At 66.4% G+C, this 55,991-nt stretch carries 57 protein-coding genes and 1 tRNA gene (2 of these 58 running past the window's edge); 34 read left to right on the forward strand and 24 right to left on the reverse strand.

Features of this window, described 5'->3' with window-relative positions; translation table 11 throughout:
• The 7 genes from D5084_RS19000 to D5084_RS15855 all read left to right on the forward strand — a co-directional run.
• Positions 1 to 320 carry the 3' end of an SPOR domain-containing protein gene (locus tag D5084_RS19000; RefSeq protein ID WP_128516471.1) on the forward strand. It extends 925 nt beyond the left edge of the window, so the window shows 320 of its 1,245 coding nt (coding positions 926–1,245); its start codon lies off the left edge, out of view; the stop codon is at positions 318 to 320.
• A gap of 16 nt (positions 321 to 336) precedes the next feature.
• Positions 337 to 1,491: a D-alanyl-D-alanine carboxypeptidase family protein gene (locus D5084_RS15830; protein WP_128516472.1), complete on the forward strand. Its 1,155-nt coding sequence runs from the start codon at positions 337 to 339 to the stop codon at positions 1,489 to 1,491.
• Positions 1,492 to 2,115, forward strand: a complete 624-nt coding sequence (gene tmk, locus D5084_RS15835) for a dTMP kinase (protein ID WP_128516473.1) — start codon at positions 1,492 to 1,494, stop codon at positions 2,113 to 2,115.
• A gap of 175 nt (positions 2,116 to 2,290) precedes the next feature.
• Entirely contained in the window at positions 2,291 to 3,682 is a 1,392-nt protein-coding gene (locus tag D5084_RS15840) for a circularly permuted type 2 ATP-grasp protein (protein WP_128516561.1), read from the forward strand.
• Between the two features lie 4 nt (positions 3,683 to 3,686).
• Positions 3,687 to 4,637, forward strand: coding sequence for an alpha-E domain-containing protein (locus D5084_RS15845; RefSeq protein ID WP_128516474.1), 951 nt, complete (start codon positions 3,687 to 3,689; stop codon positions 4,635 to 4,637).
• Positions 4,637 to 5,443: a transglutaminase family protein gene (locus tag D5084_RS15850; protein ID WP_128516475.1), complete on the forward strand. Its 807-nt coding sequence runs from the start codon at positions 4,637 to 4,639 to the stop codon at positions 5,441 to 5,443. The genes D5084_RS15845 and D5084_RS15850 overlap by 1 nt, the downstream gene beginning before the upstream one ends.
• 28 nt (positions 5,444 to 5,471) lie before the next feature.
• Positions 5,472 to 6,194, forward strand: a complete 723-nt coding sequence (locus tag D5084_RS15855; RefSeq protein WP_128516476.1) for a proteasome-type protease — start codon at positions 5,472 to 5,474, stop codon at positions 6,192 to 6,194.
• Between the two features lie 2 nt (positions 6,195 to 6,196).
• On the opposite strand, the gene D5084_RS15860 is transcribed toward D5084_RS15855, so the two are convergent.
• A complete protein-coding gene (locus D5084_RS15860) occupies positions 6,197 to 7,372 on the reverse strand; it encodes a BaiN/RdsA family NAD(P)/FAD-dependent oxidoreductase (protein ID WP_128516477.1) in 1,176 nt (391 codons plus the stop codon).
• 113 nt (positions 7,373 to 7,485) lie between these two features.
• Here D5084_RS15860 and D5084_RS15865 point away from each other — a divergent pair.
• The 6 genes from D5084_RS15865 to D5084_RS15890 all read left to right on the forward strand — a co-directional run bounded on the left by D5084_RS15865 (position 7,486) and on the right by D5084_RS15890 (position 13,783).
• Positions 7,486 to 7,560 (forward strand) — tRNA-Gln (locus tag D5084_RS15865).
• A gap of 194 nt (positions 7,561 to 7,754) precedes the next feature.
• Positions 7,755 to 8,750: an efflux RND transporter periplasmic adaptor subunit gene (locus tag D5084_RS15870; protein WP_128516478.1), complete on the forward strand. Its 996-nt coding sequence runs from the start codon at positions 7,755 to 7,757 to the stop codon at positions 8,748 to 8,750.
• Complete coding sequence (locus tag D5084_RS15875; protein WP_128516479.1) at positions 8,743 to 11,946, forward strand: efflux RND transporter permease subunit; 3,204 nt, start codon at positions 8,743 to 8,745, stop codon at positions 11,944 to 11,946. The genes D5084_RS15870 and D5084_RS15875 overlap by 8 nt, the downstream gene beginning before the upstream one ends.
• An 18-nt stretch (positions 11,947 to 11,964) precedes the next feature.
• Positions 11,965 to 13,251: an NAD(P)/FAD-dependent oxidoreductase gene (locus D5084_RS15880; protein WP_128516480.1), complete on the forward strand. Its 1,287-nt coding sequence runs from the start codon at positions 11,965 to 11,967 to the stop codon at positions 13,249 to 13,251.
• A gap of 4 nt (positions 13,252 to 13,255) precedes the next feature.
• Entirely contained in the window at positions 13,256 to 13,459 is a 204-nt protein-coding gene (locus D5084_RS15885) for a YgaP family membrane protein (protein ID WP_128516481.1), read from the forward strand.
• A 9-nt stretch (positions 13,460 to 13,468) separates the two neighbouring features.
• Positions 13,469 to 13,783, forward strand: coding sequence for an ArsR/SmtB family transcription factor (locus D5084_RS15890; protein WP_128516482.1), 315 nt, complete (start codon positions 13,469 to 13,471; stop codon positions 13,781 to 13,783).
• 103 nt (positions 13,784 to 13,886) lie between these two features.
• Here the strand turns inward: D5084_RS15890 and kdsA are convergent, their stop codons facing one another.
• From kdsA to D5084_RS15910, 4 genes are all read right to left on the reverse strand, one after another.
• Positions 13,887 to 14,717, reverse strand: a complete 831-nt coding sequence (gene kdsA, locus D5084_RS15895) for a 3-deoxy-8-phosphooctulonate synthase (protein WP_128516483.1) — start codon at positions 14,715 to 14,717, stop codon at positions 13,887 to 13,889.
• Positions 14,718 to 14,739: 22 nt separating this feature from the next.
• Positions 14,740 to 16,518 carry a KpsE/RkpR family capsule polysaccharide export protein gene (locus D5084_RS15900; protein ID WP_128516484.1) on the reverse strand — a complete coding sequence of 593 codons (1,779 nt, stop codon included), beginning with the start codon at positions 16,516 to 16,518 and terminating at the stop codon, positions 14,740 to 14,742.
• Positions 16,502 to 17,155, reverse strand: coding sequence for an ABC transporter ATP-binding protein (locus tag D5084_RS15905; RefSeq protein ID WP_128516485.1), 654 nt, complete (start codon positions 17,153 to 17,155; stop codon positions 16,502 to 16,504). Before D5084_RS15905 ends, D5084_RS15900 begins: the two co-directional genes overlap by 17 nt.
• A 129-nt stretch (positions 17,156 to 17,284) precedes the next feature.
• Positions 17,285 to 18,505, reverse strand: coding sequence for a Na+/H+ antiporter NhaA (locus D5084_RS15910; RefSeq protein WP_162302454.1), 1,221 nt, complete (start codon positions 18,503 to 18,505; stop codon positions 17,285 to 17,287).
• Positions 18,506 to 18,629: 124 nt separating this feature from the next.
• Here D5084_RS15910 and D5084_RS15915 point away from each other — a divergent pair, with 124 nt between their 5' ends.
• From D5084_RS15915 to D5084_RS15965, 10 genes are all read left to right on the forward strand, one after another.
• The gene (locus tag D5084_RS15915; RefSeq protein WP_128516487.1) at positions 18,630 to 19,214 is read left to right on the forward strand and encodes a uracil-DNA glycosylase family protein; all 585 of its coding nucleotides are present in this window, start codon (positions 18,630 to 18,632) and stop codon (positions 19,212 to 19,214) included.
• 4 nt (positions 19,215 to 19,218) lie between these two features.
• Positions 19,219 to 19,995 carry an SseB family protein gene (locus D5084_RS15920; protein ID WP_162302459.1) on the forward strand — a complete coding sequence of 259 codons (777 nt, stop codon included), beginning with the start codon at positions 19,219 to 19,221 and terminating at the stop codon, positions 19,993 to 19,995.
• A 256-nt stretch (positions 19,996 to 20,251) separates the two neighbouring features.
• The gene (rplM, locus tag D5084_RS15925; protein ID WP_128516489.1) at positions 20,252 to 20,716 is read left to right on the forward strand and encodes a 50S ribosomal protein L13; all 465 of its coding nucleotides are present in this window, start codon (positions 20,252 to 20,254) and stop codon (positions 20,714 to 20,716) included.
• A gap of 2 nt (positions 20,717 to 20,718) precedes the next feature.
• Positions 20,719 to 21,201, forward strand: coding sequence for a 30S ribosomal protein S9 (gene rpsI / locus D5084_RS15930; protein WP_128516490.1), 483 nt, complete (start codon positions 20,719 to 20,721; stop codon positions 21,199 to 21,201).
• A 138-nt stretch (positions 21,202 to 21,339) separates the two neighbouring features.
• The gene (locus D5084_RS19005) at positions 21,340 to 22,344 is read left to right on the forward strand and encodes a CatB-related O-acetyltransferase (RefSeq protein WP_238382679.1); all 1,005 of its coding nucleotides are present in this window, start codon (positions 21,340 to 21,342) and stop codon (positions 22,342 to 22,344) included.
• Entirely contained in the window at positions 22,337 to 23,740 is a 1,404-nt protein-coding gene (locus D5084_RS15945) for an aminotransferase-like domain-containing protein (protein ID WP_128516491.1), read from the forward strand. Before D5084_RS19005 ends, D5084_RS15945 begins: the two co-directional genes overlap by 8 nt.
• A gap of 120 nt (positions 23,741 to 23,860) precedes the next feature.
• Entirely contained in the window at positions 23,861 to 24,121 is a 261-nt protein-coding gene (locus D5084_RS15950) for a hypothetical protein (RefSeq protein WP_128516492.1), read from the forward strand.
• 158 nt (positions 24,122 to 24,279) lie between these two features.
• The gene (locus D5084_RS15955; protein WP_128516493.1) at positions 24,280 to 25,149 is read left to right on the forward strand and encodes an ABC transporter permease; all 870 of its coding nucleotides are present in this window, start codon (positions 24,280 to 24,282) and stop codon (positions 25,147 to 25,149) included.
• Positions 25,146 to 25,952 (forward strand): ABC transporter permease, encoded by an 807-nt coding sequence (locus D5084_RS15960; protein WP_128516494.1) that lies wholly within the window; start codon positions 25,146 to 25,148, stop codon positions 25,950 to 25,952. Before D5084_RS15955 ends, D5084_RS15960 begins: the two co-directional genes overlap by 4 nt.
• Before the next feature lie 23 nt (positions 25,953 to 25,975).
• On the forward strand, positions 25,976 to 27,049 hold the full coding sequence (locus D5084_RS15965) for an ABC transporter ATP-binding protein (RefSeq protein WP_202910078.1): 1,074 nt from the start codon (positions 25,976 to 25,978) through the stop codon (positions 27,047 to 27,049).
• Between the two features lie 353 nt (positions 27,050 to 27,402).
• Here the strand turns inward: D5084_RS15965 and D5084_RS15970 are convergent, their stop codons facing one another.
• The 8 genes from D5084_RS15970 to D5084_RS16005 form a co-directional block, all read right to left on the reverse strand.
• Positions 27,403 to 28,014 (reverse strand): TetR/AcrR family transcriptional regulator, encoded by a 612-nt coding sequence (locus D5084_RS15970; protein ID WP_238382680.1) that lies wholly within the window; start codon positions 28,012 to 28,014, stop codon positions 27,403 to 27,405.
• 1 nt (position 28,015) lies between these two features.
• A complete protein-coding gene (gene ppk2, locus D5084_RS15975; protein ID WP_128516497.1) occupies positions 28,016 to 28,888 on the reverse strand; it encodes a polyphosphate kinase 2 in 873 nt (290 codons plus the stop codon).
• Between the two features lie 43 nt (positions 28,889 to 28,931).
• Positions 28,932 to 29,849, reverse strand: coding sequence for an alpha/beta fold hydrolase (locus tag D5084_RS15980; protein ID WP_238382681.1), 918 nt, complete (start codon positions 29,847 to 29,849; stop codon positions 28,932 to 28,934).
• The gene (gene metA, locus D5084_RS15985; RefSeq protein ID WP_128516499.1) at positions 29,839 to 30,756 is read right to left on the reverse strand and encodes a homoserine O-acetyltransferase MetA; all 918 of its coding nucleotides are present in this window, start codon (positions 30,754 to 30,756) and stop codon (positions 29,839 to 29,841) included. Before metA ends, D5084_RS15980 begins: the two co-directional genes overlap by 11 nt.
• 35 nt (positions 30,757 to 30,791) lie before the next feature.
• On the reverse strand, positions 30,792 to 31,652 hold the full coding sequence (locus D5084_RS15990; protein ID WP_128516500.1) for an ATPase: 861 nt from the start codon (positions 31,650 to 31,652) through the stop codon (positions 30,792 to 30,794).
• 98 nt (positions 31,653 to 31,750) lie between these two features.
• Complete coding sequence (locus D5084_RS15995) at positions 31,751 to 32,821, reverse strand: hypothetical protein (protein WP_128516501.1); 1,071 nt, start codon at positions 32,819 to 32,821, stop codon at positions 31,751 to 31,753.
• 94 nt (positions 32,822 to 32,915) lie between these two features.
• On the reverse strand, positions 32,916 to 33,809 hold the full coding sequence (locus tag D5084_RS16000) for a DMT family transporter (protein ID WP_128516502.1): 894 nt from the start codon (positions 33,807 to 33,809) through the stop codon (positions 32,916 to 32,918).
• A 51-nt stretch (positions 33,810 to 33,860) separates the two neighbouring features.
• Positions 33,861 to 34,859 carry an alcohol dehydrogenase catalytic domain-containing protein gene (locus tag D5084_RS16005; RefSeq protein ID WP_128516503.1) on the reverse strand — a complete coding sequence of 333 codons (999 nt, stop codon included), beginning with the start codon at positions 34,857 to 34,859 and terminating at the stop codon, positions 33,861 to 33,863.
• 158 nt (positions 34,860 to 35,017) lie between these two features.
• On the opposite strand from D5084_RS16005, the gene D5084_RS16010 reads away from it, so the two are divergent.
• The gene (locus tag D5084_RS16010; protein ID WP_128516504.1) at positions 35,018 to 35,611 is read left to right on the forward strand and encodes a nitroreductase family protein; all 594 of its coding nucleotides are present in this window, start codon (positions 35,018 to 35,020) and stop codon (positions 35,609 to 35,611) included.
• A 54-nt stretch (positions 35,612 to 35,665) separates the two neighbouring features.
• Here the strand turns inward: D5084_RS16010 and guaA are convergent, their stop codons facing one another.
• Positions 35,666 to 37,240, reverse strand: a complete 1,575-nt coding sequence (guaA, locus tag D5084_RS16015; protein WP_128516505.1) for a glutamine-hydrolyzing GMP synthase — start codon at positions 37,238 to 37,240, stop codon at positions 35,666 to 35,668.
• A 221-nt stretch (positions 37,241 to 37,461) separates the two neighbouring features.
• Here guaA and D5084_RS16020 point away from each other — a divergent pair, with 221 nt between their 5' ends.
• A complete protein-coding gene (locus D5084_RS16020; protein WP_128516506.1) occupies positions 37,462 to 39,003 on the forward strand; it encodes a trimethylamine methyltransferase family protein in 1,542 nt (513 codons plus the stop codon).
• A 57-nt stretch (positions 39,004 to 39,060) separates the two neighbouring features.
• On the opposite strand, the gene D5084_RS16025 is transcribed toward D5084_RS16020, so the two are convergent.
• Positions 39,061 to 39,345: a DUF6477 family protein gene (locus D5084_RS16025; protein ID WP_128516507.1), complete on the reverse strand. Its 285-nt coding sequence runs from the start codon at positions 39,343 to 39,345 to the stop codon at positions 39,061 to 39,063.
• 224 nt (positions 39,346 to 39,569) lie between these two features.
• Here D5084_RS16025 and D5084_RS16030 point away from each other — a divergent pair, with 224 nt between their 5' ends.
• Entirely contained in the window at positions 39,570 to 40,697 is a 1,128-nt protein-coding gene (locus tag D5084_RS16030) for a DUF6456 domain-containing protein (RefSeq protein WP_128516508.1), read from the forward strand.
• Here D5084_RS16030 and D5084_RS16035 read toward each other — a convergent pair.
• Entirely contained in the window at positions 40,694 to 41,260 is a 567-nt protein-coding gene (locus D5084_RS16035) for a hypothetical protein (RefSeq protein WP_238382683.1), read from the reverse strand. The two genes, D5084_RS16030 and D5084_RS16035, sit on opposite strands and share 4 nt — an antisense overlap.
• A 278-nt stretch (positions 41,261 to 41,538) precedes the next feature.
• Between D5084_RS16035 and lipA the strand changes: the two genes are divergently transcribed.
• On the forward strand, positions 41,539 to 42,483 hold the full coding sequence (gene lipA / locus D5084_RS16040) for a lipoyl synthase (protein ID WP_128516510.1): 945 nt from the start codon (positions 41,539 to 41,541) through the stop codon (positions 42,481 to 42,483).
• Positions 42,484 to 42,538: 55 nt separating this feature from the next.
• Here lipA and D5084_RS16045 read toward each other — a convergent pair whose 3' ends face one another.
• The 5 genes from D5084_RS16045 to hpt all read right to left on the reverse strand — a co-directional run bounded on the left by D5084_RS16045 (position 42,539) and on the right by hpt (position 46,255).
• Positions 42,539 to 43,420, reverse strand: a complete 882-nt coding sequence (locus D5084_RS16045) for a hypothetical protein (RefSeq protein WP_128516511.1) — start codon at positions 43,418 to 43,420, stop codon at positions 42,539 to 42,541.
• Between the two features lie 93 nt (positions 43,421 to 43,513).
• Complete coding sequence (locus tag D5084_RS16050) at positions 43,514 to 44,443, reverse strand: hypothetical protein (protein WP_128516512.1); 930 nt, start codon at positions 44,441 to 44,443, stop codon at positions 43,514 to 43,516.
• A gap of 148 nt (positions 44,444 to 44,591) precedes the next feature.
• Entirely contained in the window at positions 44,592 to 45,479 is an 888-nt protein-coding gene (locus D5084_RS16055; RefSeq protein ID WP_128516513.1) for a cytochrome c, read from the reverse strand.
• Between the two features lie 57 nt (positions 45,480 to 45,536).
• Complete coding sequence (locus D5084_RS18570; RefSeq protein ID WP_187644510.1) at positions 45,537 to 45,713, reverse strand: hypothetical protein; 177 nt, start codon at positions 45,711 to 45,713, stop codon at positions 45,537 to 45,539.
• Complete coding sequence (gene hpt / locus D5084_RS16060; protein WP_128516514.1) at positions 45,710 to 46,255, reverse strand: hypoxanthine phosphoribosyltransferase; 546 nt, start codon at positions 46,253 to 46,255, stop codon at positions 45,710 to 45,712. The genes D5084_RS18570 and hpt overlap by 4 nt, the downstream gene beginning before the upstream one ends.
• Positions 46,256 to 46,378: 123 nt before the next feature.
• Here hpt and D5084_RS16065 point away from each other — a divergent pair, with 123 nt between their 5' ends.
• Together D5084_RS16065 and D5084_RS16070 are read left to right on the forward strand one after the other, a co-directional pair.
• Positions 46,379 to 46,834: a type II toxin-antitoxin system RatA family toxin gene (locus D5084_RS16065; RefSeq protein WP_128516515.1), complete on the forward strand. Its 456-nt coding sequence runs from the start codon at positions 46,379 to 46,381 to the stop codon at positions 46,832 to 46,834.
• Positions 46,835 to 46,903: 69 nt separating this feature from the next.
• Positions 46,904 to 47,767: a CE1 family esterase gene (locus tag D5084_RS16070; protein WP_128516516.1), complete on the forward strand. Its 864-nt coding sequence runs from the start codon at positions 46,904 to 46,906 to the stop codon at positions 47,765 to 47,767.
• A 12-nt stretch (positions 47,768 to 47,779) separates the two neighbouring features.
• On the opposite strand, the gene D5084_RS16075 is transcribed toward D5084_RS16070, so the two are convergent.
• From D5084_RS16075 to D5084_RS16085, 3 genes are read right to left on the reverse strand one after another with little or no spacing between them, the layout of a single operon-like run.
• The gene (locus D5084_RS16075; RefSeq protein ID WP_128516563.1) at positions 47,780 to 48,247 is read right to left on the reverse strand and encodes a CinA family protein; all 468 of its coding nucleotides are present in this window, start codon (positions 48,245 to 48,247) and stop codon (positions 47,780 to 47,782) included.
• Positions 48,244 to 48,744 (reverse strand): phosphatidylglycerophosphatase A family protein, encoded by a 501-nt coding sequence (locus D5084_RS16080; protein WP_128516517.1) that lies wholly within the window; start codon positions 48,742 to 48,744, stop codon positions 48,244 to 48,246. The genes D5084_RS16075 and D5084_RS16080 overlap by 4 nt, the downstream gene beginning before the upstream one ends.
• Complete coding sequence (locus D5084_RS16085) at positions 48,741 to 49,859, reverse strand: bifunctional 2-C-methyl-D-erythritol 4-phosphate cytidylyltransferase/2-C-methyl-D-erythritol 2,4-cyclodiphosphate synthase (protein ID WP_128516518.1); 1,119 nt, start codon at positions 49,857 to 49,859, stop codon at positions 48,741 to 48,743. The genes D5084_RS16080 and D5084_RS16085 overlap by 4 nt, the downstream gene beginning before the upstream one ends.
• 177 nt (positions 49,860 to 50,036) lie before the next feature.
• On the opposite strand from D5084_RS16085, the gene dusB reads away from it, so the two are divergent.
• The 5 genes from dusB to ntrX form a co-directional block, all read left to right on the forward strand.
• Entirely contained in the window at positions 50,037 to 51,014 is a 978-nt protein-coding gene (dusB, locus tag D5084_RS16090; protein ID WP_162302455.1) for a tRNA dihydrouridine synthase DusB, read from the forward strand.
• Entirely contained in the window at positions 51,011 to 52,108 is a 1,098-nt protein-coding gene (locus tag D5084_RS16095) for a two-component system sensor histidine kinase NtrB (RefSeq protein ID WP_128516520.1), read from the forward strand. The genes dusB and D5084_RS16095 overlap by 4 nt, the downstream gene beginning before the upstream one ends.
• Complete coding sequence (locus D5084_RS16100) at positions 52,108 to 53,472, forward strand: response regulator (RefSeq protein WP_128516521.1); 1,365 nt, start codon at positions 52,108 to 52,110, stop codon at positions 53,470 to 53,472. The genes D5084_RS16095 and D5084_RS16100 overlap by 1 nt, the downstream gene beginning before the upstream one ends.
• A 99-nt stretch (positions 53,473 to 53,571) precedes the next feature.
• The gene (locus tag D5084_RS16105) at positions 53,572 to 55,863 is read left to right on the forward strand and encodes a sensor histidine kinase NtrY-like (protein ID WP_128516522.1); all 2,292 of its coding nucleotides are present in this window, start codon (positions 53,572 to 53,574) and stop codon (positions 55,861 to 55,863) included.
• Positions 55,860 to 55,991: the 5' portion of a nitrogen assimilation response regulator NtrX gene (gene ntrX, locus D5084_RS16110; protein ID WP_128516523.1), read on the forward strand. The gene runs 1,260 nt beyond the window's last position; only the first 132 of its 1,392 coding nucleotides appear in the window; the start codon lies at positions 55,860 to 55,862; the stop codon falls past the right edge of the window. The genes D5084_RS16105 and ntrX overlap by 4 nt, the downstream gene beginning before the upstream one ends.

The raw sequence follows: 55,991 nt of genomic DNA on the forward strand, positions 1-55,991 counted from the left end.
CCGTGGCGGCCAAGCCGAGCCCTGCCTCCAAGCGCAACACGGTTGGCGACGCTGCTGCGTCAGCCCCCGCACCGGCGCCCGCAAAGGACGCCCCGGTTGTCGCCGCCGGCCCCGTGCGCCCGATCCAGGTGGCGTCCTTCTCGAAAGAGGACAACGCCCGGCGCGCCACCGAGGCCCTGGCAAAAATCGGCATCACCGCGACAGCGCAGAAGTCCGAGAAGGACGGCAAGGCGGTCTGGGGCGTCGTTGTGCAGGGTGACGAGGCCATGCTGAAAAAGATCAAGGACGCCGGCTTTGCCGACGCCTATTTCCTGAAGTGATCCTGGGAAAGACCCGATGCTGAACCGACTGCGCCCTGTCCTGATGAGCCTTGTCCTGGTGCTGGCCGCGCTTCCGGTCCGCGCCTTCGAGACGGCCGCGACCGCCGCCTGGGTCTATGACATGACGACGGGCACGGTCCTGATGGACAAGAACGCCGACCAGCCCGTGCCACCGGCCTCGATGTCGAAGCTCATGACCATCAACATGCTGTTCGAGGCGCTGAAGGACGGGCGGGTGACGATGGACACGCGGTTTGCCGTATCTTCCCGCGCCAAGGCGATGGGCGGCTCGACGATGTTCCTGCAGGAAACCGACCGTCCGACCGTGAACGAACTGATCCATGGCATGATCATCAACTCGGGCAACGATGCCTGCGTCGTTGTCGCCGAAGGTCTGGCGGGGACCGAAGAGGCCTTTGCCGCCCAGATGACCGAACGGGCGAAGGCGCTGGGGATGACGGCATCGACCTTCACCAATGCCAGCGGCTGGCCCGACCCGGGGCACCGGATGTCGATGCGCGACCTTGGCATCCTTGGCAAGCGGCTGATCGAGGACTTCCCGGAATATTATCCGATCTTCTCCGAGACCGAGTTCAACTACAAGGACCGCGCCCCGGCCAATGCGCGCAACCGCAACCCGCTTCTGGAGCTTGGGGTAGGGGCCGACGGGCTGAAGACCGGCCACACCTCCGAGGCGGGCTATGGCCTTGTCGGCTCGGCCAAGCAGGGCAACCGCCGGATCATCTTTGCCATCACCGGCCTGCCCAGCGACAAGGCCCGCGCCGAAGAGGCCGAGCGGATCGTCGGCTGGGCCTTCCGGCAGTTCTCGGAAAAGACCGTGGTCAAGGGGGGCGTCCGCGTGGCCGAGGCCGAGGTCCACCTGGGGGCTGCCAGGACCGTAGGCCTTGTTCCGGCCGAGGACGTGCGTCTTCTGGTGCCCGCCCTGGTGCAGGACAGCGTGACGGCGGAAGTGATCTACAACGGCCCCCTGATCGCCCCCGTCGCGAAAGGCGCGCCAGTGGCCGAACTGATCGTGCATTCCCCCGATCTGCCCGATCGCCGGGTGCAGCTGGTGGCCGAAACCGACGTCGGCAAGGCTGGCTTTCTCGATCGCCTGACCACCGCGGCAGGATGGCTGTACGACCGCTACCTGGGGGCGGCGGCCAGCTGAATGCCGGGCCTGTTCGTCTCTCTGGAAGGCATCGACGGCTCGGGCAAGTCGACGCAGGGCCGTCGGCTGGCCGAAACCCTGCGCGCGCGCGGCCATGCCGTGACGCTGACCCGCGAACCCGGCGGCAGTCCGGGCGCCGAGGAGATCCGCCGTCTGGTGCTGGAAGGGGATGTCGACCGCTGGTCGGCCGAGACCGAGATCCTGCTCTTCACCGCCGCCCGCCGCGATCATCTGGAAAAGACCATCCGTCCTGCGCTAGACCGGGGCGAGATCGTCATCACCGACCGTTTCGCCGACTCGACCCGCATCTTCCAGGGCATCACCCGGGGCGATCTGGCCGACACGGTCGACCGGCTGCACAGTCTGATGATCGGGGTCGAGCCGGACGTGACGCTGCTTTTCGACATCGACCCCGCCGTCGGCCTGTCGCGCGCCAACGCCCGCGCCGGAACCGAACTGCGGTTCGAGGACATGGGTCTGGCCTTCCAGCAGAAAGCCCGCGCCGGGTTTCTGGCGCTTGCCTCCCGCCACCCGAGGTTTCGGGTAATCGACGCCGACGGGACCGCCGACATTGTCGCCGCCCGTGTGCTGGCCGCGCTTGACCCGCATTTGCCCTCTGCCTGACCGATCCGGCCACCTTCCGGCATTGCCGCAACCCTGCCGGATGGTGCTGCCCATTTCTTGTGCAACTGGTCACCCGACGGGCGCATTCGGATCGGGAAAGGCTTTTCCTGCGCCGCAGGCTTTGCTCTAGTCGGGTCAGAACCAGCAGGGGGAATGGGTGAGCCAGTTCAACGAGATGTACGAGGGCACTTCCGTCCGCCCGCCCTATGCGCGGCTCAAGGACTGGGTTGCCACCATGCCCGAGGAGCTCCGCAGCCTGAAACAGGCCGAGGCCGAGGCCCTGTTCCGCCGCATCGGCATCACCTTCGCGGTCTATGGCGAAGGCGGCGACCCCGACCGGCTGATCCCCTTCGACATGTTCCCCCGCGTGTTCTCGGCGTCGGAATGGTCGCGGCTGGAACGCGGCATCAAGCAGCGCGCCCGCGCCCTGAACGCCTTTCTCGTCGATGTCTATGGTCGGGGCGAGATCATCCGCGCCGGTCGCATCCCCGGTCGCCTCGTCTACCAGAACGAGGCCTACGAAAAGGCCGTCGCCGGTTTCGTGCCCCCGAAGGGCGTCTATTCCCATATCGTCGGCGTCGACATCGTGCGCACAGGGCCTGACGACTTCTATGTGCTGGAGGATAACTGCCGCACGCCTTCGGGTGTCAGCTACATGCTGGAAAGCCGCGAGATCATGATGCGGATGTTTCCCGACCTCTTCCGCGAGAACCGCATCGAACCCGTCGACACCTATTCCGAAAAGCTGCGCCGCACGCTCTCCAGCGTCGCCCCCGCCAAGTGCAAGGGCGAGCCGACGGTGGTGATCCTGACCCCGGGCCATTTCAACAGCGCCTATTACGAACATTCGCTGCTGGCCGACCTGATGGGGGTGGAACTGGTCGAAGGCCAGGACCTCTTTGTCGAGGGCGAATATGTCTACATGCGCACGACCGAAGGCCCGCAGCGGGTGGACGTGATCTACCGCCGCATCGACGATGCCTACCTTGACCCTTTGTGCTTCCGCCCCGACTCCATGCTTGGCGTCCCCGGTCTGATGGACGTCTACCGCTCCGGCGGCGTGTCGATCTGTTCCGCGCCCGGGGCAGGGGTGGCCGACGACAAGGCGGTCTACACCTATGTCCCCGACATGGTCCGCTTCTACCTGGGCGAGGAACCCATTCTCCAGAACGTGCCCACCTGGCAATGCGGCAAGACCGAGGACCTGAAACACGTCCTGGCAAACCTGCCCGATCTGGTCGTCAAGGAAGTCCACGGCTCGGGCGGCTACGGGATGCTCGTCGGCCCGAAATGCACCAGGGCCGAGATCGAGGCTTTCCGCGCCAAGATCGTCGAAGACCCCGGCAACTACATCGCCCAGCCGACGCTGGCCTTGTCCACCGTGCCCACCTTCGTCGAGGAAGGCATCGCCCCCCGCCACGTCGACCTGCGCCCCTACTGTCTGGTCGGCGAACGGATCGAACTTGTTCCCGGCGGCCTGACCCGCGTCGCGCTGAAGGAGGGATCGCTGGTCGTGAACTCGTCGCAGGGCGGCGGGGTCAAGGACACCTGGGTTCTGGCGGAGTGACAGGATGCTGAGCCGCACCGCCGACAACCTGTACTGGATCGCACGCTACATGGAACGCGCCGATACCGTCGCGCGCCTACTGGAAGTGGGATCGCGCATCAGCCTGCTGCCCTCGGCCCAGGGCTACCGCAGCGAATGGGACAGCCTGTTGCAGGCGACCGGCATGGCCCAGTCCTTCGCGCAGAAATACGGCCAGACCGTGCAGCGCAACATCGAGAGCTTCCTCTTCTTCGACCGCGACAACCCGTCCTCCATCGCCTCCTGCATCACCGCCGCGCGCGAGAACGGCCGCATCGTCCGCACAGCACTCACCACGCAGGTCTGGGATGCGCTCAACACCGCGTTTCAGGAACTCAAGCAGCTTGAACGCGCCGAGCGGTCCACGCTGGAGCTGTCCCGGCTCACCGAATGGACCATGCGGCACGCCGCCATGCTGCGCGGGGCCATCGACGCCACGCTTTTGCGCGATGACGGGTTCAACTTCCTGAACATCGGCTACTACCTCGAACGCGGCGACAACACCGCGCGCCTGATGGACGTGAAGTATTACGTCCTTCTGCCGCGGGTCGATTTCGTCGGCTCGGGCCTCGACAACTACCAGTGGACCACGCTTCTGCGCGCGATGGGGGCGCAGCGCGCCTTTCACTGGGCCTATGGCGGCGAGGTGACCGCGATGAAGATCGCCGATTTCCTGATCCGCAACCCGCAGTCGCCCCGGTCGCTTGCCACCTGCACGGCAGGTCTGATGAACCACCTGGGCCGCCTGGCCAAGGCCTATGGCCGCGAGACCGCAGCGCAGGGCGTCGCCCGCAGCCTGGCCGCCGGGATCGAATCCGCCACCGTCGAGGCGATCTTCGACGAGGGTCTGCACGAGTTCCTCACCCGCTATATCGCCGAGGCCGCCCATCTGGCCAACGCGATCCATGCCTCCTACCTCAGCGGAGAGATGCGCTGATGCGCCTGACCGTCGATCATGTCACCCGCTACCGTTATGACGCGCCCGCGCGCTCGGTCGTGCAAAGCCACCGCCTGATGCCCTCGACCTTTGCCGGCCAGAAGGTCATCGACTGGGAGGTGAGCGTAGAGGGCGGCACCAGGGGCGCGCGGCACCGCGACGGGGCAGGGGACCTGATCCAGGGCTGGACCGTCGCGGGGCCGGTCAGCGACGTCACCGTCCGGGTGCGCGGCTCGGTGGACACCGAAGACCTTGCCGGCGTGTTGCGCGGACACCGCGAAACCGTGGCGCCGGACTGTTACCTGCGGGAAACCTTCCCCACCCGCATCGACGTTGCTCTGGCAGAACTGGCCGCGACCGCCACGGGCGCCGACATCCTGTCGCTTTCCCATGCGCTTTCGGCCGCCGTCTCGGACGCCATCGCCTATCGCCCCGGCGTCACCCACGCCCATACCACCGCCGCCGAGGCGCTGGCTCTGGGCGAGGGCGTCTGTCAGGATCACGCCCATGCGCTTGTCGCCTGTGCCCGCAGCCGAGGCATCCCGGCGCGCTATGTCTCGGGCTACCTCTTCGCCGATGCCGAGGGCCAGGCGCATGAGGCCGCCCATGCCTGGGCCGAACTGTTCGTTCCCGGTCTCGGCTGGGTCGGCTTCGACCCCGCGAACCGCTGCTGCCCGGATGCGCGCTACATCCGGCTCGGCTCGGGCTTCGACGCCCAGGACGCCGCGCCCATCCGCGGCATCGCGCGGGGCGGGGCAGGAGAGGCGATGGATGTGACGGTTGCGATCCAGCAGGCCGCCCAATAGGCTCTGGCCCGATTCCGGGGGATAATGAATGACCTATTGCGTGGGCCTTTTGCTGAACGAAGGCATGGTGATGCTGTCGGACACGCGCACCAATGCCGGGCTCGACAACATCTCGACCTACCGCAAGATGTTCACCTTCGAGGACCCGGGCGAGCGGGTGATCGTCATCATGACGGCAGGCAGCCTGTCGGTGACGCAGACCACGCTCGCCCAGCTGCGCGAGGCGATCGAGGACCCCGAGGCCACGCCCGAGACCTCGATCATGCTGGCGCCGACCATGCTGAAGGTGGCCGAGATCGTCGGCGACAAGCTGGCCGAGGTCCGGGCCGGGATTGACCACAAGCTTTCGGCCGCGCAAGGTGCCAGCGCCAGCATGATCGTCGGCGGCCAGCGCAAGGGCGGGGCGATGCGCCTGTTCCTGATCTACCCCGAGGGCAATTTCATCGAAGCCACGGAAGACGCGCCCTTCCTGCAGATCGGCGAACACAAATACGGCAAGCCGATCCTCGACCGCGTGGTGAAGCCATCGACAAGCCTCGCCGATGCGCAGAAGGCGGTGCTTCTGTCGATGGATTCGACGCTGCGGTCGAACCTGTCCGTCGGGATGCCGCTGGACCTCGCCGTGATCGAACGCGACGCCTGCAAGGTCACGCTGCGCCGCCGGATCGAGGCCGGGGACCCCCAGTTCCGCGCCATGTCCGAAGCCTGGTCCAACGCGCTGCGCGACGGCTTTGCCAGGATCGAGATCTGACGTTACAGCGCCTGCCCGGCGGCCCAGCCGCTGGACCAGGCCCACTGGAAATTGTAGCCGCCCAGCCAGCCGGTGACGTCCACCACCTCGCCGATGAAATAGAGGCCCGGCACGCCCTTCGCCTCCATCGTGCGGCCGTCCAGCGCGCGGGTATCCACCCCGCCCAGCGTCACCTCGGCGGTGCGATAGCCCTCGGACCCCACCGGCAGCAGCCGCCAGCCGTTGATGCCGGCCGCGATCCGGTCCAGGGCTGCGCCGGACAGTTCCGCCATCGGGCCACTGACCCCCGCCGCCTCCTCCAGATGCCGCGCCAGCCGCTCCGGCACCCAGCGCGCCAGCACCGTGCGCAGCGCCGATCTGCCCTGCGCCGCCTTCGCCGCCCGCAACTCTGCCCCCAGGTCCAGCCCCGGCACAAGGTTGACATGAATCGGCTCGCCCTCGCGCCAGTAGGACGAAACCTGAAGAATCGCCGGACCCGACAGCCCGCGATGGGTGAACAGCACTGCCTCGTCGAACCCCGTCCGCCCCGCCGTCACCCGCGCATCGACCGCAACCCCGGCCAGGGGCCGCATCCAGGCAAGTTCCTGCTCGGCAAAGGTCAAGGGCACGAGGGCAGGGCGCGTCTCGACCACCGGCAGACCGAAGCGTTCCGCCAGCTGATAGCCGAACCCCGTCGCCCCCATCTTCGGGATCGACTTGCCCCCGGTCGCCACCACCACGGCCCGCGCCACCTGCGGCCCCCGCGCCGTCTGAACCACGAACCCCGCGCCGTCGCGGCGCACCTCGCCCACTGCGCAGTCCAGCCACAGGGTCACGCCGGCCCGCTGCATGTCGCCGACCAGCATCGCCACCACCTGCGTCGCCGAGCCGTCGCAGAACAGCTGCCCCAGCGTCTTCTCGTGCCAGGCGATCCCAGCCGCATCCATCCTCGCGATGAAATCCCACTGGGTGAACCGCTTCAGCGCCGACAGCGCAAAGCGCGGGTTCTGCGACAGGAACCGCTCGGGCGCGATGTTCAGGTTGGTGAAATTGCACCGCCCCCCGCCCGAGATGCGGATCTTTTCGCCCGCGGCCTTCGCATGGTCGATCACCAGCACCCTGCGCCCGCGCCGCCCGGCCTCGACCGCCGCCATCATGCCGGCAGCCCCGGCGCCCAGGATGATCGCGTCCCATGCCATGCCCCGTCCTAGCCTTGCCCGCCGCGTCCGACAAGCCGCGAAACGAGACCGCATTTTTCGGCAAGAGGGGCCTTGCACGCCCCAATCGCCTTCGCTAAACACCGCCGCACGGTTGGGGCGTCGCCAAGTGGTAAGGCAGCGGTTTTTGGTACCGCCATACCTAGGTTCGAATCCTAGCGCCCCAGCCAATCCTTCCCTATGATGACGATGACATCATCGCGCGGATCAGGCGCTTAAGCGGTCGTCATGTCGTCATGCCGCACAGCTTCGCCTGTCTCCACTTGCCTTCGTGACCGGCCGGGAAGGGTCCACGAAGACGCCTCTTGCAATCTTCATATAGAAACCTTTATAGCTGTGAATAGATAACTGGAGCCCGAGTCGCATGTCCCGCCTTTCTCCCGCGCTTCTGGTCTGCACCCTGATCGCAACCAGCCCCCTGCCGCTTCTGGCCGAGCCCTTCACCGTCGCCCCGACGCCGATCACCGACTGGAAGGCCGTCTACGGCACTGTCGAGGCGCGTGACCGCATCCCGGCCCGGGCGCGGATCGGCGGGACCCTTGTCGAGCTGACGGTGGCCGAGGGCGACGAGGTGACGGCCGGGCAGGAACTGGCGCGCATCGTCGATGACAAACTCGATTTCCAGCTGGCAGCCCTGGCCGCTCAGCGTGAGGCGATCGCCGCCCAACTGGCGAATGCCGAGCTTGATTTGCGGCGCGGCGAGGATCTCCTGAAGAACGGCGTCACCACGACCCAGCGCGTCGATGCCCTGCGCACGCAGGTCGATGTGCTGAAAGGCCAGATCGCCTCGCTCGACGCCCAGTCGAACGTGATCGCGCAGCAGGCGAAGGAAGGCATCGTCCTGGCCCCGGTCGCAGGCCGTGTGCTGGACGTGCCCCTGACGAAGGGGGCGGTCCTGATGCCGGGCGAGGTCGTGGCCGTGGTGGGCGGCGGCGGCACCTTCCTTCGGATCGCCGTGCCGGAACGTCACGCGACGGCACTGGCAGCCGGGGACAGGATCATGATCTCCGAAGGCGAGGCCGACCGCGAGGGCACGCTGGCCCGGGTCTACCCTCTCATCGAAGGCGGCCGGGTCGTTGCCGACGTGGAAATCACCGGTCTGCCCGACACCTATGTCGGCGCCCGGATGCTGGTGCGGCTTCCGGTGGGGGAAAGGGATGCGCTCCTTGTCCCCAAGGCCGACGTGGTGACGCGGGCCGGTCTGGATTTCGTCGGTGTGCAGGGGGCAGAGGGTCCCGTGCTGCGCTCCATCGTTCCGGGTGAGGTGCGGGTCCTCGACGGGGTCGAGATGGTCGAGGTGGTCAGCGGCCTGAAGGCGGGCGACGTGGTCGTGCCAGCCGCCGAGGTGGGTCATGACTGAGCGCGCCAAGCATCCTCTGGGGATCGCCGGGGGCCTGACCAGGGCCTTCATCAACTCGGCCCTCACGCCCCTGTTCATCCTTGCCGCGCTGGCCGCCGGTCTGGTCGCGCTGGTCAGCCTCCCGCGCGAGGAAGAGCCGCAGATCTCGGTCCCCCTGGTCGACATCCATGTGATGGCGCAGGGGCTGAAGGCCGAGGATGCGGTCAAGCTGGTGACCGAACCGCTCGAGGTCATCGTCAAGGGCATCAACGACGTCGAACATGTCTATTCCTCCACCCGCGACGACGCCGCGATGGTGACGGCGCGCTTCAAGGTCGGCACGCGGTCGGAAGACGCGATCCTCCGGGTGCATGACAAGGTCCGCGCGAATATCGGCGCGATCCCGGTGGGTATCCCCGAGCCTTTGATCGTGGGGCGCGGCATCGACGACGTGGCGATCCTGACCCTGACCCTGTCGGCCGAGGACCTGACCGCCAACGACCTGACCCGCATCGCCCGCACGCTTCAGACCGAGGTGGCAAAGACCGAGGATGTCGGGCTGACCTACCTTGTCGGCGACGCCCAGGACGCGATCCGCATCGAACCCGACCCTGACCGGCTGGCGCTGTATGGCGTGACGCTGCAGCAACTGGCCGGGAAGGTCGCGCAGGCGAACCGCACGCTGAACACCGGCAAACTGCGCGATCAGGGCCAGATGGTGGACCTCGTGGCCGGAGAGACGCTGACCGCGCCTGCCGAGGTCGAACATCTTCTGCTCACCACCCGCGACGGCCGGCCGGTCTATGTCTCGGACGTCGCAACGGTGCGGTATGTGGAAAACACCAGGGATGTGATCGTCTCGCATCTGGCCAAGGACGGGGCATCGGGCCCGGCGGTGACGCTGGCGATTGCGAAAAGGGCAGGGGCGAATGCCGTGGTGGTGGCCGAAAACGTGCTCCACCGCGTGGAATCGCTGCAAGAGAAGCTGATCCCCGATGGCGTGACCGTCACCATCACCCGCGACTATGGCGAGACGGCGAACGAAAAGGCGAACGAGCTTCTGTTCCACCTCGGCCTTGCGACCGTGTCGATCATCGCGCTCGTATGGCTGGCCATCGGCTGGCGCGAGGCCGGTGTGGTCGCCATCGTGATCCCGGTCACGATCCTTCTGACCCTCTTCGCCGCCTGGGTGATGGGCTTCACGCTGAACCGCGTGTCGCTGTTCGCGCTGATCTTCTCCATCGGCATCCTCGTCGATGACGCCATCGTGGTGATCGAGAACATCGACCGCCACTGGGGCATGGACCGCCGCAAACCCCGCCTGCAAGCCGCGATCGAGGCGGTGGCCGAGGTCGGCAACCCGACCATTGTGGCGACCCTGACCGTGGTGGTGGCGCTTCTGCCCATGCTGTTCGTCAGTGGCCTCATGGGCCCCTACATGTCGCCCATTCCGGCGAATGCCTCGGCGGCGATGATCTTCTCCTTCTTCGTCGCGGTCATCATCACGCCCTGGCTGATGGTCAAGATCGCCGGCCGCTCCGACATGCACGACCATGCGCAGGACGACGAATACGGCGGCCATCACGGCGGCTGGCTCGCGAAGGCCTATACTGCGGTGGCAAGGCCGGTGCTGAAGACCAGGACCCGCAGCCTGACCTTCCTGCTGGTCATCGCCGCCCTGTCCTTCGGCTCGCTCGCAGCACTCTACACCCGGGACGTGACGGTCAAGCTCTTGCCCTTCGACAACAAGTCCGAACTGTCGGTGGTCATCGACCTGCCCGAGGGCTCCTCCGTCGAGGCCACGGACCGGGTGGCCCGCGACGTGGCCGATGTGGTGATGGGCCTGCCCGAGGTCACATCCGCCCAGACCTATGCCGGGACGCCCGCGCCCTTCAACTTCAACGGGTTGGTGCGGCACTATTACCTTCGGTCCGAACCGCAGCTTGGCGAAGTGGCGATCAACCTGACGCCCAAGACCGACCGCGACCGGACGAGCCATGACATCGCACTCGATCTGCGCGAGAGGCTGAAGTCGCTGCCGGTGCCCGAGGGGACGAGCCTCAAGGTCGTCGAACCCCCGCCGGGGCCGCCGGTGATCTCGACCCTGCTGGCCGAGGTCTACGGCCCCGACGCCGATACCCGTCGCCAGGCCGCAACCCTGATCCGCCGGGCGTTCGAAGCCGTGCCCTTCATCGTGGACGTGGACGACAGCTTCGGCACTCAGGCGCGGCGGCTGCGGGCGACGATCTCTTCGGACGACCTCGACTTCTACGCCGTGCAGGAACAGGACGTGTTCGACACGCTTGCGCTGCTGAACGGCGGGCAGACCGTGGGCTATTCGCATCGGGGCGAGGGGCGGTTGCCGATCCCGCTGGTGGTGGGCCGCGACAAGGCCGACCGGGTGCTGGACGAACGCTTCCTGACCACGCCGATCCCCGCCAATGCCCTGCCCGGCGCGCGTGGAGTGGTCGAACTGGGCGATGTGATCCGCGTCAAGGAGGAGGCCGCAAGCTTCCCGATCTTCCGCCACAACGGCCGCAACGCCGAGATGGTGACGGCGGAACTGGCGGGCGACTTCGAGGCCCCGCTCTACGGGATGCTGGCCGTCGCCGACCAGATCGAGAAAATGGACTGGCCGGAAGGCACCAGGCCCACGGTCTCGCTGCATGGCCAGCCCGAGGACGAGGGCAAGGTGACCCTGCTCTGGGACGGCGAATGGGAAGTGACTTTCGTCACCTTCCGCGACATGGGGGCGGCCTTCGCGGTGGCACTCCTCGGCATCTACATCCTGGTTGTGGCGCAATTCGGCTCGTTCAAGCTGCCGCTCGTGATCCTGACGCCGATCCCGCTGACCTTCCTTGGCATCATGCTGGGCCACTGGCTGTTCGCGGCACCCTTCAGTGCCACCTCGATGATCGGCTTCATCGCCTTGGCGGGGATCATCGTGCGCAACTCGATCCTTCTGGTGGACTTCATCCGCCACGGCGGCGGCGTCACCGTGGACCTTCTCATCGAGGCCGGCGCGATCCGCTTCAAGCCGATCCTCCTGACCGCCATCGCCGCCATGATCGGCGCGGTGGTCATCCTGGCCGACCCGATCTTCCAGGGTCTCGCGATTTCCCTGCTGTTCGGTCTGCTGAGTTCGACCCTGCTGACCGTCCTTGTCATCCCGGCCATCTACCGCGTCTTCCGCACCGGGGCGGAACCCACAGCCTGATCAGAAGAGGAGACTGAAATGGCACATGTCGTTGTACTCGGGGCCGGACTTGGCGGCGCCATCATGGCTTACGAATTGAAGGACCAGTTGCGTCCCGAAGACCGCGTGACCGTGGTCACCAAGGACCCGAAGTATCACTTCGTGCCCTCGAACCCCTGGGTCGCCGTGGGCTGGCGCGACCGCGAGGACATCACGGTGGACCTCGCGCCGGTGATGAAGAAGAAGGGGATCGACTTCATCCCCGTCGCCGCCGAAAAGCTGCACCCCGAGGAAAACCGCATCGAACTCGTCGACGGGCAGTCGATTTCCTACGACTACATCGTCATCGCCACCGGGCCGGAGCTGGCCTTCGACGAGATCGAGGGGTTTGGCCCGCATGGCGGCTTCACGCAGTCGGTCTGCCACATCGACCATGCGCTGGCGGCCAAGGAGGTCTTCGAAAAGCTCTTGGCCAATCCCGGCCCGGTCATCATCGGTGCGGCGCAGGGGGCCAGCTGTTTCGGCCCGGCCTATGAATTCCTGTTCATCCTGGAAACCGCCCTGCGCCGCGCCAAGATCCGCGACAAGGTGCCGATGACCTTCGTCACGCCCGAGCCCTACATCGGCCACCTGGGCCTGGATGGGGTCGGCGACACCAAGGGGCTTCTGGAATCCCAGATGCGCGAAAAGCACATCAAATGGATGACCAACACCCGGATCAAGCGGGTGGAGGACGGCCACATGTTCGTCGAGGAAGTGAACGAGGACGGCAGCGTGAAGGCCGAACGTGACCTGCCCTTCGCCTTCTCGATGATGCTGCCCGCCTTCCGGGGGATCAAGCCGGTCTCGGGAATCGAGGGCCTGTCGAACCCGCGCGGCTTCACCATCGTGGACAAGCACCAGCAGAACCCCAAGTACAAGAACGTCTTCGCCGTGGGCGTCTGCGTGGCGATCCCGCCGATGGGGCCGACGCCTGTTCCCTGCGGCGTCCCGAAGACCGGGTTCATGATCGAATCCATGGTCACCGCGACGGCGCACAACATCGGCAATCTGGTGCGCGGCAAGGAACCCGACAGCGTCGGCACCTGGAACGCGGTCTGCCTGGCAGACTTCGGCGACGGGGGCATCGCCTTTGTCGCGCAACCCCAGATCCCGCCCCGGAACGTCAACTGGTCGTCATCGGGCAAATGGGTCCATGTCGCCAAGGCGGGCTTCGAGAAATACTTCATCCGCAAGCTGCGGAAGGGCACCTCGGAACCGTTCTACGAAAGCCTCGCGCTGAAGGTGCTGGGGATCGACAAACTGAAAGAAACCACGAAAGGGTAACGAAATGACACTTGATGCTGCGGTCCTGCGTTTCGCCGGGGTCATGGTCCTTCTCAGCGTCGTGCTGACGGTCTATGTCTCGCCGCTGTTCGTCTGGTTCACCGTCTTCATCGGCCTCAACCTTCTGCAATCGTCGTTCACCGGTTTCTGCCCGGCGGCGATGGTGTTCCGGGCGATGGGGATCAAGAAGGGCTGTGCCTTCGAATAGGAGCATGTGATGGCCGAGATTCTGGAAGGCTTCGGCGGGACGGCCGAGCAGGCCGCAAAGGCGGTGGCGCTCCTGAAGTCGCTCTCGCACGAGGGGCGGCTGCAAATGCTCTGCTGCCTTGTCGATGGCGATCTGAACGTCACCCAGCTTGCCGAGGCCCTGGGCACCAGCCCCGTCAGCGTCTCGCAACAGCTGATGCGGCTGCGCGCGGAAGGGATCGTGACCACGCGGCGCGAGGGCAAGAGCGTCTACTACCACCTGGCCAACGCAGAGGTTGCCGCGATCGTCTCCGTCCTGCGCGACACCTTCTGCCGGATCCACTAGGCCAATCCCGGCGGGGACACAGGCGATGGCGGCCTGGCCGGCCATGACGCAACCCGCCCCAGTGCTGTTCCCCGGCGCCGTTTCGGCGGCACCGGGGTGCCGCTCAGACGCGCAGCGGATCGGCCTTGGCCAGCCGGTCGAAGGCCATCAGGCTGTCGACCACAGCGGGCATGTCGCCCAACGGGATCATGTTCGGCCCGTCCGACGGGGCCCGGTCCGGGTCCTCGTGCGTCTCGATGAAGACGCCGGCAATCCCCAGTGACACCGCGGCCCGCGCCATCACCGGCGCGAACTCGCGCTGCCCGCCCGAGCTTGTGCCCTGCCCACCCGGCTGCTGCACCGAATGGGTCGCATCCATGATGACCGGCCAACCGGTCCGCGCCATGATCGGCAAGGACCGCATGTCGGCCACCAGCGTGTTGTAGCCGAAACTCACCCCGCGCTCGGTCAGCAGGATGCGTTCGTTCCCGGTCGAGGCGACTTTGGCCGCGACATTCGCCATGTCCCACGGGGCGAGGAACTGCCCCTTCTTCACGTTCACCACCGCCCCGGTCTCGCCCGCGGCCAGCAGGAGGTCGGTCTGGCGGCAGAGAAAGGCCGGGATCTGGATCACGTCGACCACCCGCGCTGCCTCACGCGCCTGACCGGCATCGTGGACGTCGGTCAGCACCGGCATCCCCATCCCGCGCACCGCCTCCAGAACCCTGAGGCCCGCTTCCATCCCAAGGCCCCGCTTGCCCGCCAGCGAGGTGCGGTTGGCCTTGTCGTAACTGGCCTTGAACACATATTGCGCCCCCGCGGCGCGGCAGGCCTCGGCCATCCGGCCCGCGATCATCTGTGCGTGATCCAGGCTTTCCAGCTGGCAGGGCCCGGCGATGACCAGCAGCGGCCGGTCGTTGCCGACGGTCAGCCCGCCGATCTTCACATCCTTCATGCCCAATCCTCGCGTCCGATCCTTACGACGAGACCTGTTCCCGCAGGATCGCGGCGGTCATCGAGACCATGAGGTAAATCCCCAGAAGGATCAACATGGTGACCAGCGTGTTCTCGAAGGCGCGCGGGTAGGATGGTTCATCCGGGGGGATCGGGCTGACCGACAGCGACAGATAGCGCACCTGCCGGTTGGCCTCGATCCGGGCGGTTTCCATCGACTGAAGCGCCTGGGCCAGCAGCATTTGGCGCGTCTGTACATCCGACTGGGCGATCAGCAATTCACCCTGGATTTCGGCAAGGCTCGATGCCCCCGCCGTGTTCTCGGTCAGGCGGGCGCGCAGCGTGGCCACCTGATCCTCCAGCGTCGCGATCCGGCGCTTGATCGGCTCCATCCGGGCCTGGTTCGGCTCGGGGTTGGCTTCCATCTGGGCCAGCGACAGCCGTTCCTGCGTGATCTGGTTCTCCAGCCCGCTGATCTGGCCCACGATCAGGCCGACCTCGGTTTCGGACGAGATGATCTTGAACTTCTCCTGCAGCCCGATCAGCTTGCGCTGCGCGGCCATCAGCGCCTCTTGCGCCGCATCGTAACCCGCCTGGGCATCGCGCATCTGGTCTTCGCGCAGGCGCTGGGTCAGGTGGTCGACCTGGCCTTCGGCATATTTGATGAGCTGGCGCGACCATTCCGCGGCCACCTGCGGATCGGCGGCCATCACGTCCATACGGATGACGCCTTCCGTCGTGTCGAACGAGATCTTCAGGTACTTCCGGTAGACCTTGTAGGCCGCCTCCAGCGTGGCGTCGGGTGCCAGCCGTTGCAGCGGATCGATCCGGGTGTCCTGGAAATGCCTGCGGAAGCCCCCATCCTGATCCAGCCGCGCCATCGCCTCGCGCGATTGCAGATAGCCCTGCACGGCAATCGAATCCTGCGAGGTCGCAAAAGCCGTGCCCGAGAAGAGTCCGCCCAGCGACCCCCCCGACGAGGCGGGACCGGCCTGCTGGATCACGAATTCCGACCGCACCGAATAGATCGGTGTGGCGATCACGTAGAAGTACCAGCCGGCCAGGAATGTCGGCAACAGGACAAAGGCGACCATCCGGGCGCCAAGCAGCGCCAGCCGCCGCCGCCGCCGCCGCGCGATGTCCTGCTGCATCCGCAGGATTTCCGCCGCCTGATTGACCTCGGCCCGCTGTTCGGTCGAGGGCACGGCGACAGGTTTCGCGCGTTTCGGCAGCTGGATCGTGTCACCCGGCAGGCGGGTCAGTTCGCGGCTGGCTTCGCGCGGTCCACCAGCCCCGGCAGAGGCGGCATCGGTCCCGGACGAGACGATCCGCAGCATCGACGCGCGCGAGAACGGGTCGATCCCGGCCTCGCGCAGCAGGCGGACGGCATCAAATTCGGATTTCGGCGTGATGCCGTGCTTTTGCGCGATCAGTATCGCGCGGCGCAGCTGGCGGCTGGTCAGGCCCTCGGCCGCAATGGCGGCCAGGGCTGCCTCGATCTGGTCCGGCGTTTCCGCCTTGGGCACCGGTTGCTGGAGGCCCGGCGTGGCGGGGTCGGTGGTCTTGCCTTGCGCGGCCATCCCCTGCGCCACCTGCTGCCCGCCCGGGGCGGCCGCGCCCGTCGGCTCCGCGCCGTCCGCCGCAGGCTCCTGCGGCCGGTCCTCGTCGCGCCGGAAGTCCAGGTTTCCGAACCCGTCTTCCTGGGTGTCGAACATCCCGGCGCCCGACGCGGCGTCATCGGGGGCGGCCGGTCGTTCGACCCGGCGGACGTTATAGCGCGCGGCCTTAGGATTGGTAGTCATACAGGCGTTTCGCTTCTTCTAGGGTCTCGAACTGATACAGCTTGCCGTTCCTCAGGACCGCGGCCGACCGGCAGAACCGTTCCAGCGTCTTGGGCGAGTGCGAGACGATGATGACCGTGGCATTCTTCAGCCGCTCCTGAAGGATGTTCCCGGCCTTGCGGTTGAACTCCACATCCGCCGTGGCGGGCATGCCTTCGTCGATCAGGTAGATGTCGAACTCGATCGACAGCAGAAGCGAGAACGAGAACCGGCTGCGCATCCCCGAGGAATAGGTGGCCAGCGGCATCTCGAAGTATTCGCCAAGGCCGCAGACCCAGCGGCAGAAGCTTTCGACATAGTCGGGGTCAAGGCCATAGAGCCGCGCGATATAGCGGCAGTTTTCCTTGGCCGAATGCTTGTTGTTCACGCCCCCCATGAAGCCCAGCGGGAAGGACACCCGCGAGGTTTTCCTGATCACACCCTCATCCGGCTTTTCCAGACCCGCCATCATGTTGATGATCGTGGTCTTGCCCGTGCCGTTCGCGGCCAGGATCCCCATGGAATTGCCGAGATCGACCCGGAACGAGGCGCGGTCAAGGATCACCTTGCGCTGCGTTCCGGTCCAGAACGACTTGGACACATTTTGAAACTCGATCATCGCTGCCTCGGCGCCCCGCACTCAGGCGTCTGCGACCTGATTAGTGGCATATCGTTAACATCGGGTTTGTGGCCTTAAAAGGGCCGGAGCCCGGCAAGCACGCCTTGCGGGCGGGCAAAGGCGCATCCTTCACGGATCCGTGTTGCCTGCGCGCGGACGGGTGGCCAGGGCAAGCGCACCGGCCGCAAGGCTCAGCGCCAGACCCAGCCGGGCCGCCTCCTGCATCGCGCCGCCGGGCAGCGCGATATCCAGCGCCAGCACCGGAACGGTAAAGCCCATGCCCAGGATCAGGACCACTCGCAGGATGTCGCGCAGGCTCAGCCCCGGCGGCAGGCGCAGGCGCAAGGCGGCGATCAGGCCAAGGCCCAGAAGCAGCATGCCCACGGGCCGCCCCAGCCACAGCGCGGCCAGCACCGTCACCGTGGTCGGCGCAAAGGCCGACAGGTCGACCCCGCCGCGCGTCAGGCCGAACAGGAACAGGATCCCCGTCAGGGGCCAGGCCAGCGCCTGCGCCAAACGGTTCAAGGGATCGTGCAGCAGTTCCTCGACCTCGGCGAACAGGCCGAAGCTGCGGTCGGCATGGGCGATGGCCGGGATCACCGGCAACAGCCCCAGCGCCGGCGGCAGGCCCGAGGCGGCGACGCCGATCCAGGACAGCAGCCCCGCAAGCACATAGGGCAACAGCCGGTCGCGCGCACGCCGGTGCCGCTCGGGCGCGTCGGGCGACGGTGGACGACCGAAGGCCAGCCAGACCCCCAGGGCCGCCACGACGGGCAGGGCCAGCCAGGCCAGCCGCAGCGAGACCGCAGGATGGGTCAGCCCTGCGATCAGCAGCGCCAGGATGTCGGTGGCGGTCGCCAGAAGCAGCAGGAGATGCAGCGCCAGCGACCCGCGCGGAAAGATCGCCCGCCCGACCAGAAAGCACAGCACCACGTCCGACCCCAGCGGCACTTGCCAGCCCGTGGCAAATCCCGCTTCCTCGGCCGTCTCGATCAGGCTGCCGACCAGAACCCAGACCAGCACCGCGCCGATCATGCCGCCCAGCACCATGCCCACCGGCAGGACCGCCTGCCGCCCCTTCAGCGCGCCATGCTCCAGCACCAGCGCCTCCCACAGCTCCTTGCCGACCACGAACAGGAACAGGGCCATCAGCCCGTCCGATACCAGGCTCATCGGCGTCAGGCTGATCGGCAGCGGCGCAAGCCAGTCCGGCAGGTTCAGGTCAAGAAGCCGCCACTCGATGCTGTCGTAATAGCTGGCGGGGGCCAGGTTCACCCAGACCGTCGCCAGGACGGCGCCCCCCAGCAGGGCCTGGGCAAGGCGCGGCACGAAAGAAGAGACGCGATACATGAGACAAGGTCCGTCAGGGTCTTCGGGCCATTTGACCCGGAATCCCGCGCCCCGCAATGGGACTGACGCCGACCGACCGGGATGACGGCTTGCGCCCGCAAGTGGAAGCGGCCAGCTTTCGCCGATGGACCTTGCCGCCGACATCCGGGCCTGCCGCCTTTGCGCCGACCGCTTCGCCGCCACCGCGACCGCCCACGGCCCGCGCCCCGTCGTCTGGTTCCGCCCCGGCGCGCGGCTCTTGATCGCCGGTCAGGCCCCCGGCGCGCGGGTGCATGACAGCGGGCGGCCCTTCACCGACCGCTCCGGCGACCGGCTGCGCGACTGGTTGGGGGTGAGCGAGGCCGAGTTCTACGATCTTTCCCGCGTGGCGATCGTGCCGATGGCCTTCTGCTTTCCGGGCTATGACGCCAGGGGTGCGGACCTGCCGCCGCCCCCGATCTGCGCCCAGACCTGGCGCGCGCGCGTGATGGACAGCCTTGGCCCTCTGCCGCTGACCCTTCTTGTCGGCGGGGCCGCAATCCGCTGGCATCTGGGCCTGCGGGACGTGACGCAGGCCGTGGCCGATTGGCGCGCCCCGGCCTCGCGTGGCGTCTTTCCCTTGCCGCATCCCTCGTGGCGGAATACGGGGTGGCTGAAACGCCATCCGTGGTTCCAGGCCGAGCTTCTTCCGGCCCTGCGCGCCCGGGTGCGAGAGGTGCTGGATGTCTGAACTCGTGACCCCGCTCGATGCCGCCCACGCCGCCGTCTCGGCCGACCCCGGGAACGAGGCGCTGCGCCTGCGCTTCTTCGAACGCCTTGCCGATGGCGAAATGGTGATCCTGCTGGAACGCGAAGCCCAGGGCGACAGCCTGGAGCCGAAGGTGTTCCAGCTGGAGGACGGCCCCGTGGTCCTGGTCTTCGACAGCGAGGAGCGGCTGGCCAGCTTCACCGGCGGGATCACTCCCTATGCCGCTCTGCCGGGCCGGGTGATCGCGGGGCTTCTGAAGGGGCAGGGGATCGGCATGGGGGTGAACCTGGGCGTGGCACCTTCGTCGATGCTGCTGCCGCCCGAGGCGATGGACTGGCTGGCCGAAACGCTGGACGGCGGGCCGGAGGAGGTTCAGGCCCTGCCGCAGGACTTCCTGCCGCCCTCCGTGCCCGAGGCGGTGATCGCAGCACTGGATGCCAAGCTGGCGCGGGCAGGGGGCCTTGCCACCGCGGCACTTCTGGCCGGGGTCGTCTATCGCGACGGGCGGCGCGGGCATCTTCTGGCGGTTCTGGACGCAGCCGAGGGCGCCGAGGCGGCGCTTGCCCGCGCGATGAACGAGGCGCTGGTGTTCTCCGGGATCGAGGCGGGCGAGCTCGACGTCGTCTTCCTTCGCGCCTCGGACCCCGCCGCCGCCGTCATGGCCCGCGTCGCGCTGCGCTTTGACCTGCCATCGCCCCAGGTTCAGGACGCGACCCCCGCTGCCCCCGGCATGGACCCCGCGCGCCCGCCGAAGCTGCGGTGAACGAATTGAGCGCCTTGCGGCGCAAGCCCATGTCTCGCCTCTGGCCGTTCCGGCCAACCGGCTCGGGCGGCCTTCGGCGAGAGTATTTGGGAAAAGAGCAAGCCGAAATATGGGGTAAAATGATACCTGTCTAGCAGATCTTTGATTTTGCTTGATTAAATCTCTGTCGTGGCGCTTGACGCTGCACGGACCTTCGGCGATAAGCCTGCATCCGAGTTTCCGGGGGCATCTGGCCCCCTTCTTCTTTGGGAAAGCCATGAAAACCTTCACCGCTACTCCGGCGGACATCGAGAAGAAGTGGATCCTGATCGACGCCGAGGGCGTTGTTCTGGGCCGCCTCGCCACGATCGTCGCCAACATCCTGCGCGGCAAGAACAAGCCGACCTTCACCCCCCACATGGACATGGGCGACAATGTCATCGTCATCAACGCCGACAAGGTGCAGATGACCGGCAAGAAGCGCGACGAAAAGGTCTACTACTGGCACACCGGCCATCCGGGCGGCATCAAGCAGCGGACCGCGCGGCAGGTGCTGGAAGGCAAGCACCCCGAGCGCGTGGTGGAAAAGGCCGTCGAGCGCATGATCACCCGCAACCGTCTGGGCCGCCAGCAGATGACCAACCTGCGCGTCTATGCCGGCAGCCAGCACCCGCATGAGGCGCAGCAGCCCACCGTTCTGGACGTCAAGTCCATGAACCCGAAGAACACCCGGAGCGCGTGATCATGGCCGACATCAAATCTCTCGATGACCTGAAATCGGCCGTCGGTTCGGCCCCCGCCGCTGTCGAGGCCGCTCCGCGCGTTCCCGTCCGCGACAAGCTGGGCCGTTCCTACGCGACCGGCAAGCGCAAGGATGCTGTCGCCCGCGTCTGGGTCAAGCCCGGTTCCGGCAAGGTCGTGGTCAACGGCAAGGAAATGGCGGTCTACTTCGCCCGTCCCGTGCTGCAGATGATCCTGAAGCAGCCCTTCACCGTGGCGAACGTGGAAGGCCAGTTCGATGTCTACGCGACCGTCGCCGGGGGCGGGCTCTCGGGCCAGGCCGGTGCGGTGAAGCACGGGATCTCCAAGGCGCTGCAACTGTACGAACCCACGCTGCGCCCCGCGCTGAAGGCCGCAGGCTTCCTGACCCGCGACAGCCGCGTGGTCGAGCGGAAGAAATACGGCAAGCCGAAGGCCCGCCGCTCGTTCCAGTTCTCCAAGCGCTAACCGCTATCCCGGGCTGTGCTGCAGCGCGGCAAACCACAGAAGGCCCGCCCGACCGGCGGGCCTTTTCCATTGCCCCCACTTGCATTGCCGGGGTCGCGCCGCCAGTCTCCCGCCAAAAGCACAGGCATCGGGGACGACATGGACGGCGAGGATGACAAGGCAAGCGCAGCGGATGTCTCCCCGGACGGGATCACCCGCTACACTGTCGGCAACTCTCAGGTTCAGATCGGCCGCTACACTTACGGCACCAAGAAACTCGGCATACTGCAATGGCGCGAAGGGGCGAACCTCACCATCGGGTCGTTCTGTTCGGTCTCGGGGCGGATGACCGTCTACCTCGGCGGCAATCACCGCGTTGACTGGGGCACCACCTATCCCTTCGGCCATGTCTTCGTCGGCGCCTTCGGGGGCCGCGACATCGTCGGTCATCCGCAGACCAATGGCGATGTCGTCATCGGCAACGACGTCTGGATCGGGATGAACGTCACCATCATGTCCGGCGTGACGATCGGGGACGGGGCGGTGATTGCCGCGAACTCCACCGTCGGAAAATCGGTCGGCCCCTACGAGATCTGGGGCGGCAACCCGGCCCGCCTCATCAGGCCGCGCTTTCAGGAAGCCATTTCGCGCCGGCTTCATGCGCTGCGTTGGTGGGACTGTTCCCAGGCCACGATCCGAGAGCTGGTGCCGCTTCTGTCGATGCCGCCCGACGACACGATCCTGGACCGGATGGAAGAGATCGTCGCCCGTGACCCGTCCCGCCGCCGAGAGCAAAAAAAACGGGCCGGTGTGACCCGGCCCAGTTCAGGGGTAAGAGCGCGGAAACGCTCGGGGAATTGGGTCTCAGGCTTTCCAGAACGGCTTGGTGGCTTCGCTTGCGGCGGTCTGCGAATCCAGCCCGATGTCGCGCAACAGATGCGCGTCCAGGGCGGCCAGCTGGCGCCGCTCGCGTTGGCGCAGCGCGGCGGCACGGACAGCCGTCACAAGCCGCGCCAGCACCGTGTCGCGCCGAAGAAGGGGAAGGACAATCTGGCTCTGGGGCATTTATGCCTCCTGCGATTTGTATTGATACAATATCTGTGTTTCGGTAGGAACAATGTAGCGAGAATCCAGAATGAGTCGCCAGAGGATTATTGTGACTGATACAACTTGGTCTCCCGATCTGACTCAATTTCCCGGACCGAAGTATCTGGCCCTGTCGCGTGCCCTGCGCGACGCGATTCGCAACGGCGATCTGCCGGCGAATTCCCGGCTTCCAACGGTGCGTGATCTGGCCTGGCGGCTGCAGACGACGCCCGGAACCGTGGCGCGGGCCTACCAGCTTGCCACGCAGGAAGGCCTGCTTGCCGCCACGGTCGGGCGGGGCACGTTTGTAGCGGCACAATCGCCGCGCCTTGGCCCGACCCAGCCGCTTTACGCCGAGCGGATCACCGGCGGCGCGACGGGCCTTGTCGATCTGCGCGCGCCTCAGGTGCCCGACATGGGACAATCCCAGGCCTTCCGGCAGGTGCTTCTGGAGATGGCCGAGGGCACCGGGCAGGGCTGGCTCGACTACACCAGCCAGTCCGGCGAACTGGCGCTCCGCCGCGAAGTCGTGGGCTGGATGGGCGACCGCATCCTGGGGTCGATCGGCCCGGACGATGTGGCGCTGACCCATGGCGGGCAGAACGCGATCCATCTGATCTTCGACTGCTGCCTGCGCGGGGATCGTCCCGTCGTCCTGATCGAGGAGCTCGCCTATCCCGGATTCCGCTATGCCGCCCGCGCTGCCCGGGCAGAGGTGGTGCCGGTCGAACTTGACGAACAGGGCATCGTTCCCGCCGCGCTCGAGGCCGCCTGCCGTCGCCACGGCGCGCAGGTCCTGTGTCTGACGACCGAGGCGCAGAACCCCACCACCGGGCGGATGCCGGTCCGGCGGCGGCAGGAAATCGCCGAGATCGCCCGCGCCTACGACCTTCAGGTGCTGGAGGACGACTGCTATTCCGTCGCCGCCTCCGACATCCCCAGTCTGCGCGCCCTTGCGCCGGAACGGGTCTGGCTGGTGGGGTCGGTCTCCAAGACCCTCTCCGCCGCTCTCCGCTTTGGCTATGTGATCTGTCCGGCGGGCATGGGCGAGGCCGGACGGCTGACCGCCCAGCACGGCTTCTTTGCCCTCTCGCGCCCGGTGGCCGAGATGATGCTGCGCCTGTTCCGGTCCGGCGCGGCCGCCCGGATCCGCGAACAGGTGCAGGCCGAGTTTTCCGCCCGCCAGCAGATCCTGGTCAATCACCTGGGCGCCTTCGACCTCGGCTGGCAGCCCGGGGTGCCCTTCGTCTGGCTGCGCCTGCCACAGGGTTGGCGCGCCTCGACCTTCCTGCGCACCGCCGAAACCCGCGGCGTCCTGGTGCGGTCTGCCGACGAATATGCGCTTGTGCATGGCCGGGCTCCGAACGCCGTCCGCATCGCCATCGCCGCCGGCGTCCCGCGCGAGGCCTTCGAGACCGCCATGCAGACGCTTGCCGACCTCCTGGCTCGGCCGCCGTCCGACCTTCTGGTCTGAAATTCCAGACCTGTTGCAAATCGGACTCGCTCACGCGGATTTGCCTGGAAGCCAGATTGACCGCAGGGCACGCCTTGCCGCACCCTTGCGGCACGAGCAGTAAAAAAGAGAGCCCGAAAAATGGGACTTCAACATACATTCCACGCTCCGCATGGCGGCGCGGATTTTCTGGGTTTGCGCAAGAACCGTCAGGGCAGCACCGAGATCGTCTACGATGACGGCGTCGCACGCCGGATGGTCTGGCGCGTGGCGAGCGACGATCCCTCCGAGGCCCGCATCAGTGAGGCCCTCCGCGTCGCGGTCGGCTCGATCCGGGTGGTGCCCACGCTTTATGACGAGCTGAAGAAACGTGCGATCGCCATCGAGCGCGTCGCCTCCTGACCAGAGGTCGGACCGGGGTGGCACGATCCGCCCCTGTCCGCCCATCCGGCAGGGTTGATTTCGCCGCCGATTGATGGCCCTCTTGCCTGGACGTGAATGTCTGGGCTAGATTTGATCAAATCACAAGGCTGCCGAAGCGCAGCCGGACAGGGGGCAAGATGGCTGCAACGCCAAGTTCCGAGGCCAGGGCGGGCCTCAAGCTGATCAGTCCGACAGCGATCTATGTGATTCTCCTGCTGGCCGTGCCGCTGGCGACCGTTCTCGTCTATTCGGTCATGACCGGCGGACGCGGCATCGTCTCGCTTCCGCTGACGATCGACAATTACGCCCAGCTCTGGTCGAAATCGGTCTACGGCTACATCATGTTCAAGTCGCTGATGGTGGCGCTGACCGTGACCTTCATCACCGTGATACTGGCCTATCCGGTCGCCTATTTCGTCAGCTTCCACGTCAAGCCCGACCGGAAAAGCCTCTGGCTCTTCCTCATCACCATCCCGTTCTGGACCAGCTACATCATCCGCGTCAGCCTCTGGTTCGTGATCCTCGGCTATGACGGGGTGCTGGACAAGACGCTGATGGGTCTGGGGATCATGAACACCCAGCTCAACTTTTCCAGCTACGGCATCCCCGCGATCATCTTCGTCCTCGCCCATGCCTACGCCCCCTTCGCCGTGCTGCCAATCTTCGTCAGCCTGGAAAAGGTCGATCGCTCGCTGCTCGAGGCCGGACAGGACCTGGGCGAATCCCGCTGGATCACCTTCCTGCGTGTGACCTTGCCCCTGTCGATGCCCGGCGTGATCGCCGCGGCACTCATCGTCTTCATCCCCACGGTGGGCGACTATGTGACCCCGAAACTCGTCGGCGACGGCAAGGAACCGATGATCGCCAACTTCATCGAGACGCAACTCCTGAAACTCCAGAACTTCCCGCAGGGCTCGGCCTTCGCCGTGGCCTCGATGCTGATGGTGGGCATCGTCTCGGTTGCCTTCGTCCTGCTGAACCGCCGCTTCATCGGGGGCCAGAAATGAAGGCCCCCTGGCTGCGCAGCTTCACGCTTCTTTACCTTGTCTTCCTCTACAGCCCGATCATCCTTCTGCCGATATTCGCCTTCAACGACTCAAAGGTCGTGGCCTTCCCGCTGACCGGCTTCACGCTCGGCTGGTTCCGCGAGATGTTCAGCGACGTGAACCTGCGCATCGCGGCCAAGAACAGCCTCATCATCGCGCTGTCGGTGGCCACGCTCTCGACGATCCTCGGCATCTTCGCCGCCCGCGCCTCGGTCCGCTACCGCTTCCCCGGCAAGGCGGCGATCATGGGGCTCATCATGCTGCCGCTGGTCCTGCCCGAGATGATCGTGGCCATGGCGCTTCTGGTCGTCCTCTTGTCGATGGGCGTGCCGCTGTCGCTTTTCACCGTCATCATCGGCCAGGTGCTGATCTGCACCCCCTTCGCCGTGGCCATCCTGACCTCGGCATTCCAGTCGCTCGACCGCTCGCTGGAAGAGGCCGCGATGGACCTCGGCGAAACGCAATGGTCCACCTTCCGCCTGATCGTCCTGCCGCTGGTGATGCCCGGGATCCTGTCCAGCTTCCTGATCTGCTTCACCATCGCCTTCGACGAATTCATCGTCGCCAACTTCCTCGGCTCGGGCCAGCCGATCCTGTCGGTCTACATCTTCGGCCAGTTCCGTTTCCCCGCAAAGGTGCCCTCGATGCTGGCCCTGGGGACGGTTCTGGTCTGCATGTCGATCATCCTGCTCGGCTTCGCCGAATACATGCGCCGCCGCGGCATCGCCAAGGCTGGCGGCAAAGATACCGGAGGCTTCCTGTGACCTTTTCCGATGACCGTCCGACGATGATCGAATTCAAGGACGTCCACAAATACTACGGCGATTACCACGCGCTGCGCGGGATCAACGGCACGATCAAGGCGGGAGAGTTCTTCTCGCTCCTCGGCCCTTCCGGTTGCGGCAAGACCACGCTGCTGCGCACCATCGCCGGGTTCGAGGACATCTCCTCGGGTGTCATCATGATCGACGGCAAGGACATGGCCGGGGTGGCTGCCAACGTCCGGCCGACGAACATGGTGTTCCAAAGCTACGCGATCTTCCCGCACATGTCGGTGGCCGAGAACGTGGGCTTCGGCCTGCGCAAGGACCCGCGATCAAAGGAGGAAAAGGCCCGCGCCGTCGCCGAGGCGCTGGAGATGGTGGGCCTCAAGGGCTATGGCAACCGCGCCGCGCACGCGCTGTCCGGCGGCCAGCGGCAGCGCGTGGCCCTCGCGCGGGCGCTGATTCTGAAGCCCAAGGTGCTGCTGCTGGACGAACCGCTCTCCGCGCTCGACAAGAAGATGCGCGAACACATGCAGGTCGAGCTCATCAAGCTGCAACGTCAGGTCGGCATCACCTTCATCCTCGTCACCCATGACCAGGAAGAGGCGCTGGTCATGTCCGACCGCATCGCCGTGATGTTCGAGGGCGAGATCGCCCAGCTTGCCGACCCCGAAACCCTCTACCGCCGCCCGGCCACGAAGAAGGTCGCCGACTTCATCGGCACGATGAACTTCGTCCCGGCCGAGATCCTGTCCGAAACCGGCAACGCCGTCGAAGTCGATGCCAAGGGCCTTGGCCGGGTGATGCTGGACATCGCCCAGGCGCCGGCCAAGGCGGGCGAAAGCCCCGTCGTCGGCCTTCGCCCCGAGACGCTGACCCTGCTTTACGACGACCAGAAGCCGTCGGAACGCGAGACGGACGGTGTGATCGACGAGGTGATCTACTTCGGCGACATGACCTATTACGACGTCTATCTTGGCGGGACGGACGTGGAAGTGCGCCTGTCGATGCGCAACGTCCCCGGCCGCCCGGTGCTGGACGTGGGCGAAAAGGTCCGCGTCGCCTGGAGCCCCTCGGCCCTCGTCCTCTTCCGCTAGGGCCGGGCCGATGTCTTGAAGGATATCGGACCAGGGCCTTTGAAGGCGCCCAGCCTTGGTTCTTGAAGACTACGGGCCGTCTGCGGCGCGGGGCAGGGCCCTTGCCGCAGCCTCGCCCGTCCATCGCTCCCTGGCGATGACGCGCCCGAAGCCCACCTTGCCATCGGTCTGCGCGCCGCTCGACCGGCTGCCTCCTGCCGACATCCTGACGGTGTGCACCCACCCTGGCCTGCGACGGCGCGAAAACGTTCGGTTCGGGGCAGATCGGCGAAGAAGGCTAACGCTTTCTGAACGCCCGCAACCAACCCCTTGATTTTCCTGCAAAGCAAGAAGTGACCGCGCGCGGCGCCCACTCAGCGGTCGGGCGACAACAGCCCCAGCCCCCGCAGATAGATCCCGATCCCGGTCTCCAGCAGGTCCTCCGGCGGCCAGGGCTGGGGGCCGCCGTTGCCGCGCAGGAACAGCTCCACCACCCCGTGGCTGATCGCCCAGACATGGGCCGAAATCATCGAGCCCGGTGGCCGCCTGCCTTCGGGCAGACCCCGCACAAGGCCCTCCGCCGCCCGGTCCAACGTCGCCCTCGCTTTCCCGGAAACCGAGGCGAGATCGGGATGCTTCCCCGGCTGGAGCCCGCTTTCGAACATCGCCTGGTAATGGCCGGGATACTTCCGGGCAAAGGCGAGGTAAGCCCGCCCCGTCGCCTCGAACGCCGCCAGCGCCGAAGGCCGCCCCTCGTCGTAGGCGTATTCCAGGAGCGCCGCGAAGATGTCGAACCCCTGCCGCGCCACCTCGGCCAGCAGATCGTCCCGCCCGGCGAAATGCCGGTAGACCGCCGCCGGGGTCACATCCGCGGCCTTGGCGGCTTCGGACAGGGTGAACCCCTGCGGCCCCTTCTCGGCGATCAGCTCAAGTGCCGCCTCGACCAGGGCCTGCCGCAGATTCCCGTGGTGATACCCCCGCTTCACGTCAGCCCTTGGCCCGCAGCTTCGGCCCGCCGCAGATCCTGTCGTCGACCTTCCCGATCGCCGCCGCATCCTTGCCCTGATAGTCGACCGACCCCAGGATCGTCTGGATCGCCGCAAGCCTGGCCCGCTTCTTGTCGTCGGACAGGATCACCGTCCACGGCGCGTGCCTGAAATGGGTCCGCTCCATCGTCTCGTCGATGGCCGCGCAATACTCGTCCCACTTTGCAAGTCCATCCACGTCGATCTGGCTGAGCTTCCACTGCTTCAGCAGATCGCCCTCGCGGTCGAGGAACCGCTTCAACTGTTCGGCCCGCCCCACCTCCAGCCAGATCTTGCGGAAGATGATCCCCTCCTCGACGATCATCTGCTCGAATTCGGGGAGCTGCCGGAAGAACTTCTCCCGCTGCTCGGGTTTGCAGAAGCCGAACACATGCTCGATCATTGCGCGGTTGTACCAGCTGCGGTCGTAGAGCGCGACCTCGCCCCTGGCCGGGAACCAGTCGACATAGCGCTGGAAATACCACTGCTGGCTTTCCCGCTCGGTCGGCTTCGGCAGGGCGACGACATAGGCCTGGCGCGGGTTCATGTTCGCGGTCACCGCCTTGATCGTCCCGCCCTTGCCTGCGGCGTCGCGGCCTTCGAAGACGACGATCAGCCGCTGCCCGCTTGCCTTGATCCCGGCCTGCATCTTGGCAAGCTCGATCTGGAGCACCGCCATCCGCGCCTCATATTCCCTGGCCTTCATCTCTTCCCGGTAGGGGTATGAGGCGGTCAGGATGTCGTCTTTCCCGGCCCGCTCGATCGCCTCGCGCACCTCTTTCGGGGCGCCCTCGCGGAAATAGCGGCTGATCGCGCCGTCGAAGGGTAGGGTCATCTTTCGCCTCCTTGCAGTACGGCCAGTATGGCGATTGACAGGCCTAGCGCAATGCGGCGCGGTCGATGGCCGCAATTACCACGGACGCGTGGCTGTGGTGCGGCATGTGGCCCGCACCGGGGATCATGGTGATCGAGGCATTGGGCAGAAGATGCGACAACGGACCGGAATGGATATCCAGCGGCACGATGGTATCGGCGGTGCCGTGGATCAGCTCCACCGGCAGGGTCAGCGTCGGATAGCGCGGTTCCATGGTAACAAGTTCGGCCCGCAAGGCATTGATCTGGATGGTGTTCGCAAGAAGTGTCCTGCGCCGCAGGGTCAGCGCCGCACCCAGGTGCTCCTCATATCCCTCGGGCACCGGATCGGGCCCAAAGATCGTGGCGGTGATCGACCGGACATAACTGTCGGGCAGGAATGCTGCGACCAGCGGTATGGCCAGATGCTTGCCGGGCCAGGTGTCCGTCAGGCGATACCAGGGATCCAGCTTGCCGGGCCAGGGCATCGAGGGCGCGCTGACCAGCACCAGCGCGCGCGGTCCCCCGTCCAGCGCCCAGGCCAGCGCGACCGCTCCGCCGTAGCTTTGGCCCAGCACCACAGGCTCGGTCACGCCCAGCTGCGCAAGCCCCGCCTTGATGTGCTGCGCCTGGGCCAGCAGGCTGGCATCCTCCAGCGGGTCGGAGTAACCAAGGCCGGGCCGGTCCACCGCGATCACCCGGTAACGGTCGGTCAGCCGGTCGCGCAACGAGAAGGTCAGGTCGCGCAAGGACCCGCTGGCCCCGTGGATCAGGACCAGATCGGGGCCTTTGCCCGCGATCTCGTAGTGCAGGCGCCTGCCGTTGACCGTGACGAACCGACCCGAGGGCGGAAAGGCCGCCTCGGCCGCCACCTCGCGCGCCGAGGCCCGCCAGTGGGTGACACCGGCAAGGACCAATATGGCGATGACTAGACTAAGAGCCAATCTTTTCAATGTCATATGGCGTTGTCTGGTAGATCTCGTTGATCCAGTTGCCATATAGAAGATGCGCGTGGCTTCGCCACCGGTTCAGCGGCGGCCGCGCGGGATTGTCATCAGGGTAGTAGTTCAGGGGCACATTGATCGGGGTGCCGTTGGCGACGTCGCGGTCATATTCCTGCTTCAGCGTGTCGCTGTCATATTCGAAGTGGTTGAAGATATAGAGCGCCCGGTGCGCGGCGTCCTCGACAAGACAAGGTCCCACCTCCTCGGAGCCCAGCAGGGTCTTGAGCCCCGGCACGGCGTCGATCTCGGCCTGCTTCATCTCGGTCCAGCGGCTGACGGGGATGACGAAATCATCCGAGAATCCGCGCAGATAGGGCGAGGTCGGCGCAAGGTTCTGGTGGCGGAAGCAGCCGAAGGCCTTGGCGGGCAGCATATGCTTTTGCACGCCGTGGAAGTGGTTGATCATCGCCATGCCGCCCCAGCATACGCCAAAGGTGGAATGCACGTTTTCCTGGGCCCAGTCAAAGACTTCGCAGAGTTCCTTCCAGTAGGTCACTTCCTCGAAGGGCAGGTGCTCGATCGGCGCGCCGGTGATGATGAGACCATCGAATTTCTCGCCCTTCACCTCCTGAAAGGGACGGTAGAAGGCGGCCATGTGCTCGGCGGCGGTGTTCTTCGTCTCGTGGCTGGTCATCCGGATCAGCTGGAGGTCGATCTGCAAGGGCGTCGCGCCGATCAGCCGGGCAAACTGGTTTTCCGTCTGGATCTTCTTCGGCATGAGGTTCAGCAGCCCGATCCGCAAGGGCCGGATGTCCTGCCGCGCTGCCCGTTCGGGCGACATGACCATGACGCCTTCGTTCCGCAGAACGTTGAAGGCGGGCAGGGTCTCGGGCAGGGTAATGGGCATCGGTCGCTTCCTCTGGGGCCGTCTAGGTAAGGCGATCAGGTCCGGCGATCAAGCGCGCTGGCCATCAGCGCGTCGAAATCCTCGGCCGAGCGGACGGCGGCGACCTCCTCGGCGGTCACCGTTACGCCCCAGCGCGCCATCGCGGCATAGCGCGGCTGGCGGTGCGCAAGGGCACGGGCATAGGTCCAGCGCACGAAGTGGTCGGGATCGCAGGTTTCCTCGGTAACGGAATGGGTTGCGCGGTAATCTTCCCACGCCGCATGAAGAAACTGCGGCTGGTAGTACATCGGCTTCGGCGCCCGGTCGAAGCGACGGACAAGCTCTGCGGTATGCGCCTCCGAGCCCTTGATCCAGACCATGAGCAGCGTCTGGGCCAGCTGGCGCATCACCTGGTCCTGCGGGTCATCCGGTTCCACCACCTCGCAGATCGACCCCGAGGTGTCGCAGACGAAATGCGGATAGCCGTAGAGTTCATCCGCCCGGTCCATGAAACGCGCGGTGTCCAGCGTGGCCGCAATCTCGGCCTGGCGATGCTGTTCCTGCCGTTTCATGTATTCCGCGAAGGGCAGGCCGCCCTTGGCCGGATCGCCGGGCTTGCCCAGGTAGGTCGACAGCGGGGCGAGGTTGTCGAAGGTGATGTTCGACGCGATATGGACGCTGTCCGTCATCAGAAGCTCGCGCAGAAGCGGCACCTTCATCGCCTCGCGCTTGAAGTTGTCGGCGATGTATTCGCCCATGTAGCGGGTGCCGATCCGGTAATCGACCGAATAGTGGAACCAGTCGCCGTGGTCGCGCAAGAGGTTGGAAAGATAGGTCTTTCCCAGCCCGGACATGCCGAACAGCATCACCCGCTTGCGCGTGGCCTCCAGATAGTCGCGGCCGGAACGGTAGATCATCGCGTCACCTCTTCGCCCCCTGTTAGCGCCGCGCCGAGGGCTTCACAACGAAAAACCCCGCCCGGAAAGGGGCGGGGTTTCGGGTCATGGGTTAGGGATCAGAACGAGTAGCCGATCTTGATGCCGACGCCGATCCCGCTGTTGTTGGTGAAGACGCCGCTGACCGGCGGCTTGGTCGTCGCGTCACCAAGATCGACATAGCGCACGCCACCGGTGATCTTCAGATTGTCCATGGTGTAGGTGGCGGCCAGGCCGATGCTCTTCATCCCGTCGGTCGGGCCGAGATTGCCCGTCAGATCGCCGTCGGAGGGCTCGTAGCCAATGGTGACGGCGCCGGACCAGTTGTCGTTGAACCGTCTGCCGATGCCAAGGTTGTAGGTCACGCGGTCGCTGGCATAGTCCACAAGGTTCCCCAGCGGCGCAGGATAGGCCGGGGGGTCGATGATGAAGGCCGTCCAGTCGACCCAGCGGATCGAACCGAACAGAAGCGTATCCTTGGCGATCCCGGTCTGGAACTCCAGATTGACAGACTGCGGCACCTCGGTGTCGAAGCCAGCCGTGGGCACTCCGCCTTCGACCGATTGCAGCGAGTGGGTGATCGCCGAGTTGTAGGTCAAGGCGACCCGTGCGGCAATTTCAGGCTTTTCCCAGGCGACACCCACAACATAGCCGATTTCAGAGTCGTGGTTGGTGTCCAGCGTGTATCCGAGGAAGGGCAACGAGACTTCGCCGTGCACGGTCTCATAGCGAAGGCCGCCGTAAACCGAGACGTTGTTGTCGAACTTATAGCGCAAAAGCGCGGTCAGCGCGTTCGAGGTCAGCGTCGCAGTCGATCCGGCAAGCGGATATGGCGCTGCGCTGGCGGGATAATTCACATTCGCACCGATCGGCTGATCCAGAACCATGGCCAAGGCCATGCGGTCGCCGATATCCATCTTGTAGCCAAGGCTCCAAGAATTGTAGCCCCCGGCCATGTCACCCGAGGAAATGATCCCGCCCGGTCCGACGCCGCCGCTGACGCTTGGGTCAAAACGGCCGAAGCTCAGTTCGGCATAACGGCCCTTCTCGAACAGGATCGCCACCGACTGCGTCGACCTTTCAACCCCCCCTGCAACCGCTCCACTGGCCCCTGCGAGCACGGCGACTGACGCCATGAGAAAACTTTTCATCTTTTCTTCCCTCAACCTGAACTCCCGACCCGGGAATTCCCCCTGGAGAAAAGGCTAAGCGCTGGGACTTTTTGGGTCAATCAATGACGCCACGTCACGGTTTTGTGACCTGTGCCCCCTGTGGCACGGACGCTCTACCGCCCAATGTCAGCCATATCCCCAGGAAGATCAGCGCGGCCCCGGCGAACAGGGTGAATTCGATGGGTTCATTGTAGAAGACGGCGCCGACGACCGCGATGATCGGCAGACGGGCGAAATCCACCGGGACCACGACACTGGCCGGGGCAAGGCTCAGCGCAGTGGTCAGGCACAGATGCGCGGTGATCCCGGCGAAGGCGATCAGAACCAGCCAGGGCAGGGTGGCCGCGGTCGGAAAGGTCACCGGGCCAAGGGCGAGCATTGCCACGCTGCCCAGCACGGCCTGCATGAGCGTCAGCCAGAACAGGATCGAGATGATCGCCTCGCCGCGTGTCAGCGCCTTGGTCATGATCGTCGTGGCGGCGAAGAACACCGCTGCTGCGGCTGCGGCCAGCACGCCGGGCTCGACCGCGCCAAAGCCGGGGCGGGCGACGATCAGCACGCCCGCGAACCCCAGCGCCGCCGCCACCAGCTTGCGCCGCGTCAGGTGTTCGCCCAGGAATACCGGCGACAGCAGGATCACCCAGATGGGCGAGGTGAACTCCAACGCGAAGACCTGCGCCAGCGGGATCACGGTCACCGCGTAGAACCACAGCGACTGGCCCGAAAAGTGGAAGAGGTTGCGCAGCACATGGCTGCCAAGCCGATCCCTGCGCACCCGGCCCAACTGGCCAAGCGCCAAGCCGAAGGCCAGCACGATGACCCAACCGATCATCGACCGGAAGGCGAGGATTTCGAACGTGTCGTGCACGCCCTTGATCTGCCGCGTCGAGATCGCCATCGCTGTGAAGGCGGCGATGGCCCCGGTCATCCAGGCGGCAGCGGCAAGCGGGAGGTTGGGGCTGGTCATGGCCGCACCGTTGCCGGGCGGGGGGGAAATGTCCAGATGGCCCCCTTCGCCTCAGCTGCCTGTCTCGGGCAGCACCAGCACCTTGACCTCACCCGGCCGTGCCGCCTTGGCGATGGCGGCAGGCGCTTCGGACAGTCCGATGCGACGCGAGATCAGCGGGCCGACCTGAACCTGCCCCGATTGCAGCATCCGGATCGCCCGCGACTGGGTGAAGGGGTTCAGAAAGCTGTGCAACAGCCGGATTTCGCGGAACAGAAGATCGAAAGGCTCGATCAGCACCCGTTCCCCCTTGGGCAGCACCCCCAGCACCACGATCCGCCCGCCCGATCGTGTCAGTCGCGGTGCCATCTCTACGGTCTCGGCCACCCCGGCGCATTCCAGCGCCAGATCGGCCCCGCCCGGCAGGAGTGCCATCGCCTTCTCCAGCGTTGCCGCTGTCGCCGTCGCGCCAAGACTCTCGGCCAGCCGGCGCTTTTCGGCCTGACGGGTGACCAGCACCACCTCGGCCCCGGCAGCGCGCACCAGTTGCAGCGCCGGCAGCCCGATGACGCCGCCGCCAAGGACCACGACCCTTTCGCCCGGAACCGACGCGCCAAGGTCAAGCCCGTGCAGCGTGCAGGCCAGCGGCTCGGCAAAGGCAGCAGTCTCGGGGGAAAGATCGCCCACGGGCAGCGCGCGGTGGGCGGGCAGGGTGGCGTATTCGGCAAAGCCCCCGTCCCGATGGATGCCGATGGCCACGTTGCGGATGCACAAGTTCACCCGGCCGCGGAGGCATTGGTCGCAGGTGCCGCAGGCGATGTTCGGGTCGCAGGCAATGCGCGTGCCCAGGGGCAGGGTGACGCCATCCCCGACCGCGACCACCTCGCCGCAGAATTCGTGCCCCAGAGTGACGGGCGGAGCGCAGGGAAACTCGCCCTTGAAAAGATGCCGGTCGGTGCCGCAGATGCCTGCCGCCAGAACGCGGACTAGAACCTCGCCTGACTGCGGTTGCGGAACGGGAAGTTCCACCGCGGCAATGTCGCCCACTGTTCGCAACTGCACGGCCCGCATCCGACCCTCCCACCCTGGCTCCCTTACCGCGATCTTGGCACGGCGATCACCGGCTGTCGCGGGGCAACTGTGCGCAACCACACAGAACTTCGCGGGTTGTCACGGTTGTCGCCTGACCCCCGGCGGCCTACCTGAACAACAGACCGGAAGGACCCGCCATGACCCAAATGCCGACCATAGCCCGCCAACCCGACCACCCGGTCGCGCCGCAATTCCCGGCGCGCTGGTCGCCACGGTCCTTTACCGACCGTTCCCTGACGATGGACGAGATCCTGACTCTTCTGGAAGCGGCCCGCTGGGCACCGTCCGCGTCGAACCACCAGCCCTGGCGGCTGGTCTGGGCGCTGAGGGATGAGCCCGGCTTCACCGCCATCCATGCCGCGCTGACCGGCAACAATCTGACCTGGGCGGGCAAGGCTGCCGCGCTGATTGTCGTAGCGTCAAAGGACACCGTCCTGAATCGGGACAGCGTCGAGGTCCCGAACCGCACTGCGGGCTTTGACACCGGCGCCGCCTGGATGAGCCTGGCGCTGCAGGCGCAGACCATGGGCCTTGCCGCGCATGCGATGGGCGGTTTCGACCAGGCGGCGCTTGCCGCAGCCGTTGCCTTGCCCGGGGGGCACACGCTGCACTGTGTCGTGGCGGTTGGTGAACAGGGACCGGTCACGGCGCTGCCCGAGGACCTCGCCGCGCGTGAAAAGCCCAGCGGCCGCAAGCCCTTGTCCGAGACCACGCGCCACGGTCGCTTCTAGGGACAGCCGATCTCTGGCGTATCCGACCATAAGCCGACGGCGAATGAGGAGGTGTCACTCAAGTTCGATCGTCCCCGGCGGCTTCGAGGTGCAGTCGTAGAAGACGCGGTTGATGCCCTTGACCTCGTTGATGATCCGGGTGGCGGTCTCGCCCAGGAAATCATGGGTGAAGGGGTAGTAATCGGCAGTCATTCCGTCGACGGATGTCACCGCCCGCAGCGCGAGCGCATAGTCATAGGTCCGCCCGTCGCCCATCACGCCCACGGTCTTCATCGGCAGGATCGCGGCGAAGGCCTGCCAGATCTCGTCGTACAGCCCGTGCTTGCGGATCTGGTCGATGTAGACCGCATCGGCGCGGCGCAGGATGTCCAGCTTTTCGCGGGTGATCTCGCCGGGGCAGCGGATGGCCAGGCCGGGGCCGGGGAAGGGATGGCGGCCGATGAAGGATTGCGGCAGGCCCAACTCGCGCCCCAGCGCGCGGACCTCGTCCTTGAAGAGTTCGCGCAGGGGTTCGACGAGCTTCAGCCCCATTTTCTCGGGCAGGCCGCCGACGTTATGGTGCGACTTGATGGTGACCGAGGGGCCGCCGGAGAATGAAACGCTCTCGATCACGTCGGGGTAGAGCGTTCCCTGTGCCAGGAAGGTCGCGCCGCCGACCTCGGCCGCGTGTTTCTGGAACACGTCGATGAACAGCCTGCCGATGGTCTTGCGCTTGACCTCGGGGTCGCTGACCCCCTCCAGCGCCGACAGGAACAGGTCGGACTCGTCGGCATGGATCAGCGGCATGTTGTAATGGTCGCGGAACATGCTGACGACCTGCTCTGCCTCGCCCAGCCGCAACAGGCCGTGATCCACGAAGACGCAGGTCAGCTGGTCGCCGATCGCCTCGTGGATCAGCACGGCGGCGACCGAGCTGTCCACCCCGCCGGACAGCCCGCAGATCACCTTGGCATCGCCCACCTGTTCGCGGATTTTCCGGATGGCCTCTTCGCGGTAGGCGCCCATCGTCCAGTCGCCCTTGAACCCGGCCAGCCGGACGAAATTCTCGAACAGCTTCGCGCCCTTCGGGGTGTGATGCACCTCGGGGTGGAACTGGACGGCATAGAAGTGCCGGTCGGGATCGGCGGTGATGGCGAAGGGCGCGTTGGGCGAGGTGCCATAGACCCGGAACCCCGGCGCGAGTTTCGAGACATGGTCGCCGTGGCTCATCCAGACCTGTTCCTGCGCCTGGGGCCCCGCCTCGGGCGGGAACCAGCCGGCGAGGAAGGGGTGGGTCAGCGCCGTTGGCGTGACGAAAGCCTTGCCGAACTCTGCCGTGCCGTGGCCACCTTCCACCTGGCCGCCGAGGCAATGCATCATCACCTGCTGGCCGTAGCAGATGCCAAGGATCGGCACGCCCATCTCGAACACGCCCTTGGGCGGCATCGGCGCGTTGTCCCAGTAGACGCTGGCCGGCCCGCCCGAAAAGATCACCGCCTTGGGCGCGAAGGCCTGAAGGAAGGCCTCGTCCACGCGGTTGTAGGGGTGGATTTCGCAATAGACGTTCAGCTCGCGCAGCCGACGCGCGATCAGCTGCGTCACCTGGGACCCGAAGTCGATGATCAGAAGGCGGTCATGTGTCTGGCTCATGCGCCCGCGTAGCGCGAGGCCGCAAGCGGTGCAAGGGGTGGCGGGTGGCGGACCGGGGGTTTCACACCCCCGGACCCCCGTGGAGTATTTGGCGAAAAGGGCAAGCCAGGGCCGTTTGCGACGCATGGGCATGTCGGTTTTGGAAAGGATTGGACGGTTTCGGGGGGCGGTTCCAGACGGATTGGCGGCATAAGGGCGGCAAACATCCCTCGGAGGCCGACATGAACGAAGTTGCAGGGCGCAGGTCGCGCAGTGGTGGGGGCGCCAGCCGCCGGGCAGAGCGCACCGCGATCAGCTTCGAGACCGCGCGCTACATCCAGCGCAACATCCCGAACTTCGAGATCCTGAACGAGGAAGCCCTTCAGATCATCGAGCACAACGCGGAAACCGTGCTGGAAGAGATCGGCGTGAATTTCGTCGAGAACCCCGCCGCACTCGCCCGCTGGCGCGATGCGGGCGCGGATGTGCAGGGCGAACGCGTTCATATCCCGCGCGGCCTTGCGCGCAAGCTCATCTCCACCGCGCCGAAGTCCTTTGTCCAGCACGCCCGCAACCCCGAACGCAACGTCGAGATCGGCGGGCGCAGCCTGGTGCTGGCCCCGGTCTATGGCCCGCCCTTCGTGCGCGACATGGAAGGCGGGCGCCGCTATGCCACGCTGGAGGATTTCCGCAACTTCGTGAAGCTCGGCTACATGTCGAAGTGGCTGCACCATTCCGGCGGCACGGTCTGCGAACCCACGGACGTGCCCGTGAACAAGCGCCACCTGGATATGCTGCTTGCCCATATGACCCTGTCGGACAAGCCCTTCATGGGGTCCGTCACCGAACCCAGCCGCGCGCAGGATTCGGTGGATATGGCCAAGATCCTGTTCGGCGCGGAGTTCGTCGAGCAGAACACCGTGATGACCAGCCTCATCAACATCAACTCGCCCATGGTCTTCGACGGGATCATGATGGGCGCGCTGGAGGTCTATGCGGCGAACAACCAGGCAAGCATTGTCTCGCCCTTCATCGTCGGCGGAGCCATGGCGCCGGTGACGGTGGCAGGCACGCTGACCCAGGTGCTGGCGGAAATCCTGGCCGGTGTCAGCTATTCGCAGCTCGTGCGCCCCGGCTCGCCGGTCATTGCCGGGGCCTTCGTGACCTCGATCGACATGAACTCGGGCGCGCCGACCTTCGGCACGCCCGAGGCCGCGCATATCACCTATGGCGCGGGGCAACTGGTGCGGCGGCTGGGGCTGCCCTATCGGTCGGGCGGGTCGTTCTGCGGCTCGAAACTGCCCGATGCCCAGGCGGCCTACGAGACGGCGAACAGCCTGAACATGGCGCTGCTGGCGGGGGTCAACTTCATGCTGCATGCCTGCGGCTGGCTGGAAGGTGGCCTCGTGTCGTCCTACGAGAAATTCGTGATGGATGCCGACCAGCTTGGCACGCTGCACCACCTGGCGCAGGGCATCCTGATGGACGAGAACGGTCAGGCGATGGACGCGATCCGCGAGGTCGGTCCGGGCGGCCATTACCTTGGCTGCCAGCACACCCAGGCCAACTTCAAGTCGGCTTTCTGGCGCTCGGACCTCTTCGACTACAAACCCTTCGAGACCTGGGCCGAGGAGGGTGCCCGCGACACCCAGACGCTGGCCAACGAGCGGGTCCGAAAGCAACTGGCCGATTACCAGGCCCCCGACATGGACCCCGGCACGCGCGAGGCGCTTGAAGCCTTTGTGACGCGCCGCAAATCCGAGATGCCGGACGCCTTCATCTGACAGGACAAAGGGGCGGACCTTCCGCCCCTTCTGCCTTTCCGCACCTCGGCGTGGCGACTAGGCCATGCCGCTGCGGCGCAGGAACTGCGCTTCGGCCAGGATGGCGATCAGCACCTCGATGTGGCGCGCCACCGAATAGGCGGCGTCGCCCGCGATGCGTGTCGCCTCCAGCCTGGCCTCGACCGTCATCAGCGAGCTGACCGTCTCTTCCGGCGATCCCACTCTTTCGACATAGCGGCGCAGGTCGCGTTCGCGCCGGTAATCGCTCAGTCCGAAACGCGCCGCGCGCATCAGAAGCCGGGGGCGGCGCAGGCTGGCAAGAAGGGTGCGACAGTCGGTCATCGGGATCCTCCGTAACTGGATAGGGCGATCCTTAACCGACACAACCTGGCGTTGCGCAAACCGCGAAGCAGCGCGCGGAGGTTACCGAAAAGTTTAAGAAAATGATCGAATTGTTAAGACCAGCCGCGAGCTTAACGAACAGGTAACCAAATCTACTCTAGGTTGCAAAAGTCCAAGGCTGGACCCATTGCAGCCGGGGTGTGGACAAATACAGGACGACTGAATTGCCAGAATTGACTGCTGCCAGCCTGCCAGACTGGCTTCCTGCTGCTGTGCGCCATTACCTCGATCACACGGAAGACGGCACATCGCTACGGGAGCTGGCACGGCGTGAAGGCCTGCATGCCTCGACCATCCTGCGTCAGGTGCGACGGTTCGAAAACCGCCGCGAGGACCCGCTGATGGACGAGGCGCTGTCCGCAATCTCCCGACTTGTTCCCCGAAAGTCCGATGCAACAGCCCAGAAGGATGATCTGCCGATGTCTGTGCACCCGCGCCTTGCCGTTTCCGCCGACCAGCCCGATCTCAGCGACGAACAGGCCCTCATGCGCGAAGGCATGCGCGTGTTGCGGCGACTGGCCGAACCGGGCGCCGTCATGGCCATTGCCCCGGATCTCGACAAGGCCGTGGTGATCCGCGACCTTCCCGACGGGAAAAGCCTGCGCACCGCCGTCCTGGACCGCTCGGTCGCCCATGCCTTTGCCCTCAAGGACTGGGTGACCTGTCGCAAGCCGGGTCGCGTATCGACCTACGATATCACCTCGGCCGGGCGCGCCGCGCTGAAGCGCATGGTGGACGAGGAAGACCGCCGTCGTCAGGGCATGGCCGAGGCCGCCGCACCCTTCGGCGACCAGCACCGCGTCTGGGGCGACCGCGAGGTGATGGACGACGCAGGCCCCCGCCGTGTCCGCTACAACATGGCCGAAAGCCCGGTGGCTCTTCTTGGCCGCCGCCGGGACCGCGATGGAAAGCCCTTCCTGGAACCCGAACTCGTCGCCGCCGCCGAACGCCTGCGCGAGGATTTCGAACTGGCCCAGATGGGGCCGCGCGTGGCGCAGAACTGGGACCGGTTCCTGACCGGCGGCGACCGGGGCGCCTTCCAGCCGGACAGCGGACTGGGTGAGGGGCCGACCTCGGCGCGGGGCCGGGTCGCGGCGGCCCTGCGCGACCTGGGGCCGGGGCTTGGTGATGTGGCCTTGCGCTGCTGCTGCTTTCTCGAAGGGCTCGAGGTCGCCGAAAAGCGCATGGGCTGGGCGGCGCGCTCGGGCAAGATCGTGCTTCGCATCGCGCTGATGCGGCTGCGCCGGCACTACGAGGAAACTTACGGCAAGTCCGGCCCGCTGATCGGCTAGGCACCGACCCCGCGCAGCATCAGCACGACCGAGATCGACGCCAGCCAAACCGAAGCCAGCCGCCGCAAAAGGACCAGAGCGCGCGGCTGGCCGACTTCGCCGGCGCGCAGGACCGCGCCTGCCGCAGCCCAGAGTGCGGCCACCAGCACCACCAGCCCGGCGAAGAGCGCAAGGTTCAGCGCCAGCCGGTCGGGGGAGGGCAGCAGCACCAACCCGAAGATCAACGCCTTCGGGTTCAGCGCCGTGGTGACGAACAGCGTCCGCGCCCCCACGGACTGCGCTCTCTCGATCGCTGACAGCGGCTGCCACAGCCTTACCGCCAGCACCGCCACCCAGACAGCCGCCGCAAGCGTCATCGCGCCTTGCAGACCCGGGTGATCGGCCAGAGCCGTCGCCCCGATCACGCTCAGCGGCAGCACCGTCAGGAAATATCCCGCAAGCTCGGCCGGAGCCAGCCGCATTGCTCCCGTCCAGCCCCGCTCGGCCCCGGCCACGAGGACAAGCGAGTTCGTCGGCCCCGGTGTCAGGAGCAGAAGAAGGACGGCAAGGGCAAGCTCGGTCATGGACATCATCCGCGCTGTAGCTAGGCCGCTGATGCCCTGTCGGGAAGGGGCGCGCGTTGACAAGCATCAAGGCAATGACCGGCAAAAGCCGAAGGGGGGAGCCGCAACCGGCTCCCCCCTTCGTCCGGGGCTTCCCCGTCCCCGGAAGCGCACCTGCCACACGGGCGGCGCGGTTTGGATTGCGTGCTGCGCAAGGGGCCAGGGCGGATTGCTTGCATTGCCCTGCGCCTGTTTTGCGCCTATCTGAGAACAGGCAAGGCGGTCAGGGGGAAATTTCCGTGCGCGACCTCAAGATTCCCGAAGGGCGTCATCCCGAAAAGGCGCATCGGCCCGACAATGCCCAGCCGAAAAAGCCCGATTGGATTCGGGTGAAGGCCCCGACCTCCGAAGGCTACAAGAAGACCCGCGACATCCTGCGCGAAAAGAAGCTGGTCACCGTCTGCGAAGAGGCCGGCTGCCCGAACGTCGGCGAATGCTGGTCCCAGGGCCATGCCACCATGATGATCATGGGCGAGATCTGCACCCGCGGCTGCACCTTCTGCAACGTGGCCACCGGCAAGCCGCAGACGCTCGACGCCTTCGAGCCCGGCCGCGTGGCCCACGCGGTTGCGGAACTGGGCTTGACCCACGTCGTCATAACCTCAGTCGACCGCGACGATCTGGAGGATGGCGGGGCCGAGCATTTCGCCCAGACGATCCGCGCGATCCGCCATCGTTCGCCCGGCACGACGATCGAGGTGCTGACCCCCGATTTCCTGAAATGCCCGCCCTCGGCGCTGGAAAAGGTGGTCGAGGCGCGTCCCGATGTCTTCAACCACAATCTCGAAACCGTGCCCGGCCTCTATCACGAGGTCCGTCCCGGCGCGCGCTATTTCCACTCTCTGCGCCTGCTGCAACGGGTGAAAGAGCTGGACCCGATGATGTTCACCAAGTCGGGCATCATGGTGGGCCTGGGCGAAACGCGGCAGGCGGTTTTGCAGGTGATGGACGACATGCGCTCGGCGGACGTCGATTTCCTGACCATCGGCCAGTATCTGCAACCCACGCCCAAGCACCACCGCGTTGACCGCTTCGTGACCCCGGACGAGTTCAAGGCCTATGAGACGGCGGCCTGGGGCAAGGGCTTCCTGATGGTCTCGGCGACGCCGCTGACGCGCTCCAGCTATCACGCGGGGGACGACTTCGCCCGGATGCGCGCCGCGCGGCAGGCGGGCAGGGGCTGAAAAGGAAAGGGCCGCACAATGGCGGCCCTTTCGTTTCGGCAGGTCGGGACTGACTTCAGAACTTGAAGCCGACGCCGATGTCGTAGGTCTCGGGTCCGTTCTGGATCTTGGTGCCGCCGCCCTCGACGAACAGGCCGTTGCTCAGACCGTAGCTGGCCGAGAGAGAATAGATATCTCTGGAATCCTGCACCAGCACAACATCGCCCCGCACGGTCAGCGACGGCACGACATCGAAGCTGCCATAGAGGCGCAACGAGTCGTTGCCATCGGACTGAACGAAGTGCGCGAAGGCTGCGCCGACATCATAGCGGTCGGCATCGTGGAAGGCGCCGATCTGCAGCAGGGTGGCATTCGGCCCGTCAACATCGGCAAGCTCGCCGGTGATGAACAGGGTGGTCGGGCCCGCCTTGTACTGCATCACCCCTTCAAAGATGCCCAGGCCGTCGCCGTCGTTCAGATAGTGATAGCCCGCCCCATAGGTCAGGCTGCCTGCGGTGTTCAGATAGGTCAGACCCGGCGTCACGCCCTTGTCCTCCGCGCTTTCCAGCGGAGTGATCGGGCCGCGCAGGAAGCCAAGCTCAAGGTCAATCAGTCGCGAGGACGAGAACCGAGGCATCACCCGCTGCGTTTCCAGCAGCGGACGCGGCGCACCGACCGCGAATTCGCCCGCACCCGTGGACAGGACCAGCGCCGCCCAGACATTGGTCACATCGGAGCCGTCATCCAGGTAGCTTGTGTCGAGCGCGGCGTCGAAGCCAAGCAGTCCGCCAGACCGCCAGCTCATCCCGACATCTCCGTCGAAGGCCCAGACACGCGGATTGGCGTCGAGGTATTCCAGCTTGACCTCGCCGCCGAAGGTCAGGCCATTGCCGGCCGTCTGCGCCGCAGCGGGAAGGGCCATCAGCGCGGCAAGCGTGGTGAGGATGGGTCTGTTCATTTTGCGGTCCGTCCTGCTCTTTTTTTGGCATTATGCCGCACGATCTGCGAAAAGAAAAGCGCCATCGGACAAGATGTTGAGGATGCGATCCGGTCAGAACCGGTAGCCGATCGAGGCCGAGGCAATCGAGTCCGAACCTTCATCGGCGGTCAGATAGCCAAGCTGTCCGAACCCGCCACGGCCGAAGCCGTATTCGGCGGACAGCCCATACAGTGTGTAATTCCACTCCGTCGCAGAAATCACCTGAGCGCCGATGGTTAAGGCATCGCTCAGTCTGTAATCACCGAAGAGCGTCGTGGCGGCAACGCTGGTGACGATATAGTCGGAATCCATGTGATGGATCCCCACAGACCATCGGTCGGTCGCATAGCGTGCGGCGACCTGCCAGCGGTCGAGGGTCCCGACCGGGGTGTCGAGCATCTCGTAGGCGACGAAAAGATCGGTCCCGCCGGCCCGGTAGATGGCGCCCAGTTCATAGCCCTCGGCCGAGGCGCTGGGGCCCTTGATCCGGTGCGCTCCGGCACCATAGGTCAAGGCGCCCGAGGTGCCCTTCACGGTCAGTCCGGTGAAATCCAGATAGTCCGAAAGAACGGCGGTTTGCGCAAGGAACGAACCGCCATATCCCCCGACGGAGGCAAACAGGATATCCACATACCGCGCGCCGCCGGGCTGGGGCAGGGGGAACATCCGCTCCAGCACCGGCTGCGGTCGCCCGGCGGCAATCTCGCCGTAGGGAGTCACCAGCACTCCCGCAGCCCAGAGCTTGCTGTTGTCCACATCGTCCTGGATCAGGTCGAAGCCCTGCGTCGTCACGTCAAGGCCGAAGCTGAAGCTGCCTCCGGCCTGACTGCGCCAGCCCAGGGTCAGGTCATGCACGGCCAGCGTTTCGTCGTCGCTGCCGTCATCCAGATACTCGAGTTCGACATCCCCGGTGATCGCGAAACCGTTCCCGAGGTCTAGCGCAAGCGCCGGGCCCGCGCCCAGGGCCAGACCCGACAGCAGAAGCGCCGCGCAACGATGCATGAGATCCTCCAAGGTGACCGACTCTCCGCAACCCTGGATAGCAGAACAGGCCGTGCCACAGAACTTCCGTAAGGGCAATTTTGCCCGACTGTGCCCGAAATTCAACGTCTTCACGCGTTTCGGGCGCTCCGTGACGGCAGGTGGCCGGTCACTCCACCGTCGGCACGGCCAGCAGATATTCCGCCACCGCCTGCCGGTCGCTTTCGGGCAGCCGCGCCATGTTTTCCACCACATGCACCATGTGGCCGCCCACACTGTCATACTCCGGCGTGAAACCGGTGGTCAGGTATTGCACGATGTCCGCCGCCGTCCAGCCCAGCTTGCCCGGCGTGATGTTCGGGATGCGCCCCTGGCCCGAGGGGTTCGGCGCCCCGCCCAGCCAGCGCGAGCGGTCCATCGCGCCCAGCAGGTTGCGCGGCGTATGGCACTCGCCGCAATGCGCCAGCGCCTCGGCGATGTAGCGGCCGCGCGCGGCGGTGGGCGTCAGGTTCCCCGGCAATGCCCAGTCATCGGACAGGAACAGCAGCTTCCAGACGCCGATCGTGTCGCGGATGCTGAAGGGAAAGCGCAACTCGTGCGGCTGGCTCGGGGTCGGGTCCGCCGGCAGCGTCCTCAGGAAGGCGTAAAGGTCCGCGACATCCTGCATCTCCATCTTCGCATAGGAGGCGTAGGGCAGGGCGGGATAGTAATGTTCGCCCTCCGGGCTGACCCCCCGCGTGATCGCATTGGCCAGGTCCTGCAACGACCAGTCGCCGATCCCGTGTTCCTTGTCCTGGCTGATGTTGGGCGCGACGAATGTGCCGAAGTCGGACGGAAAGCGCTGCCCGCCCGACAGCACCAGCTGCGCCGCCCCTTCCGCCTTCTCGGCCATGTGGCACGAGGCACAGCCCGAGGCCCAGAACACCAGCTCGCCCTTCGCCGCATCCCCGGTCAGGTTCGCCAGCGCGGCGGCGGACAGCGGTTTCGGCCGGGCCATCAGATAGAGTCCCCCGGCTGCGACCAGCCCCAGAACGACCAGCCAGCGCATGATCCGCATCGCGTCTCTCCGTTTCAACCCTGCGGCGAGCCTACCCGACAACCCACCCGCGTCCAATCACGGTTTTCGGCGCAGGCTGTCCACCGTCATCCAGTCCGGCCAGCCGATCCACCGCTCGACCGCGACGATCGCCAGGCATAGCGCCACCACCGCGAACACCAGCCTGACCCGGCCTGCGGATGGAGGGTTCTGCACCCAGCGCCTGGCGCGCAGAAGCCAGTGCAGCTGGTTCATGCCGCGTCCGTGAACCGGACCTTGCCGATGTAGGGCAGGTTGCGGTTTCTCTGGGCAAAGTCGATGCCATAGCCCACCACGAACTCGTCGGGGATCTCGAATCCGGTCCAGTCGGCCTTGACGGGCACTTCGCGGCGCGAGGGCTTGTCCAGCAGCGCGCAGGTCTTCAATCGCGCCGGTTCGCGCGCGTTCAAGAGGTGCAGGACGTGGCTCAGGGTAAAGCCGGTATCGATGATGTCCTCGACCACCAGCACGTCGCGGCCCGCGATTTCGCCCCGCAGGTCCTTCAGGATGCGCACCTCGCGGCTGGAATGCATCGCATCGCCATAGGACGAGGCTTCCAGGAAATCCACCTCGACCGGCAACTCGATCTCGCGCACGAGGTCGGCGATGAACACGAAGGACCCGCGCAGAAGGCCCACCACCACGAGCTTGTCGGTGCCCTTGAAATGCGCGGTGATCTCGCGCGCAAGGGCCTCGACCCGCGCCGCGATGGACTTGGCGCTGATCATCTGGTCGATCACATAGGGGCGGTCAGGCATGGGTGGCGTCCGGTTGTTGCGACCCCTTCCTAGCCGCCAAAGCCGCAGTTGCCTAGGCCGTGACATGCCGCCCGCTTGATCTTGCCGGCGCCACGGGGCACATCTCGGGCAAAAGAGACCGCGATGCCCACCCATTCCGAGACCAAGCGCCTGCCCTACACAGCGCGCCAGATGTATGATCTGGTGGCCGATGTCGCATCCTACCCGAAATTCCTGCCCTGGAATTCGGCCGCGCGCATCCGGTCGCGCAGACCCATCGCAGACGGCGGAGAGGTGATGGAGGCCGATCTCGTCATCAGCTTCAAGGTGTTCCGCGAACGCTTCGGCAGCCGGGTGACGCTCTGGCCGGACAAGCTGAGGATCGACACCGAATACATCGACGGGCCCTTCCGCCACATGCGCTCCACCTGGGCCTTCCGCGACATCCCCGGCGGCTGCGAGGTCGATTTCCACGTCGATTTCGAGTTCAAGAATGCCATCCTGCAAGGCATCATCGGCGTGGTGTTCAACGACGCGATGCAGCGCGTCGTGCGTGCCTTCGAACGCCGCGCGGCGGAACTTTACGGCCCCGCCCTGTGAAATCCGCGGAACCCGCGTAGGGCAGGGCGCCCGCCCGCGTATGTCCGGGAAACAACGCCCGAGGGACCCATGCGCCTGATCGCCTTCCTGACTGCCCTGTGCCTTGCCCTGCCAGCCATGGCCGAGACCATCCGCCTCGGCGACCGCTGGTACGAGATCGTCCTGCCCCGCGCGCCCAAGGGTGCGCCCCAGATCCTGGCCCTGCATGGCGGAGGTGGCGATCCCGACCAGTTCGCCGCTGCCTCGGGTCTCGGGGCGGCGGCCACCGCGGCAGGCTATGCCGTGGCCTTTCCGGCAGGCAGCGGGCGGCGCGGCGACAGGCTTCTGACCTGGAACGGCGGATATTGCTGCGGCTATGCGCAGCGCACACGCGTCGATGACATCGGCTTTCTCAAGGCGGTCATCAGGGATGCCCGCGACCGCTTCGGGCTCTCCGACCGGGTGTTCGTGACCGGCATGTCGAACGGCTCGATCCTGTCCGCAACCTTCGCCGCGCAGAACCCCGGCCTCGTCCGCGCCGTCGCCGGGGTGGCGGGCACGATGGACACCCGCCGCGTCCGCGTCACCGGTCCCGTGCCGCTGCTCATCATCCACGGCACCGCCGACACCATGGTCCCCTATGACGGTGGCCAGGGCGACACCAGCCTGACCCGCACCGACTTCGCCTCGGTCGCCTCTGTCGTCAGCGCTTTCCTTGCGCCCTGGGGGGGCGGACTTTCCGAAACCAGCCGCGAGATCAACCGCAAGCCCGACGGCACCACGGTGATCGTCACCGACTACCGCAAGGGCGACCTCCCGGTCCTGCGGCTGATGACGGTCGAGGGCGGGGCACACCACTGGCCCGGCGGGCGCAAGGCGCGCCTGACCGAAGGCAAGACGCAGGAAATCGACGCCAATACCCAGATCCTGCGCTTCTTCGACCTTTACCGCTAGGCGGGGGCGGGATCAGTCCAGCGCCTGCCGCAACAGCGTCAGCGCGTGCTCGGTCGCGGCCTTGCGCACCTTCGCCCGGCCCCTTGCGCCGAACTCCACCGTTTCGACCCGGGTCTCGGCCCCCCGGCGCGCCAGTCCGAAGCAGACGCGGCCCTCGGGCTTGAACTCCGACCCGCCCGGCCCGGCAATGCCCGTGATCGACACCGCCAGCTCGGCCGCTGAATGCGCCAGCGCGCCCTCGGCCATCTCGCGCGCGACGGGTTCGGACACCGCACCATGCGCGGCCAGCGTCGTCTCGGACACCCCCAGAAGCTCGACCTTGGCCGCGTTGGAATAGGTCACGAAGCCGCGCTCGAACACGTCCGAGGACCCCGCCACATCGGTCAGCGCCGCCGCGACCATGCCGCCCGTGCAGCTTTCCGCCGTGGCGATGCGGATGCCCCAGTAGCGCGCCGCCGCCAGCAGGTCCGCGACATTCACCCCAGCCATGGCTCCACCACCCCATGATAGACGCCCGCAAGTGCCATCGCGACGACCCCGGCGAACAGCCCCGCCCAGAGATCGTCCAGCATCACCCCCGCCGCATCGCCCCTCCGGTCGGCCCGGCCCACCAGCCAGGGCTTCCAGATGTCGAACAACCGGAACAGCAGGAAGGGCACCAGCCAGCCGGGCCAGGCCGCCAGCAGGTCCACCCCGTGCCGCGCCAGCGGGATCACCGTGAAGCACAGCGCCAGAAGCTGCCCCGCCACCTCGTCGATCACCACTTCCGAGGGGTCCTCGCCGCCCCTTGCCGCCAGATAGCGCGGCACCGCCCAGAACCCCGCAAGCGTCGCCAGCACGAAGCCCACGGGCACCGCCCAGGGCAGACCCGCCTGATAGACCGCCACCGCCAGCGCCACCGTGATGGCACTCGCCCAGGTGCCGCTTGCAGGCCTCAGATGCCCCGCGCCAAGGAAGGTGGCGACCAGCGCGCTCATGCCCGCACCAGCACAGCCGTGGCCAGCGCCGCGATGCCTTCCTCGCGCCCGGTGAACCCCAGCCGCTCGGAGGTGGTGGCCTTGACCGACACCCGCCCCGCATCAACCCCCATGATCCGCGCCAGTTCCGCTTGCATCTCAAGGGCATGCGGGCCGATCTTCGGACGCTCGCAGACTAAGGTCACGTCGCAGTTGCCCAGCTCATACCCCCGCGACCGCGCCAGGCCGATGGCATGGGACAGGAAGACATGGCTCGCCGCACCCTTCCATTGCGGATCGCTCGGCGGGAAATGCCGCCCGATGTCGCCTTCGGCCATCGCACCATAGATCGCATCGGTCAGCGCGTGCATCCCCACATCCGCATCCGAATGACCCAGAAGCCCCCGCGCATGCGGCACGCGCACTCCGCACAGCCAGACATGATCGCCTTCGCAGAAGGCATGCACGTCATAGCCGTTGCCCATCCGAACATCCATGCCGCGCCCCCTCAGGATCGCCTCGGCCCGGGCGAAATCGCCGGGAAAGGTCAGCTTCAGATTGGTTTCCTCGCCTTCGACGATGGCCACGTCAAGCCCTGCGGCCCGCGCCACCTCCACATCGTCCGCCGCCCCGCCCGGATGGGCGCGATGGGCCGCAAGGATCGGCGCCAGCCGGAACGCCTGCGGCGTCTGCGCCCGGAACAGCCCCGCCCGGTCCATCGTCCCCGCGACAAGGCCCTCCGCCCCCCGCCACAGCGCATCGGTCACCGCCAGCGCCGGGGCCGCGCCCTCGTGCGCCTCCAGCGCCACCAGCAGCCGGTCGATCAGCGCCCGGCTGACCAGAGGCCGCGCCCCGTCATGGATCAGGACCGCCTCGACACCCGTCCCCGCCAGCGCCTCCAGCCCCGCCCGCACCGAGGCATCCCGCGAAGCACCCCCCTCGACCAGCGGCACGCCCAGAGCCTCGGCCCGCGCCCGATCCTCCGGGTGGATCACCACCAGCACCTGCATCCCGGCAAAGGCCGCAAGCACATGCTCCAGCACGGGTTTCCCCGCCAGCAGCTGCCACTGCTTCGGAACCTCGCCCCCCATGCGGGTTCCGCGACCGGCGGCGACGATAAGGACGGCTGTGCGCATGACGGCTCCTTTCGCCTCTGCCTAATCCAGCCCGACCTGCATGACAATCTGGCGCTTGCATCGGCGACATGCCCAAAATTTGTGCATCGCATGTTTTTCAGTCATTATCACGCCGCGCTGCCTTGGTCGGGTCATCGAAACGGGCTAGCACCTGTTCAACTGTGCAAGGAAAAGGCTTTGTCCGTCCCTCTCGGTCCGCTCACCCTCGATCCTCCGGTCTTCCTCGCTCCGCTGGCGGGCATCACGGATCTGCCGTTCCGCCGGCTGGTGGCCCGGTTCAATGCGGGCCTCGTGGTCAGCGAGATGGTCGCCAGCGAAGAGGTCGTGCGCAACCGCCCCGAGGCCCGCGCCCGGGCCGAGCTTGGCTTTGGCGAACAGGCGACCTCGGTGCAACTCGCCGGCCGCGATCCGCACTGGATGGCCGAGGGCGCACGCTTCGTCGAAGGGCAGGGCGCGCGGATCATCGACATCAACATGGGCTGCCCGTCCAAGCGCGTGACCACGGGCCTTTGCGGCTCGGCGCTTCTGCGCGACCTCGACCTTGCGCTGAGGCTGATCGAGGCCGTGGTGAAGGCGGTGAACGTCCCGGTCACCCTGAAAACCCGTCTCGGCTGGGACGACACGCTGCACAACGCGCCCGATCTTGCCAGACGCGCCGAAGCTGCGGGTGTCAGGATGATCACCATCCATGGCCGCACCCGCTGCCAGTTCTACAAGGGCAAGGCGAACTGGGCCGCCATCCGCGCGGTCAAGGAGGCCGTGAAGATCCCCGTCATCGCCAACGGCGACATCACTGATACCGCCACCGCCCGCGAGGCGCTGCACCTGTCCGGCGCCGATGGCGTGATGATCGGCCGTGGGGCGCAAGGCGCGCCGTGGAAACTGGCGCAGGTCGCGCATGAGATATACGGCACCCCGGCCCCGAAGATCCCCGAGGGCGGCCGCCTTGGCCGGCTGATCCTCGACCATTACGACGACATGCTCACCTTCTATGGCCGCGATCTCGGCCTGCGCATGGCCCGAAAGCACCTCGGCTGGTATCTGGAGGAAGCCGGTCTGCCCCATGCGCGCGAGCCGATCCTCACCTCGACCGACCCCGCCGAGGTGATCCAGCTTCTGGAACTGGCCTTCGCCGAGCTGGAGCTTGCCGCATGACCCCCTACCGTGCGCCCTATCCGGTGCCCGGGGTCATCTGGGCCTCGCTGCCCTTCCCGACGCTGCTGATCGACCAGACCGGTACGATCCTCGAGGTGAACCCGGCCGGCGAGACCTTTCTGAACGCCTCGCAACGCAGCCTGACCGGCCAGCCCGTGTTCGACCGCCTCGCGATCGAGGCCCCGATGGAAGAGGCGCTCTCCCGCGTCCGCGCCAACCAGTCGCCCCTGAACATCAACGATGTCGATGTGACCACCGGCGAACGCCCACCCGTGCAATGCACGGTCCACCTCGCGCCGATGCACGACAATCCCGGCATCGTGATGCTGATCCTCAGCCCGCGCGAACTGGCCGACCGGATGGGGCGGTCGATGGGCGCAAAGACCGCCGCGCGCTCGGCCATCGGCATGGCCGAGATGCTGGCGCACGAGATCAAGAACCCGCTCGCCGGGATTTCCGGTGCGGCCCAGCTTCTGTCGATGAACATTTCCCCCGAGGATCAGGAACTCACCGACCTGATCGTCGAGGAAACCCGCCGCATCGTGAAACTGCTGGAACAGGTCGAGCAGTTCGGCAACCTCCGCCCGCCCGACCGCAAGCCGGTGAACATCCACGACGCGCTGGACCGCGCGCGCAAGTCCGCCCTCGTGGGCTTTGCCGCGCACATGTCGATCGTCGAGGATTACGACCCCTCGCTGCCGCCCACCTTCGCCGACAGCGACCAGCTGATGCAGGTCTTCCTGAACCTCATCAAGAACGCCGCCGAAGCCTGCAAGGACGGCGGCACGATCCGGCTGCACACCTTCTACGACCTCAGCTTGCGCCTGCGTCGCAAGGACGGACCCTCGGCCGCGCTGCCGCTGAACGTCGAGATCATCGACGACGGCCCCGGCATCCCGCCCGAGATCGCCGCCTCGATCTTCGAGCCCTTCGTTTCCGGCCGCGAGAACGGCACCGGCCTCGGCCTGGCACTCGTCTCGAAGATCATCACCGACCATGACGGATGGATCTCGGTCGATTCCGTCCCCGGTCGCACAGTGTTCCGCGTGTCGCTGCCCCTGGCGCCGCGCGAGAAGAAGAAGGAGTCCCCCTGATGGATGGCACAATCCTTGTCGCCGATGACGACCGCACGATCCGCACCGTCCTGACCCAGGCGCTGACCCGCGCGGGCTGCAAGGTCCATGCGACCTCCAGCCTGATGACCCTGATGCGCTGGGTCGAGGAAGGGAAGGGCGACCTCGTGATCTCGGACGTCATCATGCCCGACGGCAACGGGCTGGACGCGCTGCCGCGCATTTCCAAGATGCGCCCCGGGCTGCCGGTGATCGTGATCTCGGCGCAGAACACGATCATGACCGCGATCCAGGCCGCCGAAGCGGAAGCCTTCGACTACCTTCCGAAACCCTTCGACCTGCCCGACCTGATGAAGCGCTCGGCCAAGGCGCTGGACCAGAAGCGCCGCGCCCCGAAAGTCGTCGTCGCGCCGCGCGAACCCGGCGACGACCTGCCGCTGGTGGGCCGCACCCCCGCGATGCAGGCTCTCTACCGCCTTGTGGCCCGCGTGATGAACACCGAGCTCGCCGTGCTCATCACCGGCGAAAGCGGCACCGGCAAATCGCTGATCGCCCGCGCGATCCACGATTTCTCCGACCGCCGCACGCTGCCCTTCGTGGTGGCGCAAGCCGCCGATCTGGCCGGCATCGACGGCCCCGCGACGCTCCTGTCCCGCGCCCGCGGCGGCTCGATCGTCTTTGACGAAGTCGCCGATTACGACGCCGACACCCAGGCCCGCGTGGTCCGCATGCTCGACATGCTGGGCGACAAGGCCCCCCGCGTGATGGCCACCAGCCAGACCGACCTTTCCGCCCGGATGGAGGCCGGCCAGTTCCGCCAGGACCTCTACTACCGCCTTGGCGGCGTCACGCTGCATGTGCCCAGCTTGCGCGAACGGGTCGAGGACATCCCGCTTCTGGCCGAACACTTCCTTGCCCGGGGCGAACGCGATCTCGGCACCGTCCGCCGCCTGTCGCAACCCGCCGCCGACCTGATCCGCGCCTATTCCTGGCCCGGCAACGTGCGGCAACTGGAAAACACCATCCGCCGCCTCCTCGTCACCGCCTCGGAAACCGAGATCGCCCGGTCCGAGGTGGAACAGGTCCTCGGCCAGCAGCCCGGCCCCGAACCGATGACCGGCATGGTCGATGGCGACAAGCTCTCGGCCTCGGTGGCCCGTCACCTCAAGCGCTATTTCGACCTGCACGGCGGCCAGTTGCCGCCCCCCGGTGTCTACCAGCGCATCCTGCGCGAGGTGGAACTGCCGCTGATCGAGATCGCGCTGGATGCCACCGCCGGGAACCAGGCAAAATGCGCCGATCTTCTGGGCATCAACCGCAACACCCTGCGCAAGAAGATCACCGACCTCGACATCCGCGTGACCCGCCGCCGCAAATTGATGTAGCGGGGCCACGCCGACCTGTGTCTTTTCGGTTTCACCCCGCGCTGCGGCTAGATATAGTGGCGTCAGGTGGGCGAACCACCGGCTAAGGCGCAGGGCAGGGTGGATCGGGCGGTTACAAGGGATGTCTGGCTGCGGTTTTCCCGCCTGCGTCGGCAACGCCGCGTGCAGACGGCGGTGACGCTCGGCCTGGTCTTCCTCGGCCCCGTCCTGGCCGTCGCCACCTTCCTTGCGCTCGGCTCGATCAACACCAGCGCGGCCTCCCCGGTCCTGCGGCTTATCCTGCTGGCCGACCTGATCTACGTTCTCGTCATCGCGGCCCTTGTCCTGGCCCGCGTTGCCCGCCTGGTCGCCGAACGCCGCTCCCGCTCGGCCGGGTCGCGGCTGCACATGCGGCTGTCCGGCGTCTTCATGCTGATCGCGCTGATCCCGACCGTCCTTGTCGCCGTCTTCGCGGTCCTGTCGATCAACATCGGCCTCGAAGGCTGGTTCTCCGACCGCGTCCGGTCCGTCGTCGGCTCCTCCCTCTCTGCCGCCCAGGCCTACGAGGCGGTGCAGCGCGACGACCTTGCCGCCGATGTGGGGACGCTGGCCGGCTATCTGAACGAGGCAAAGCGCAAGTCGCCCTTCATCCGCGACGACCAGCTGCGCCCGCTCCTCTCGCAGGCGCAGGCCGTCGTCCAGCGCGGGCTGAAGGAGGCCTACCTTGTCGATGGCACCGGCGCGCTCAAGACCCGGGGCGAAAAGTCCTATCTCTTCGACTTCGAACCCCTGACCGCCGAACACCTGCGCCTCGCGCGCGAAGGCAACACTGTCCTGATCCCCGACTGGAAGAACAACGAATTTCGCGCACTCGTGCGTCTTGACGCCTATGCCGACCGCTATCTCTACGTCACGCGAACGGTGGACGGCTCGATCCTGTCGTTGCTGGACGAGACGCAGGAAACCGTAAAGCTTTACAACCAGCTTGAATCCGAACGCGGGCGGCTGCTGTTCAACTTCGGCCTGATCTACCTCGGCTTCGCGCTGATCCTGATCCTCGCCGCGGTCTGGCTGGGCCTGTGGTTCGCCGAAAGGCTCTCGCGGCCCGTCGGGCGTCTGGCGGGGGCGGCCGAGCGGGTCGGGGGCGGCGACCTTGACGTTCAGGTCACCGAGGAAGAGGGCGATGACGAGATCGCCTCGCTGGGCCGCATGTTCAACCAGATGACCCGCCAGCTGAAGGGCCAGCGTGCGGCGCTGATCGAAACCAACGCGCAGACCGAATCCCGGCGGCGGCTGTTCGATTCGGTGCTGTCGAACGTGACCGCAGGGGTGATCGGCCTCGATTCCGACGGCGACATCGACTTCGTCAATCGCGCCGCCGAAAAACTCCTCGACCTCGCCGGTGGTCAGGTCGACACGCCGCTTGCCGTCGCCGTCCCCGAATTTGCCGCCCTCTTCGACCGCCTGCGCGACGCGGGCACCAACGCGGTCCAGGAAGAGGTCCGCCTGACCCGCCGGGGCAAGCTGGAAAGCCTCCTCGTCCGCATGTCCACCCGCCGCAGCGAAACGGGGGATCTCGAAGGCTATGTCGTGGCCTTCGACGATGTGACCGATCTCGTCTCGGCCCAGCGGATGGCCGCCTGGGGCGATGTCGCCCGCCGCATCGCGCACGAGATCAAGAACCCGCTTACCCCGATCCAGCTTTCCGCCGAACGCATCAAGCGCAAGTTCGCCAGCCAGGTCCGCGACCACGAGGATCTGGAACAATACACCGACGTCATCGTCCGCCAGACGAACGACCTGCGTCGGATCGTCGACGAATTCTCGCGGTTCGCCCGGATGCCCGAACCCGACCGGCGCGATTGCGATCTGGGCGATCTGGTCCGGGGGGCAGTCCTGTTGCAGGAAAACGGCCAGCCCGGCGTGCGCTTCGTGAAGGACATCCCCGACGACCCGCTGCCGATGGAACTGGACGCGACCATGATCGGCCAGGCGTTGACAAATCTTATCAAGAACGCTGGAGAAGCGATTGAATCCTATCAGGAAAAGTCAAAACCGGCCGACTTTGTCCCCGAGATCCGCGTTTCGCTTTCGGCAGACGACAGCGAAGCGGTGATCCGCATCAGCGACAACGGCACCGGCCTGCCCCCCGACCGCGCCCGCCTGTTCGAGCCCTACGTCACCACCCGCGACAAGGGCACCGGCCTTGGCCTGCCCATCGTCAAGAAGATCATCGAGGAACACGGCGGCACGCTCGCGCTCCTCGATGCCCCCGTGTTCGACGGCAACGACCACCCCGGCGCCATGGCCGAGATCCGCCTGCCGCGCGCGCTGCGCAAACGATCGCGCACCCATGTCCCGCTGGGTGCCGCGCCTGCCGACAAGCCTCACGAGAAGGAAGCCCACCCATGAGCATTCTCATCGTCGACGACGAACAGGACATCCGCGAACTGATCGGCGACATCCTGCGCGACGAAGGCTATACCACCCGCCTCGCCGCCAATTCCGACGACTGCATGGCCGCGATCAACGCCGATCCG

Origin of the sequence: Tabrizicola thermarum, from assembly GCF_003574395.1 — a bacterium.
Taxonomy (GTDB): domain Bacteria; phylum Pseudomonadota; class Alphaproteobacteria; order Rhodobacterales; family Rhodobacteraceae; genus Tabrizicola; species Tabrizicola thermarum.

Coding starts and splice junctions, on each gene's coding strand:
- D5084_RS15830 (WP_128516472.1), top strand. CDS start 337: ATGCTGAACCGACTGCGCCCTGTCCTGATGAGCCTTGTCCTGGTGCTG.
- tmk (WP_128516473.1), top strand. CDS start 1,492: ATGCCGGGCCTGTTCGTCTCTCTGGAAGGCATCGACGGCTCGGGCAAG.
- D5084_RS15840 (WP_128516561.1), top strand. CDS start 2,291: ATGTACGAGGGCACTTCCGTCCGCCCGCCCTATGCGCGGCTCAAGGAC.
- D5084_RS15845 (WP_128516474.1), top strand. CDS start 3,687: ATGCTGAGCCGCACCGCCGACAACCTGTACTGGATCGCACGCTACATG.
- D5084_RS15850 (WP_128516475.1), top strand. CDS start 4,637: ATGCGCCTGACCGTCGATCATGTCACCCGCTACCGTTATGACGCGCCC.
- D5084_RS15855 (WP_128516476.1), top strand. CDS start 5,472: ATGACCTATTGCGTGGGCCTTTTGCTGAACGAAGGCATGGTGATGCTG.
- D5084_RS15860 (WP_128516477.1), bottom strand. CDS start 7,372: ATGGCATGGGACGCGATCATCCTGGGCGCCGGGGCTGCCGGCATGATG.
- D5084_RS15870 (WP_128516478.1), top strand. CDS start 7,755: ATGTCCCGCCTTTCTCCCGCGCTTCTGGTCTGCACCCTGATCGCAACC.
- D5084_RS15875 (WP_128516479.1), top strand. CDS start 8,743: ATGACTGAGCGCGCCAAGCATCCTCTGGGGATCGCCGGGGGCCTGACC.
- D5084_RS15880 (WP_128516480.1), top strand. CDS start 11,965: ATGGCACATGTCGTTGTACTCGGGGCCGGACTTGGCGGCGCCATCATG.
- D5084_RS15885 (WP_128516481.1), top strand. CDS start 13,256: ATGACACTTGATGCTGCGGTCCTGCGTTTCGCCGGGGTCATGGTCCTT.
- D5084_RS15890 (WP_128516482.1), top strand. CDS start 13,469: ATGGCCGAGATTCTGGAAGGCTTCGGCGGGACGGCCGAGCAGGCCGCA.
- kdsA (WP_128516483.1), bottom strand. CDS start 14,717: ATGAAGGATGTGAAGATCGGCGGGCTGACCGTCGGCAACGACCGGCCG.
- D5084_RS15900 (WP_128516484.1), bottom strand. CDS start 16,518: ATGACTACCAATCCTAAGGCCGCGCGCTATAACGTCCGCCGGGTCGAA.
- D5084_RS15905 (WP_128516485.1), bottom strand. CDS start 17,155: ATGATCGAGTTTCAAAATGTGTCCAAGTCGTTCTGGACCGGAACGCAG.
- D5084_RS15910 (WP_162302454.1), bottom strand. CDS start 18,505: ATGTATCGCGTCTCTTCTTTCGTGCCGCGCCTTGCCCAGGCCCTGCTG.
- D5084_RS15915 (WP_128516487.1), top strand. CDS start 18,630: ATGGACCTTGCCGCCGACATCCGGGCCTGCCGCCTTTGCGCCGACCGC.
- rplM (WP_128516489.1), top strand. CDS start 20,252: ATGAAAACCTTCACCGCTACTCCGGCGGACATCGAGAAGAAGTGGATC.
- rpsI (WP_128516490.1), top strand. CDS start 20,719: ATGGCCGACATCAAATCTCTCGATGACCTGAAATCGGCCGTCGGTTCG.
- D5084_RS19005 (WP_238382679.1), top strand. CDS start 21,340: ATGGACGGCGAGGATGACAAGGCAAGCGCAGCGGATGTCTCCCCGGAC.
- D5084_RS15950 (WP_128516492.1), top strand. CDS start 23,861: ATGGGACTTCAACATACATTCCACGCTCCGCATGGCGGCGCGGATTTT.
- D5084_RS15955 (WP_128516493.1), top strand. CDS start 24,280: ATGGCTGCAACGCCAAGTTCCGAGGCCAGGGCGGGCCTCAAGCTGATC.
- D5084_RS15960 (WP_128516494.1), top strand. CDS start 25,146: ATGAAGGCCCCCTGGCTGCGCAGCTTCACGCTTCTTTACCTTGTCTTC.
- D5084_RS15965 (WP_202910078.1), top strand. CDS start 25,976: ATGATCGAATTCAAGGACGTCCACAAATACTACGGCGATTACCACGCG.
- ppk2 (WP_128516497.1), bottom strand. CDS start 28,888: ATGACCCTACCCTTCGACGGCGCGATCAGCCGCTATTTCCGCGAGGGC.
- metA (WP_128516499.1), bottom strand. CDS start 30,756: ATGCCCATTACCCTGCCCGAGACCCTGCCCGCCTTCAACGTTCTGCGG.
- D5084_RS15990 (WP_128516500.1), bottom strand. CDS start 31,652: ATGATCTACCGTTCCGGCCGCGACTATCTGGAGGCCACGCGCAAGCGG.
- D5084_RS15995 (WP_128516501.1), bottom strand. CDS start 32,821: ATGAAAAGTTTTCTCATGGCGTCAGTCGCCGTGCTCGCAGGGGCCAGT.
- D5084_RS16000 (WP_128516502.1), bottom strand. CDS start 33,809: ATGACCAGCCCCAACCTCCCGCTTGCCGCTGCCGCCTGGATGACCGGG.
- D5084_RS16005 (WP_128516503.1), bottom strand. CDS start 34,859: ATGCGGGCCGTGCAGTTGCGAACAGTGGGCGACATTGCCGCGGTGGAA.
- D5084_RS16010 (WP_128516504.1), top strand. CDS start 35,018: ATGACCCAAATGCCGACCATAGCCCGCCAACCCGACCACCCGGTCGCG.
- guaA (WP_128516505.1), bottom strand. CDS start 37,240: ATGAGCCAGACACATGACCGCCTTCTGATCATCGACTTCGGGTCCCAG.
- D5084_RS16020 (WP_128516506.1), top strand. CDS start 37,462: ATGAACGAAGTTGCAGGGCGCAGGTCGCGCAGTGGTGGGGGCGCCAGC.
- D5084_RS16025 (WP_128516507.1), bottom strand. CDS start 39,345: ATGACCGACTGTCGCACCCTTCTTGCCAGCCTGCGCCGCCCCCGGCTT.
- D5084_RS16035 (WP_238382683.1), bottom strand. CDS start 41,260: ATGACCGAGCTTGCCCTTGCCGTCCTTCTTCTGCTCCTGACACCGGGG.
- D5084_RS16045 (WP_128516511.1), bottom strand. CDS start 43,420: ATGAACAGACCCATCCTCACCACGCTTGCCGCGCTGATGGCCCTTCCC.
- D5084_RS16050 (WP_128516512.1), bottom strand. CDS start 44,443: ATGCATCGTTGCGCGGCGCTTCTGCTGTCGGGTCTGGCCCTGGGCGCG.
- D5084_RS16055 (WP_128516513.1), bottom strand. CDS start 45,479: ATGCGGATCATGCGCTGGCTGGTCGTTCTGGGGCTGGTCGCAGCCGGG.
- D5084_RS18570 (WP_187644510.1), bottom strand. CDS start 45,713: ATGAACCAGCTGCACTGGCTTCTGCGCGCCAGGCGCTGGGTGCAGAAC.
- hpt (WP_128516514.1), bottom strand. CDS start 46,255: ATGCCTGACCGCCCCTATGTGATCGACCAGATGATCAGCGCCAAGTCC.
- D5084_RS16065 (WP_128516515.1), top strand. CDS start 46,379: ATGCCCACCCATTCCGAGACCAAGCGCCTGCCCTACACAGCGCGCCAG.
- D5084_RS16070 (WP_128516516.1), top strand. CDS start 46,904: ATGCGCCTGATCGCCTTCCTGACTGCCCTGTGCCTTGCCCTGCCAGCC.
- D5084_RS16080 (WP_128516517.1), bottom strand. CDS start 48,744: ATGAGCGCGCTGGTCGCCACCTTCCTTGGCGCGGGGCATCTGAGGCCT.
- D5084_RS16085 (WP_128516518.1), bottom strand. CDS start 49,859: ATGCGCACAGCCGTCCTTATCGTCGCCGCCGGTCGCGGAACCCGCATG.
- D5084_RS16095 (WP_128516520.1), top strand. CDS start 51,011: ATGACCCCCTACCGTGCGCCCTATCCGGTGCCCGGGGTCATCTGGGCC.
- D5084_RS16100 (WP_128516521.1), top strand. CDS start 52,108: ATGGATGGCACAATCCTTGTCGCCGATGACGACCGCACGATCCGCACC.